The organism is Mesorhizobium sp. GW821-FHT07A06, from assembly GCF_059419085.1.
Genome location: NZ_JBWKRC010000012.1, coordinates 1 through 57,184 on the forward strand (window position 1 = coordinate 1; position 57,184 = coordinate 57,184).

Here is a 57,184-nt window from a genome sequence, read left to right on the forward strand (position 1 = left end):
GCCGAGCGCAACCTCTTTGCCATAGATCTTCCATGGCTTGGCAGCCTCGTTCTCACCCATGAGCTTGACGGCGAGGTTAAGGGCCTCAAGGACTTTCCGGCCGATCAGCGTCCCCCCGTCGCGATCCCCTTCTTCGCCTTCCGGGTCATGGTCGGCTGCGGCATCGTTATGCTTGGCCTCGTCCTTGTCGGCGGATGGCTTCGCTGGCGCGGCCGGCTGGACGCCTCGCCGGCCTTTCTCGCGATCACCCAGATCGCGGCGCCCATCGGCTTCGTGGCGGTCATCGCAGGTTGGATCACCACCGAGGTCGGACGTCAGCCCTGGACAGTATACGGCCTTCTGCGCACGGCGGACTCAGTGACACCTTCATTGACGGGCTTTGATGTGATGCTCTCGCTGATCGGCTACGCAGCGGTCTATCTCATCATCTATCCTGCAGGCCTCTTTCTCATGCTGCGTATTGTGCGCAAAGGCCCGGCAATTGCTGCCGAGATAGATGTGGAGATCGAGGGAGGACGGCCCGGGGCGCCGGTCCGCGCCGGAGCCGTCGAACTTCGAGAGGGAGAAGTGCGATGAGCCAAGTCCTCGATTTCGTGCCAATCTGGACGCTGATCCTCGGCATGGCGGTGTTCTTCTACGTGCTGCTGGATGGCTTCGATCTTGGCGTCGGCATGCTTTACGGCTTCGCGCCCGACACTGCATCCCGCAACACGATCATGAACTCGATCGCACCGATCTGGGACGGCAACGAGACCTGGCTGGTGCTGGGCGGCCTCGGGCTTCTGGCGGCGTTTCCGCTTGCCTTCGCCATCATCATCCCGGCGGTGTATTTTCCGGTCCTGGTCATGCTGCTGGCGCTGGTGTTCCGCGGGGTGGCGTTCGAATTTCGGTTCCGCGACGCTGAACACAAGACATTCTGGGATCATGGTTTCTGCTATGGCTCGGCTGTCGCCACCTTTGCTCAAGGGGTCGTGCTAGGCGCCTTCATCCAAGGTTTTGAGGTCACCGGCAGGCAGTTTTCCGGCGGTTCCTTCGATTTTCTGACACCATTCTCGCTATTGACAGGTTTCGCCCTGTTGTTCGGCTACGGCCTTCTGGGCGCCGGCTGGCTGATCCTCAAGACCGAGGGGGAGGTGCAGGCGGCGGCGCGCCGCCACGGCCGCATTTGCCTTGTTGGCGTCCTCGTCGGTATTGGCGTGGTCAGCATCTGGACCCCGTTCATGAGCCCGGCCATCGCCGCGCGCTGGTTCGCTTGGCCCAACATTCTGTATTTGGCACCGGTACCCGTTGCGACTGCGGCCGTCGCCTTCCTCACCTGGCGGGTACTGGGCAGTGCAAGTGAGACGAAGCCTTTCGTCGGCGCCATCGGCCTCTTTGTGCTTTCCTATGTTGGGATCGCCATCAGCCTCTTCCCGATGATCGTTCCCTACCATTTCACGCTTTGGGAATCGGCCTCTTCAGAACGCACCCAGGCTTTCCTGCTCGTCGGCACTCTTGTGTTGTTGCCAGTGATCCTGATGTACACCGGCTGGTCGTATTGGGTGTTCCGCGGCAAGGTCCGAGCAGATATCGGATACCATTGAATAGGACCTCGTTCCTGCCCAGATCCACTCAGTCGCTCGCATATTTGCATGCTATCTGACGGGCTCGTGCAGGAGGCTGCGTGTTGCGGCGAGCCAATGTCGGTGAAATAGACCTAGACTATCCGCATTATCCGTCGCCACGATGCAGCAAGCGCCGCAGCATCGGTTCGATGCGTGAAAGCTCGTCGAGATGCGCGGCCGACAGCTCGGCCAGACAATCGTCGGCGCGCTCGGTCAATTGCAGCAGCACACGACGGTGGTCGTCCTTGTCCTGATCCCTTGCGACCAGCCCTGCCTCGCTAAGGCGATTGACCAGCTCGACGGCGCTGTGGTGGCGGATGCGCAGGCGCTCCGCCAGATCGCCAACCGTCACCGGCCCGCCGCCCGGGAAACCCCTAATCGCAAGCAGCGCCTGGTGCTGGCGCGGCGTCAGCCCGGCGTCGTCCGCCTGTAGTTGGCTGAATTCGAGGAAGCGACGGATCAGGTAGCGAAATTCGGACAGCCGCTGGTAGTCGGCTCGGCTGATGGCGGGGCGTGGTTTCTGCGGCTGCGTCATAACAGACATTTGTTCGTTTTCAGGGAAAGCTCAAACGGATTTCGAGCAAAACCAGCTTGAATATTTATATCGTGTTACGATACATATCCAGCCAACAAGCCGGCTGGCCACTTCGACCGCGCCGCCTATCCGAGATACGGCCCGTCGCCAGGAAGCAAAGCCACCATGAAGATCAATCACTCGAATCCCGAGCATCTCCGAGATTTTACGACCGATGCAAGAGTGCTCACTATAGCCACCATTGCTGTAGTGGTTGGGACGGCAGCCGTGGTTGCCGGCATCGGGCTTTTGAATCTGATCCGGCTCGCCACCAACATTGCCTATTTTGGCCAGTTCACGCTTGCTGATCTGAAACTCAAGGACACGCCGCTTGGGCTTGCCTCTGTCGTCGTCCCGGTGATCGGCGCGCTGATCATCGGCCTGATGGCGCGCTTCGGCAGCGAGAAGATTCGCGGTCACGGCATTCCCGAGGCCATCGAGGCGATCCTGCTCGGGCGCTCCAAACTCGACGCCAAGGTTGCGATCCTGAAGCCGCTGTCCTCGGCGATCTCGATCGGCTCCGGCGGACCATTCGGCGCCGAGGGCCCGATCATCATGACGGGCGGTGCGATCGGCTCGCTGATCGCGCAAATGCTGCCGGTCAGCGATAATGAACGCAAGACGCTGCTGGTGGCGGGCGCGGCGGCCGGCATGACCACCGTGTTTGGAACACCGATCGCCGCCATCATGCTGGCGGTGGAACTGCTGCTCTTCGAATGGACCCCGCGCAGCTTCATCCCCGTGGCGGTCGCTGCGATCATTGCCGAGGTGGAACGCACCATGCTGCATCTGCCCGGGCCGCTCTTTCCATTTCAGGGCGGTATGGAAGTGTCCTTTGTCGGCCTTGCCGGGTGGGTCGCGATCGGTGTTTGTGCAGGGCTGTTGTCAGGGCTGCTGACGCAGATGGTCTATGCCTGCGAGGACGCGTTCCAGAAGCTGCCCATTCACTGGATGTGGTGGCCGATGCTCGGTGGTCTGGTGGTCGGCATAGGTGGGCTGATAGAGCCACAGGCGCTCGGCGTAGGCTATGACAACATCGCCGACATGCTGGATGGCCGCACGCTTGCCACCGCCGCACTTCTCCTGCTCGTGGTCAAGGCCATCATCTGGTCGGTTGCGCTCGGATCGGGAACGTCCGGAGGCGTGCTGGCGCCGCTGCTGATCATGGGCGGGGCGATGGGCGCGGTGCTTGCTGGCGTTCTGCCCGCGGCAGACCCTGGCTTTTGGGCGCTGCTGGCAATGGCCGCCACCATGGGTGGCACGATGCGCGCGCCGCTAACGGCAACCTTCTTCGCTGTCGAACTGACCGGCAACACCCATGTGCTGGTGCCGCTGATCGCGGCCTGTGCTGCAGCGCACGCCGTCACCGTGCTCTTGATGAAGCGTTCGATCCTGACCGAGAAGATCGCCAGGAGGGGACACCATCTGGTTCGCGAATATCGCGTCGATCCCTTTGCCTTGACCAGGGTGCGCGAGGTCATGACCTCAGAGGTCGAGAGTGTGCCGGCGACGATGACGCTGCATGGCGCCGCGGCATTCCTGACCGCCCCCGAGACACAGCATCCGAGCTTCCCAGTGGTGAACGAAGACGGGCATGTACTTGGCCTCATCGACCCCCCGGCAATCCTGCGTTGGAGACGTGCCGGCACGCACCGCACGACGACACTTGGCGAACTGCTGGCCGGCAGCAAGGTCACGCTTGCCTATCCGGACGAGTATCTGGAAGGCCTCTCCGACAAATTGCTGATCGCCAACGTTTCCCATCTGCCTGTCGTCACTCGTGAAGGATTGCTGCTGGTCGGTTATGTCGGCTGGAAGGATCTGATGCGCGTGCGGTCGAGGAAACAGGCCGAGGAACGCGATCGTTCGGCATTGCTGGGCTTCAGCACCCGCCGTAGAAAACAGGATGGCGCTGAACAAGACCGCGTTGGTTGAACACGCACCAGATGCAAGCCTTCTCGAAACGCGATCGATCTACCTCGCCAGCAATTACGCGGCTCTCAATCGCGATACGGTATTGTGTATCCTTTTGAGGGACTTTCAAACGGCCGACTGACCGGAAACCTTCCGATCGACGAATGGAGGACCTTGGAGGCCGAACGAGGAGCCCGCCGCACAATCTGTGATCTCATTCAACCAAAATATGCGCCTCACGGGCGGCTTCGACAAAAACTTCTCTTGCAACATCGGCGGAAACGCCACCGTTTATGGCCTGTCGGCAAGCTCTCAACGCGGACCGATGTTTTTGACTTCCTGCATCGCGCCAATTGCCTCCAAGCAAATCTATCGCTTGTTGAGCGTTCAAGAGATTGCGAATGTCTCCGCCTATGCCGGTGGTGACTGACACCGGCTTGGAAAACCATGCTTCGTACATGATGGAACCTCAGATAAATCGTACTGAACAAAACGCACGCGTCGACGAACGGTTTCGTTGAACAGCTATCACCGTTGCGTGAGTAGGTGCGAACGGGATCGCCCGCGACAAATTGCATTGTCCACCGAACGTCTCATGCCGATCATGTCGGAACCATACTCAAACGGCGATCTCGGCCGCTCTTCCTAAATGGCGCCAACGACGTTCTCGATGCGCCACGCGGGACGTGACACCGATCACGCCCGCGCCCATAGCAATACGTCGTTAGCCTGCTTAAGCAGCCGACGGTCCGGGGTCGTCGAATCCGCTTGAATCGGTCATGAACATCGTCTTGGCTGCCCGTATGAGAATGTTTCCGGAACCATGCACGGCTCCGAGAGCGGGTTGGGCTGTCGCTTGCCCGCCTGCCGCCACTTGAGCGAGCTTGGCCTTTTCTCGAAGGGAGGCCTCGGGCTGATAAGCCACATTTTCTACCGATACCGTTTCTTCGCGTCCGTCCGCCCTCGCGAACGTCATCTGCTCGCCTTCGGCCAATCCCAGAAGAGCGAGCCCGCGCGGATTGGTGATCGACAGAACCGACCCGACTAGGCCGCGCATCTCGTCATGGGCAACGATGCGCGTTTCAGCCGGGGCATCGTTCACCCTGTAAGTGACCCGGCTGCTAAGTGTCACAATGTTTGCCGGGATATCCTCTCGGAACGTCACGATGGCGGTCGACAGCTTGCGCTGGAGGATCGGGACCAAAGGATCGTCACGCCCAAGGACGGTGGAGTCTTTTGTCGTGAGGCGAAAGATCTGATCGTTGGACATGCATATCTCCAGGTCGGCCGCTGGGACCGACAAAAAAGGCGTTCTCCGTTCTAAGATTTGTTTACGAGTTGCCCCTGACACGTGCACCGCGAGCGGCCACGGGAGGGGCTACTCTCCCGCGATCGAGCTGCCTGCCTGGTTCAGCCGATAGAAGAGATACGGAAGGGTTACGCCAACGTTTACGACTAAGCTTCGTCGGCCATCGCCGCTTTGCGTTGGCCGCTGGCTTCGCCGACGCCGTTCTATATGGCTTTCATCACCACCAACGGTTGGCTGCGTCCATCGACGTGTTGCTTGAGCTGCAGGAAACCTGGAATGGCACGCAGCGCTAATGACGAGCCTTGACTTGCTCTTGGATTCAATTTTTTTGGCCATCTCAAACTCGCAAAGCCGGGCCGTGCGTCCCTCTGGAAGCAGGCACTCAGGTCGATGCCGGGTCTCACGGCATTAATCTCGGCAGGCTAAGCCGACCGGATTTGTTTGGAGAAGAACGCTCGCCCCTCGACTCAAAGAAAAGCCGAGCCGAGGGTTAGGATCCCGCAATGGGGCAATCCCGGAAGTAAAAGAGCAATTTCACAGCGCCATTCAGGGTTGCATCCTTCCCGAGATACTTACGGAAGTCAAGAGGTCTCCAGAAAACAAAAATGACGCCGTCTTGTTTGAGATCGTGATTCGCCAGTTTCCATATAGGGCGATCTTTGAAGAACGCCCTATATGGATGCTAGGAATCGAGGTTATTTCTTGCCTGCGCGTTGCCCGACTTTGAGAGAGTGTTGAGAGATCGCGGATATCTCCGCTGGCTGTTCCCTTATCTTCTTTGGTTTGCGTATTTCTCGATTGCCATTTTTCTTTGACATTGGATTCCTGTCTTGAAGCTAAGGTCACACATCAACCTCCTCCTGCGCGGTCTCGCGCGGGCACAAGCCGTGTGACATTCGCAATCAGATTCCGTCTGAACGTGTGTTGCAGTCAGCGAAACCAGTTGGGTTGTTGATACCAAAGGAAGGACTCCCTGGCCCAGTTGTCGCTTCGGCGACAATCTGGACCAGGGCTAATGGCCTACGAGAAGGCCCAGCCGAAAAGTCGGCAAATAGGGGATCGAACTTTGCATGCCTCCATCTTGGTCATGGAATGTTCAAAGTCAAATGCGGTTTTGCAAAGAACACTTTTTGTCGCAGGGTAGTTTCTACCCTTGCTTTGGTCGCCCTAACGTCTAGATTCGTTGGCATGTGCATGAAAACATTCATCATGATTTCGAGGCTCGCCGGGGATGCATATGCTTATCCCCGGGGCAGCTTGATGATTAACTGACAGCCGCACAGTACTCCGCTCCGGGAACACTCACCAAAATCATCGCGGTGCAGTTCTATTTGCGTATCGCTTGGCGAGCGCCCCTCGGAGCCCATCATGTTCACCCCGTTTTTGGCCGTCATGTGCCAGACCTGTCAACGCAATTTGCCGAAGGCCGCACGCCGCTGTCCATGGTGTGCCAGCCGGGGCCTTCTTCAATATAGCTGCCACACGCGCCCTCAGAAGGGTTTTCGACGGCGTCGATGCGTCGCTCTCGAAAAGACCGGGGTGTAGACCATGTCAGCGATTGAAAAAGCTGCCAGCCGTGGAGAGCTGGAGTCGTTCCAGGGTTCAGGCATTCGCCGTCAGTACGGTGCCATCGCATGGCGCCGGTCCAGGAGTGGTGAGCTCAAGATTCTCCTGATCACATCGCGAGAGAGGGGGCGGTGGATCGTACCCAAAGGCTGGCCCATCAAAGGCGAGACCCCGGCAAAGGTCGCCGCACTGGAGGCATTCGAAGAAGGAGGAGTATTCGGAGATGTTCGCTCGGAGCCGATGGCGACCTACGACTACCTGAAAATCCTTCGCGACGGTTCGACAGCCTTATGCCGTGTTGTTCTGTTCGGCATCGAAGTCCGGGGCACGCTCGTCAACTGGCCCGAGCGGTCTCAACGCAAGCGGAGTTGGTTCACGGTCTCCGAGGCGGGATGGACTGTTTCGGACTCCCAACTCGCGCGAGTTCTAAGGTCTTTGGAGGCGAACTGCACTGTTTGCGTCGACGATTGCAAATGCGGACGTCTCCCTTGGCCGACGCGACTCGCGAAAAAGAAGACGGTCCCCGCAGATCCAAGCCTTGAATCCTTTCCAGTCACGTTTCCCACGTGACGCCAACCATCATGGACAAGCATATGAAAATCGAATCCTGGCCTGTGCACGCACGAATTTCCGGTCCTATCGTAATGATTGGCTTCGGCTCCATCGGCAAAGGAATGCTGCCGTTGATCGAGCGCCATTTTGAGTTTGATCGGGCCCGCCTTGTGGTTGTCGATCCCGACGACACTGACCGCCGCCTCCTCGATGAGCGGGGGATTAAATTTGTTCATGCGGCCGTCACACCAGGTGGCTACCGCGAGCTTCTCACACCTCTTCTAACAGCCGGCGGTGGCCAAGGATTCTGCGTCAACGTCTCGGTCGATATATCGTCGCGCGACATCATGGAGCTCTGCAGGGAGATCGGTGCGCTCTATATCGACACCGTTGCTGACCCTTGGGCAGGCTTCTACCTCGACAACAGTGTGGGGCCTGAGGCTCGCACCAACTACGCCCTACGCGAAGTCATCCTCGAAGCACAACGTCGGAACCCGGGTGGCACGACTGCCGTGTCGTGCTGCGGGGCCAATCCCGGAATGGTCTCGTGGCTTGTGAAGCAAGCATTGCTCACCCTCGGCAGCGACATCGGAATAGGACATGAAGAGCCGAAATCCCGAGAGGAATGGGCGATCTTGATGCGGCGCGTCGGCGTCACGGGCATGCATATTGCCGAGCGGGATACGCAGCGCGCTCTGTCGCCAAAGCCTGTCGGGGTGTTCGTCAACACCTGGTCTGTAGAAGGCTTCGTGTCCGAGGGCCTGCAACCCGCGGAACTTGGTTGGGGTACCCATGAAAGATGGATGCCAGCCAACGGCCGGACACATGACAAAGGCTCTCAGGCTGCGATCTATTTGCTTCAGCCGGGCGCCAACACGCGCGTCCGCTCGTGGACGCCTACAGCACAGGCACAGCACGCCTTCCTGGTCACCCACAACGAGTCCATCACGATTGCCGACTACTTTACCGTTCACGGCGATGACGGAAAGGTCGCCTATCGGCCGACCTGCCACTACGCCTATCATCCTTGCGACGATGCGGTGCTTTCGTTGCACGAAATGTTCGGCAAAGCTGGCAAGGCTCAGGACAAGTTCCACATCCTTGGCGAGAACGACATCGTCGACGGCATAGATGAACTTGGCGTGCTTCTTTACGGGCATTCAAGAAACGCGTTTTGGTACGGTTCGCAGCTCTCGATTGAAGAGACGCGCCAGCTTGTGCCCCATCACAATGCCACTGGGCTTCAGGTCACGTCGGCAGTGCTCGCAGGCATGGTCTGGGCGCTTGAAAACCCCGAGGCTGGCATCGTGGAGGTTGAAGACCTGGACTTCCGGCGCTGCCTGGAGATCCAGAAGCCCTATCTTGGCTCACTCGTGGGTGTCTATACGGACTGGACGCCTCTGGATGGCCGGCCTGGGCTCTTCCCGGAAGAGATCGACACATCCGATCCATGGCAGTTCCGGAATGTGCTGGTTTCATAACTGAATGGCGGCGGGCAGGGCGACGCACGGCGTTTCTGCTCCCGGGTTCTCTCCCGGCGTGGAAGCAATTCGACGATTCCGTGCGGACGGTCTCTTCCAACTCGAAACGCCAGACATGGCAATAAGGAAATTGACCCGATGGATCTCACCACACGGCTCATAATCGCGATCGGGCTCGGCGCGCGTCTCATCGGCGCGTTCATCCTCATTTAGCCGATTGTCGGCGCTTCAGATCACAGCCACTTCGGTTCGTCCACCTGGTTCCACTACCGGCCGCCAGCACTTCAAACGCGCGACCGATGCCGAGAGAGAAACGATAAGGCAAGCACCGAAGTCGGCTGCTGGAAACACTTGAATGCCCGGCAAAGAATTTGTGCCGGACCTCCCGACTATGCAATCATTCAGGGGGACATCCAAAGCAAGCCGGGGGCGACAATGGTGTGGGTGCTTGCGGGCGCGGCATTGGCCGCCTGGTTCATTTATCGCGCCATTAAGAATAAGAAACGCAACGTTCAGCCACCCCCGCTGCGCGACGTCGCTCAAACGCGTAGCAACGTCATAGAAACTCTGTCCGAGGTCTCAGCTCGGAAAGCATGGGTTGATCCTCGAAACAACCCGGATCCAAGATTCACTGAAGGCCCAGACCAACGGGACCGGGGGTTGCTAACGCCATCGCCGCCAAATCGCGACAGGCTCTCTACGACAAAGCGTAGCAGCGTCGTCGAAGATTTATCTGAGGTTCCATCTCGGAAAGCGTGGATCGATCCTCGAAACAATCCCGACCCAAGATTTACTGAAGGCTCGGATCAATGGGACCGGCAGCGGGCAGCGCCGTCGCCGCCAATTAGCGGCAGGTTCTCTCCGGTCGAAAGTCTTGCCCGATGGATTCCGCGCGGAGAGAGCGTGCGGGTGAGTGGGATCTCCATCGACGCGGGCATGTTCTACCTCGGCGGAGCCTTTGCCGGATCGAGTTCGGGCCGCGGCGACAATTGCCTGGTGGATCCGTCGTGCACGGTTGCGCCATCTGGCAGCGATTTGTCGGGCGGCCTTCTGCCATATTGGCCTTCCTATTCGAACATTCCTCCCATCGCCCGGCGGACGTATCTCGACTGGCTTGCGGGCGGAAGGAACGATCCGAGGATCGGCATTGGGTATGTCTTCCTGTTTTTCTACGGCCTTGAACGTCGCCTGTTCGTAGATGCCGCCAAAGAGGAGGCGCCTGCCTTGATCGCGGAGGTCAGGCGCCTTCTTACGCTCCATGGCGACAGTCACTCTTTCAAGAATTACGCATTGAAACTTCTCGACGTCGCGGAGCTGGTCAAAGGTCCGGAAATCTCTCGCCCGGCACTCTCGCCCGATCTCAGGAACGGATACGAAATGCCGTTGTCCGTCAGGCTCCATCTAGGACGCAAACTCAGCTCCGCAGCTTCTTTCGACGGCACTGACGCACTCCTCTGGGTGTTGTCGCTTCCGGATAATTATCTCCGAACGCCTGCGACGAGATGTTTCGAGGAACTTGTCGAGCTCTGGCAAATGCGGTTCGCATCCCGCTACCCACAAGGACTCAAGGTCAATCCGCCGAAAACCAAGCTCAAGATCGAATATCATGGGGCGAGCGGCGGCTTCGACTGCAGGCTCGACTTGTCCGACAGCGAGACCGGGCCACTCCCCGACATTGCCGCGATTTCCGCACCCCTCGAAGGCCTGCGGGATCTCCTTAACGCGTGCACTGATGAACTCGCCTCGTACAGCCGCCTGCTGGGGAAAAGTCCAGAAGCGAAGGGCACGATCGAGGCCGCCTTCCTGTTGCCGAAGGAGATGTTGACGTCGCCTTCGGTAATGGGAAGTGCCGTGCTCGAGCGCGTCGAACACCTTTTCGGAGGCCGTAACATTGCGGGGGTCAGAGTAGGTCAACTGGCCAAGGCATTGGGAGTGGAGACCCCACCGAAAGGCAAACTTCCCTCCGGGTTCTGCAATCAAGTCGGAGCCTTTATGGATAAGCTTGACGTAGGGCTGGAGCCGGATCGGAGATATGGCGCCCGGAATCTCGATGCCGACGGTTACGTTCTACTGTTCAAGGCGAAAGACGGGGCGCCGGTAGATAGCGAGGCTCCAAGCTATGCTTCTGCCAGAGCGATGGTCGAAGTCGCTGCGCTTGCAGCCGCCTCAGACGGGAAAATCGAGACCAGTGAATTCGAATCCATCAAGAGTGACATCCGGGCTGTTCCCGGCCTCGGCGGAATTGAGCGCGCCCGGCTGATGGCTTATGCGAGTACGCTGCTGAAGGATGCTCCCGCCCGGCAATCCGCTATGCAGAGGCTGCGCAGTGTCAGGGCCGAGGCGCGCGACAGCGCGATCCGATCGGCCACGTCGGCGGTGCTCGCGGACGGACATGCCGCTCCGGACGAAGTGAAGTTTCTTGAGCGCTTGTACAAAACGCTTGGGTATCCAGTGGAGGACCTGTACTCCGCACTTCATCGCGGTTCGGTAGTCCTGGACGAGCCCATAGTCGTTACACCGGAAATACGGACGGGCAGTGTTCCCATTCCTGCCGAAGCCTCGGAACCCAAGGCATCCGGCATACGGATCGACCGTGCTCGGCTCGAACGGATAAAGTCGGAGACGTCAGCGGTTTCCCAACTTCTGGCAGGCATCTTTGTCGAAGACGAGCTGCTTTCTTCGCCACCGGCCCCGATGGAGGCGACCCTGCGAAGAGACTCCAGGTTTGAAGGACTTGATGCGGCTCATGCCGAACTGCTTTCCTGCCTTCTTGGAGCCGGAGAGCTTGACCGTGACGCATTCGAAGATATGGCGCGGAAACTTCGGCTGTTGCCGGACGGCGCGATCGAAACGATAAATGAATGGGGCTTCGACAAGTTCGACGAACCGATCCTCGACGGAGAGGAGCACATTGTGGTCGTTGAGCATGTTCGGATGGAGCTGCAGAGGGCGGGAGCGGAAAGATGACGACAGGAACAACCATCAAGTCGCGCGACCGCGACGTCATCCTCCAGGCGTTGGCCGCCGGCGTCGTCCCAAAGACGGGACTTCGCCACGTGCAGGTCGGAAGGGCCGCGGAAGTGGGAGCCCTGGTCCGCGATATTGACCGCCTGTCAGATGGCGGTGCGACGATCCGCTTCGTCATCGGCGAGTACGGGGCGGGGAAGACATTCTTCCTGAACCTCGTCCGCTTGATAGCGCTCGAACGGAAATGCGTGACCATCCATGCCGACCTTGGTCCCGACCGCAGGATTCATGCGTCCGCCGGCCAAGCGAGGGGACTCTATGCCGAGGCTGTCCGGAACATGGCCACCAGGACGAAGCCCGAGGGAGGCGCGCTTCCGAGTGTTGTCGAGCGTTTCGTGACCGACTGCATGAACGAGGCGGGAAGGAAAGGGGTGCCTGTCGAGCGCGTCATAGACGAACGCCTGGCCCATCTTCAGGAGGAGGTCGGCGGCTATGACTATGCGACCGTGTTGAAAGCCTACTGGCGCGGCAGCGAGGAGGGCGACGAGGTCCTCAAGACATCAGCGCTACGGTGGCTGCGCGGGGAATATTCGACGAAGACAGAAGCAAGGCAGGCGCTGGGCGTCAGGAGCATCATCGATGACAATGACATCTATGACGCGCTGAAATTGCTCGCAGCATTCGTCAAACTCGCCGGCTACGCCGGCCTACTCGTTGTCTTCGATGAAATGGTGAACCTGTACAAGCTCCAGAGCGCGCAGGCACGCAACCAGAACTTTGAGCAAATTCTGCGCATGCTTAACGACGTTCTTCAGGGGAATTTCGGTGGCTTCGGCTTCGTGTTCGGTGGCACCCCCGAATTCCTTATGGACACTCGCCGCGGCCTTTACAGTTACGCCGCGCTGCAGTCGCGTCTCGCCGAGAACGCCTTCGCGACGAACGGCCTCGTCGACCTGTCCGGCCCCGTGCTTCGCCTGCAGAGCCTTACGCCCGAAGACCTCCTTATTCTCTTGTCCAACATCCGGTCTGTGTTCGCACATGGCGATCCGGCGAAGCATCTGGTTCCGGATGAGGCGCTTCCCGCGTTCATGGAACATTGCAGCAAGCACGTGGGAGAGGCTTATTTCAGGACGCCTCGCAACACCATCAAGGCGTTCGTCCAGTTCTTGGCGATTCTTGATCAGAACCCTGGAACGGGATGGGAAAGCCTTCTCGGGCGAGTTGACGTCGCGCCCGACGTAGAGAACCCGTCAGTCAACGAAAGCGAAGGCGACGCAGAGGGCGGGGACGAGAATCTTGCCAGCATCAGTATCTGAGGAATGTTCCGGCTTCGACAAGCTCCACGAGACGATCCGGCGCTGGATTTGGGAACAGAAGTGGGAGGAACTGCGTGACGTTCAGGACAAGGCGATCGCCGCTATCCTGAACGGTGAGAACGACATCCTGGTCGCTGCCGCTACCGCAGCCGGAAAAACAGAAGCGGCTTTCCTGCCGATCCTCACGAAAGTTGCCGAGCGGAAAGAACGTGGCTTTTCAGTCCTGTATGTCAGCCCGCTGAAGGCCCTCATCAACGATCAGTTTCGCCGTCTCGATGACTTATGCGAGCGGATGGAGATCGACGTAGTCCGCTGGCATGGAGACGCTCCGCAGTCTGCGAAGCAGAGAGCGAGGCGCGATCCGCGCGGACTCGTCCTGATCACACCGGAATCCATTGAGGCAATGCTGCTCCGTCGCCCGGGCGACGCGAAGGCGATGCTGGCTTCGCTGGACTTCATTGTCATCGATGAATTGCATGCTTTCCTCAACGGACCTCGGGGGCTGCACCTCGCGAGCCTTCTACGTCGGCTGGATGATTTGGCCGCGAAGCCGGCGAGGCGTGTCGGCCTGTCGGCAACGATCGGCGACCTTTCCGTCGCCGCGCGCTGGCTCCGGCCTGAGCACCCGTCTTCGGTAGCGATCGTCGAATCCGCAGCCGATTCACCGGAGCTCCGTCTTCAGGTTAGGGCATACACCGATTCCGAGGAGGTCGAAGACGCCGACGGCCTGGAGAGCGACGAAGGTCCGCCAACTGCACTGGATCTGATTGCCGACCATGTCTTCGCGAACTTGCGGGGGTCCAACAACCTTGCTTTCGCCGGATCGAGAAAGCGAGTCGAGGCATTGGCGGACCGACTCCGCACGCGGTCCGACAGAGCGGCAGTGCCGAACGAATTCTTCCCGCATCACGGGAGCTTGTCGAAAGAACTTCGAGAGGAGCTTGAGGATCGGCTGAAGAAAGGTGATGTTCCCACCACAGGCGTGGCGACGACGACGCTCGAACTCGGTATCGACATCGGTTCGGTCAAATCGGTGGCACAAATCGGCGCGCCGCGGTCGTTGGCGTCATTGCGCCAGAGGCTTGGACGCAGCGGACGCCGGCGTGGCATCCCGGCCGTTCTCCGGATCTATGTGCGCGAGCGAAGCCTCGCCGCGGATTCCGATCCTCTAGATCGGCTGAGGTTGGAGACGGCGCGGGCAACTGCCTCGGTCCATTTGCTGATTGAAAGGTTCGTCGAGCCTCCATCCATGAACAGCGCCGTCGCGACGGTAGCGCTTCACCAGACGCTTTCGGTGATTGTTCAGGAAGGCGGCGCGCGTGCGGACCGGTTGTACCGATTGCTATGCGGTGCCGGACCGTTGTCCGCACTCGACAAGTCGGACTACGTGGAGCTTCTCCGATCGATGGCATCGCCGGAACAAAGGCTGATCGAGCAGGCGCCAGACGGGACGATCATGCTTGGCGAGATCGGCGAACGGCTCACGAGCGCGCGTGATTTCTACGCCATTTTCTCCACGGACGAGGAATGGCGGTTGGTCTCCGGAGGGCGCACGTTAGGGACGATCCCTGTCTCCAATCCAGTTGGAGTCGGCGCAGTAATCTCGTTCGCGGGCCAGCGGTGGCGCATCGTGGGGGTGGACGATCGGGGAAAAGTGATTGAAGTCGAAAGGCACCGATCCGGAAAGATCCCGAAATTCGACGCCGTAATGAACGAACCGATTCACGATCGGCTTGCGACCGAGATGCAGACGGTTCTGGCGTCGACGGAAATCCCTGCCTATCTTGATGGAGCCGCAACCGGTTTCCTTGAGCAGGGAAGGGCGGCTTACAAACTGTTGAGGTTGAATGAATCTCGGTTTCTGCGAGCAGGCAAGGACACCCATATCCTCACCTGGAGAGGTACGGACGCTAATTCGGTCTTGGCATTCGCTCTGGTTTCTGCTGGCCTGGAATGTGTGGTTCTCGACGTCGGGGTCACGGTCCTCGAGACGACGCCAGATGAAGCTGCCGCAATACTTCGGCAGGTTGCCGAGCGGCCGCCGGACATTCAATCGATCGCGGGCTTCGTAGAGAACCTTCGGACAGCCAAATTCGACGAGATGGTGCCGGAAACCTTGCTGCGGCGGCTGTGGGCGAGGGCGCATTCAAGAATCGGAGAAGACCTAGGGATGATGGCTTGGGAAGTTCTCGCGTCCAAGATTTGAAGCTCACAACCTATTGCAGGCATGCAAAGAAAACGTGCCCACGCACCCGTGCTCAACTACCAATCACGTATCTGCTTGCTGAGGCTGCGTGCATGCTCGCGGGCCGCTGTATCGTTGATCGCGAAGCCAGGCATTGTCCTAAGCCCGTCGGGCGAATGGACGTACCGAGAGCCCTGCGATTCTGTTGGCGTTGAGCAACACCTCAGCCTCTCCCCGATGCGACGAAACTGCAAGAATATCGCCTTTGTAAATGAGCGCCTTCGCCAGCACGGGCTGGGGCACTTGTATCCCACGATGACCCCGCGCAAAATCTTCCGCCACAGCCATGTCTGTTGTCCAAGAGATTCCCTTGACGCGGGGCCGCGAACAGCCTCGGTAGACCCTTACCTGCTCCGGTAGGGCGGAATAGAATTGCTTATCCTCGCATCCTAGGAACTCTCCACAATGGCCAGCCCTCTCCAATAGCTGGATGGCCCTTTTCCCGTGTTCCCACGTGACATCGCAGCTTGACCATACTTGATGAAAAACCGACCAGAAAACCGCCGGCTCTTCAAGATAGCCCAGCAGATCGAGCAGGCCAGTTAGACGGGTAGTCGATGAGTACCGCCGGAAGAGGTGCCGTACTTGGCAGTCTACCGCCTGCGAACACGTCGCGTCCATGTCGTCATGCTGTTGCACCACTTCCCCTCGTCCCAAGCAAGCACCCTCTCAAAGCAAATCTGATACAATGATGCGGGAGGATTCATTCGACGCAAAGGGGTAAGGTGCAATTCGGAGGGATAAGCTGCAATTCGGATCGCTGATGCCCAAGTTTCGACGCCTGGCCCGCAGAGATCACTGATAGCATGCCGCTGCGTTACGCAGGTAAAGCCGGCCTGTAGTCTGTGGTCCGACGCACGAGTCGCCGGATAGCGACGGGTTTCGCCGAGTCTAGGATCGGCCCGGCGGTCCGAATTCCGCGGCAGTCGCCGTCAAAGTTGGCGTTAGGTCCGGCTTTCCGCCGCAGCGAAGCGCGGGAAAAGAATGTTGTTCTCCAAGTGGATGTGCTTGATCAGATCTTCAGCGAACTGGGCCGTGCCCACATAGAGCGCTTGCCATGAGCGGCAAGCCCCTTCGGGCGTGGTGAAGTTGTCGGTGAGGCTTTCAAGCCGCCCAAGCGAAATGCCCTGGTCGTCGTGCTCGTGCCGCAGTTCCGAAATGGGGATATCAAACTTGCCTTCAGTCCACTGCAGCATCGCCGGAAACAAGATGGCCTCTTCCTTGGCCATATGCGGTTCCAGGTCTCTTTGCAGTTGCCGCAACGCTTCGGAAAGCCCGGCCGGCACCTTCGGATGTTCGTGATGCACCGCCTCCACCTTTCGCGACAGCGCTATAAGCTCCTGCAACGCACGCCGGTGCGCCTCGTGGTAGCAGGCCTGAATATGGTCGATCAGAACGTCGTTGCTCATTGCGGTAGGCACCGCGCTAGCGCCATCGGGGGTGCCGAGCGCTGCCAGCGCCCGCTCAAGCTCGCCTCTATCGACCCCTCGTCGGTGAGCGGCACTATCGAGAGTGAGATCGCCGTTGCAGCAGAAATCGATCTTGTAGTTCCGGAGAACCGCAGTGGCGCCGGGTAGCGTGGCGACTATGTCGCCGACAGTGCGCTGCCAGAGTTCTGGACCAGGGAATTGGGTGTTCATCACGAAGATCCTTGCAGTCGAGTAGGGGCCCTGAAGTTCAGAGCGATTCATCCGACATAACGCACCGTCGCGCAGCGGCGGTGTGGCGTAGGCGGGGCTGTTTCACCGATCGACGATATTCAAGTGGGCGTCTTTGCGCTGGAACAACAAAAACCCAAACCGCTGGCAGACACGCCTCGGTGCGGGCGAACCCGGGTCCGCTATAAAACCGGAAGACGGACAGATCGCTTGCGTTGGGCTGGAGCAGGATCTTTCCATTGTTGTCGCGGACCACGTGGGTGAAGAGCTCATCGTGGCTGCGGATCGCGCCAAGCCGCTGGCTGAAGCGTGAATGTGCATTTTTCTGAAGCATGTTTGTCCTAGCGCAAAGTACGGGTCGCATGCAGCCGATAGACAGGCGGCCACACGCAAAATCCGTGATTTACACCAAGAAGGAAATTGGAAGAAATGCGCTCGATCAGACTTGTGCCTCTCCTTACCGCCGCCGTTCTAACCTGGGCCGGCGCCGCCAGCGCCGCCGAATTCGAGGTATCCATGTTGAACATGGGCAAGCACGGCATGTTTCAGCTCGAACCATCGTTTCTCAAGGTAGCGCCCGGCGACACGGTTCATTTTGTTGCCAAGGACAAGGGCCACGATGTCGAGTCGATCCCCGGCATGCTGCCGGACGGTGCGGAGCCGTTCAAAGGTCAGATGAACAAGGACGTGACCGTCACGTTTACCAAGCCCGGTGTGTACGGTATCAAGTGCAATCCCCATTACGGCATGGGCATGGTCGCCCTTGTCGTGGTGGGCGATCCGAGCAGTAACCTCAAGGCAGCGGAATCGGCCAATCAGCCCGGTAAGGCCAAGAAGGCTTTCGAGGAACTGTTCAAACAGATTGGCCAATAGTACGCCCGTAAAACAAATAGTTAAGCCGCCAGCGATGCTACCAAATCGCTGGCTGCTTTAAGACTGGCGCTGGCTGCTGTGACCGTGCACGTGCAACCGCGCTGCGATAGCAGCGCTCCCCATCGCTCGATCCACTTCCTGTTGGCCGAGCCGGTACAACCTCGCGGCTGTTTTCGACAGCGCCTCATCGCCCAAGACGGCAAGCCGTGAACCAATCCGTCGGTGGAAGCGGCACGCAACTCCAGCCGTCGGCTTTGTCGCACGAAGGCCGGCATTGATGAGGCATCCAGCATGAAGCTCTCGTCCGCACCTGCCTTCGCACCAACAGAGGCTACGCCGCTCTTCGCATGGCGCTGCAGCGTGGTCGCGGCCACTGCCCCTTCGCCCGGACTGTCGCATCGTTGCCATGTGCTCCGACGTACGAATGGAAGGCGAAAGCCAGCGTTTATTTGTTCATCGCAACGCTAAGGGCTCGGCGAGGTGAACAGCGCACTGGCCTCTGCCTCGTCCCACGATCGAGCGCTTTTGGAAGGCAGCCCACGCGGATCGGCAAGTGCCGGCGACGCGCCCGTCGGCTGATCAGCTAATTGGAACGGCAGACGATCTCTTCGACAAGGTCGCGCTGCTCTTCGACAGGCCCGTCAAATGTTCTGGCAACCTCATACTCGTTCAGCCTCTCCATATGTGACGCGGGCCTTTAGCAGCGCTGTGCAGCGGTCTCTTCCATAGCCGTCGCCAAGCCAATTAGCTGCGGAACATCGCGCAACTGTGCCTCGGGTTCTTTACTCAACCGCTTCATGCGAACGCGCGTCGTGGAGGAGTGATCGTCAATCTGACATCCGCTGACGTCATTTGAGTTTGTGCTAGATCAAAGAGCCGCCAGCGCGATCGTCTAACGGTAGCGCGCCTTCGATCAAGCAAGCGATCGGGCTTTGGTGCAGAAAGCAAGCGGCAGAAATGAAATCAGATTTCGAATTCGGATGGAGATCGGCGGGCCTGGGTTTCCTGGCTTCTTTCGTCCTCCTGCTTGTCCTCCTGCTGCCGCAGGCCGAGGCCAACGCGTCTGGGCGGCTAGGCGAGTTTCTCGGCCGGATCAAAGCATCTGACGTCGATCCGGCAGCCGACAGCTTCGGTGAGATCGACGGCAACCCGCCTGCGGCGAAGCTCCTCAAGGGCGGTCAACTCGTTGGCTACGCCTTCCTCACGGGCGACGTCGTAGACTCGACCGGCTACTCAGGCAAACCGATCAACATCGTTGTCGGCATCGACCTGGACGGCAAGATCACTGGAGCAAAGCTCGTCGAGCATCACGAGCCGATCGTTCTGGTCGGCATCCCTCAAGCCAAGATCGATCATTATATCAACGGTTTCGCAGGTCGGCGTGTACTCGATCCGAGCGAGGCGAGCCGCATGCCCGTCGACATCGTCAGCGGCGCGACGGTCACAATGATGGTGATCGCCGACAGCATGACACAGTCGGCTGTCAAGATCGCGCGGTCGCGCAGCCTGGGCGCGGGCGCTGTGAATGTCGCTTCTCAGCCGGTCCACCGCACGATCGATCAGACTGGCAGCGCCGTTGAAACCTGGCAAGCCTTGCTGGGCGAGGGATCGGTCCGCAGGCTTGCGATCACCAACAAGGAACTCGATGACCTATTTCAGCGGACGGGCAATGCTGCGGCCATCGCCCGCCCGCAGGCAGGGGACCCGAATGCCCCCTTCGTCGACGTCTACATTGCGCTGGCAAGCGTGCCGTCAGTCGGGCGATCTTTGCTCGGCGACGCCGAATATGATCGCCTTCGCCAGGATCTGAAACCCGGCCAGCAGGCGATCCTCGTGGCCGGCGACGGGACGTATTCCTTTCGTGGCTCCGGTTATGTGCGCGGCGGCATTTTCGATCGCATCGAGCTGATCCAGAGCGAGAGCACCATACGGTTCCGCGATCGCAACTATCGGCGGGTGGGGGCGGTCGTTGCCGAAGGCGCGCCGGACTTTCCCGAAATTGGCGTCTTCGTCACGCCAGACGGTTCGAATCTCGATCCCGGCACGCCATGGCGATTCCAGCTCCTCGTGCAGCGGGCTACCGGTGCGCTCGACAAGGCATTCGTCACAACGGGGCTCGACTACTTGACCCCCGACAAGTTCCTGACCGCGCCTATTGCACCGCCAGTGGCGGTCACCCCGGCGCAGGTAGCCACGCAACTGGCAGCAGCAGCGGACGACGAGCCGCCGCTCTGGCAGCGGATGTGGCGGGCGCGCATGTTCGACATTGCCATCATGCTCGTCGCGATCGGCGTGCTCACCATCCTCTTCTTCTTCCAGGATTTCCTCGTGAAATGGCCGCGTGCCTACGAACGCATCCGGCTGGGTTACCTTGCCTTCACGCTTCTCTGGCTCGGCTGGTACGAGCACGCGCAACTGTCGGTCGTGAATATCCTCACATTCTTCAACTCGCTGCGCGGCGACTTCCGGTGGGACTATTTCCTGCGCGATCCGCTGATCTTCATATTGTGGTCCGCGATCGCCGCTGCGCTGCTGTTCTGGGGCCGCGGCGCCTATTGCGGCTGGCTTTGCCCGTTCGGCGCGCTTCAGGAGTGGACGAACCGGCTGGCACGCTGGGCTCACATTCCGCAAGTCCGCGTGCCGTTCTGGCTCAATCAGCGCCTGTGGGCGTTCAAATACATTATCTTCCTTGCCTTGTTCGGCCTTTCCTTCGGTTCGCTCGGCCTCGCCGAGGAAGCGGCCGAGGTGGAGCCCTTCAAGACCGCGATCGTCCTGCATTTCGCGCGCGAGTGGTGGTTCGTCCTATTCGCCGTCGGCTGCCTTGCGCCTGGCCTATTCATCGAGCGCTTCTACTGCCGCTATCTTTGCCCACTCGGCGGCGCGTTGGCTATTCCCGCCCGTGTGCGCATGTTCGATTGGTTGAAGCGTTACAAGGAATGCGGGTCGCCTTGCCAGCGCTGCGCCAATGACTGTCCCGTCCAGGCGATCCATCCGGAAGGGACAATCAATCCCAACGAATGCATCCAGTGCCTCAACTGCCAGGTGCTCTATCACGACGACCAGCGCTGCCCTGTGGTGATCCAAAAGCGCATCAAGCGCGAAAAGTGGCTGGCCCTCCAGTCCCCGTCGATGCAGCCGGAGCCTAAGCGCAAGCCGAGGGTTCTGGTGACCGTCAACGGTCGCGAACCATCCGTGGAACGGAAACCTGCGGCCAGCCTGGCCGCGTCAATAGAAGGAGACGACCAATGAAAGACGATGACAGGCCGACGGAAGCCGGAGTAAGCCGTCGCAGGCTTCTGACTGGAAGCGGCAAAGCCGCCATATTGGCAGGCCTGGCCAGCGCAGCTGCCGGCGGCGCCGTTGGCGTCGTCGGACTCCCCAAGCCCGCTCAGGCAAAGGAGGCGACCAGCGAAATCCGGCCGGGCGATCTGGATGAATACTATGGCTTCAGCTCAAGCGGCCAGTCCGGCGAGGTGCGTATCATCGGGCTGCCCTCAATGCGCGAACTCACGCGCATTCCTGTTTTCAACCGCTGCAGCGCCACTGGCTGGGGGATCACGAACGAGAGCCGGAAGATCATGACGGAGGGCCTGATGCCGACCACGCAGGCGTTCCTCGCCAAGCGCGGCGGCGTTTACCCCAATGGCGACCTGCATCACCCGCACATGTCGTTCACCGACGGCACCTATGACGGACGCTATCTGTTCGTCAACGACAAAGCCAATTGCCGCGTCGGGCGCATCCGTTGCGACGTGATGAAGTGCGACAAGATCGTCGAGGTTCCGAACGCATCCGACATTCACGGACTGCGTGTTCAGAAGTTTCCACGGACCGGTTACGTGTTCGCCAACAGCGAGCACATCATCCCGATCCCGAACGATGGCAAGATTCTTGATGATCCCAAGCAGTACTGGTCGGTCTTCACGGCGATCGACGGCGACACAATGAAGGTCGCTTGGCAGGTGCTGGTCGACGGCAATCTGGACAATACTGACGCCGACTACCAGGGCAAGTACGCATTCTCGACCTGCTACAACTCGGAACGGGGCGTGACGCTCGCCGACATGACCTCCGCGGACCGCGACTGGGTGGTGCTCTTCAACCTCAGCCGCATCGAGGATGCGGTCAAGAAAGGCGACTACAAGGAGATCAATGGCGTCCCAGTTGTCGACGGGCGGCACGGCTCACGCTACACGCGCTATGTCCCGGCCGGCAACAATCCCCACGGCTGCAACACGGCGCCTGACGGCATCCATGTCGCTATCGCCGGCAAGCTTTCGCCGACCGTGACGCTTCTCGACGTGCGCCGCTTCGACGACCTGTTCGACGACAAGATCAAGCCTCGCGACGTCGTCGTTGCCGAGCCGGAGCTGGGTCTCGGGCCGCTCCACACAGCATTCGACGGAAAGGGCAACGCTTACACCACGCTGTTCCTCGACAGTCAGGTCGTCAAGTGGAACCTCGACAAGGCGATTCAGGCTTACGGCGGCGCTAAGGTCGACCCGATCGTCCAGAAGCTCGACGTGCACTATCAGCCGGGCCACAATCATACCTCGATGGGCGAAACCAAGGAGGCTGACGGCAAGTGGCTGGTGTCGCTCAACAAATTCTCAAAGGATCGCTTCCTGCCGGTCGGGCCGCTGCATCCGGAGAATGATCAGTTGATCGACATCTCTGGCGACGAGATGCGCCTTGTCCATGACGGGCCGAGCTTCGCGGAGCCGCACGACATCTGCCTGGTCCACCGCTCGAAGGTAAGGCCGGAGACGGTGTGGAAGCGCGACGACCCGATGTGGGAGGAGGCTCGGCAGCAGGCGGCGAAGGACGGCGTCAAGCTCGAGGAAGCCGCCGATGTCATTCGCGATGGCAACAAGGTGCGCGTCTACATGCACTCCGTCGCGCCGGCCTATAGCCTCGACAAGTTCACGGTCAAGCAGGGTGACGAGGTCACCATCACCGTAACGAATATGGATGACGTCGAGGACTTGACCCACGGCTTCACCTTGGTGCGGCACGGGATCGCGATGGAAATCGGGCCGCAGGCGACCGCGTCCGTGACGTTCATCGCCGACCGGCCCGGTGTCCACTGGTACTATTGTCAGTGGTTCTGCCACGCGCTGCACATGGAAATGGCGGGGCGCATGATAGTGGAGCCGCAACCGGCATGAGTCGGCACCGGCACATCAGGAGCGCAGTTGCGGCGGCCTTCGTCGTCGCCTGCGCCTTCCTCCTCCCAGGGGCGGGGCGGGCAGAAACCGTCGCCGTTCCTTCGGGGGGCGACGGCCTTCGACAGGCGATTGCCGGCTCACACTCCGGCGATACGCTCAGACTCGCCGTCGGCGTGCATCAGGGCCCCATCCGGATCGATCGGGCCCTCACCATTGAGGCCGAGCCCGGTGCTGTACTCGATGGGCACGGTCAGGGCCGCACCATCGAGGTGGCTGCTCCTAACGTGGTCGTGCATGGCCTCACGATACGCAATTCGGGGATCGACGATCCAGCGGACGCGGCGGTCTTCCTCGAGGACAGCGCCGTGGGCGCAATTGTTGAGGACAACCGGATCGAGAGCAGCCTGGTCGGTGTCTATGTTCATGGCGCCGCCAACGCAGTTGTGCGGAACAATCGCATCGTCGGGCGGACTGACCTCAGGATAAACGAGCGCGGCAACGGCGTCTACGTCTGGAACGCGCCGGGTGCGCAGGTGATCGGCAACTACATCACGGGCGGACGCGACGGCATCTTCACCAATGCAAGCCGTAACAACGTTTTCCGCGGCAACCGCATCGAAGACGTCCGCTTCGCCGTCCACTACATGTACACGAATGACAGCGAGGTCAGTGACAACGTCTCGCGCAATAACCACGACGGCTACGTTATCATGTATTCGAGCCGCCTGGTGATCCGCCGCAACCTGTCGGAAGACGATCGCGATCACGGCCTTCTGCTCAACTACGCCAATGATGCAGACATCGAAGACAATATGGTGCGGCGGAGCGATCAGTGCGTCTTCATCTACAACGCCAACAAGAACCTGTTTGCCGACAACTGGTTTGAGGATTGCGCGGTCGGCATCCATTTCACTGCGGGTTCGGAGCGCAACCGGATGACGGGCAATGCCTTCGTCCGTAACCGCTCGCAGGTCGTGTACGTAGGGACACGGTCTCTCGACTGGTCCGCGGACGGGCACGGCAACTACTGGAGCGACAATCCGGCGTTCGACCTGAATGGCGACGGCATCGCCGACACCGCCTACCGGCCGAACGACATCTTCGACAAGGTCGTATGGACTTATCCGACGGCCAAACTTCTCATCAACAGCCCGGCCGTGCAGGTCATCCGCTGGGCTCAAGCGGAATTCCCCGCGCTCCATCCTGGCGGCGTCATCGATAGCGCGCCACTGATGGCGCCCATCCCGCCTGCGCTGGAGGTAAAGCCATGACCACGTCGCCGACGATACTCATGGAAGGCGTATCGAAGCGATACGGGGAAACCTACGTCGTGCGCGACGTGGACCTCTCTGTCGCGCCCGGCGAGTGCGTTGCCATAGTTGGGCACAACGGAGCCGGCAAGAGCACGTTGGTGAAAATGGCCCTCGGCCTGCTCACCCCGACCACGGGACGCGTCACGCTGTTTGGCGAGAACCCAGCTGGGCGCCAGGTCATGGCATTCCGGCGCAGGATCGGCTTCCTGCCCGAGAACGTTGCCTTCTCTCCGGCCATGACCGGCCGCGAGGTGCTGCGTTTCTACGCCCGTCTCAAGCAAGTACCGTTTGCGGTCGCCGACCAGCTCCTGGAGCGCGTGGGGCTCGCTGCCGCTGCGCTGCGCCGCGTCGGCACCTATTCTAAAGGCATGCGCCAGCGTCTTGGATTGGCGCAGATGCTCCTCGGCGCGCCGCGCGTCCTCTTTCTCGACGAGCCGACGACCGGTCTCGACATCGAGTCGCGGCAGATGTTCTACGATGTCATGGCGGAGTTGCGCGACGCCGGTGCCACACTGCTGCTTTCCTCGCACGCACTCAGCGACATCGAACAGGCCGACCGGATCGCGGTCATGAAGTCCGGCCGCATGGTCGCAGCGGGAGCGCTTCCGGAGCTCCGTCGCCTGGCGGATCTGCCGCTTCGGATACGGGTGCACGTCGCCGACGGGAATGTGGCGCGGGAATTCGCCGCGCGGCGCACTGTGCAGTGGCTCGATGATGTTCGCTTCGAATTCACGTGCGCCGACGATGGCAAGATCGAGGCAATCCGCAGCGTGTCGCTGCTCGAGGGCGTCTGCGACATCGAAGTGATGCCACCCACATTGGTCGATCTTTGCGACGAGCTTACACGGGAGGCTGCGGAATGAATGCCATAGCGACAATTGCCGCCCGCGAGATACGCGACGGCCTCCGCAACCGCTGGGCCCTTGGCGCCGTTCTGCTGATGGCCGGTCTGGCGCTGACCCTCGCGTTTCTCGGCAGCGCTCCCACGGGTGTGGTCGGCGCAAGCCCGCTCGAAGTCACGGTCGTCAGCCTGTCAAGCCTGACGATTTTCCTGGTCCCGCTGATCGCGCTTCTCCTTTCCCATGACGCAATCGTGGGCGAACGAGATCGCGGCACGCTGCTTCTCCTCCTTTCCTATCCGCTTTCGCGCTGGCAGATCCTTTTCGGCAAGTTCCTCGGGCACCTTTCGATCCTGACGGTGGCAACCGTGCTCGGCTACGGTGCCGCCGGAGCTGCTCTGGCCCTCGCGGCCGGCGAGTTCGATGCCGAAAGCCTGGGCAGCTTCGCGCGGATGGTCGGTTCATCTGTTCTGCTCGGCGCGGTCTTCATCGCGCTCGGATACCTCATCAGTGCGACCGTGCGCGAGCGTGCGACCGCGGCGGGCCTCGCCATCGGCATCTGGCTAGTTCTGGTCCTGCTCTACGATATGGCGCTCCTTGGCTTGCTTGTCGCGGATCAGGGGAGGACGATCAGCAGCGTCGCATTTAACTGGCTGCTCCTTCTCGACCCTGCAGACATCTTCCGACTCCTCAATCTTGCCGGGCTATCGAAAACCAGCTTGTTCGCCGGGATGGCCGGCGTTGCCGAGCAGATGCAGTTCGGTCGCACCGTGCTGCTAACGGCGCTGGCTGCATGGGTGGCGGCTCCGCTCGCCCTCGCTGTCTTTGTCTTTTCGAGGAAAGAACTATGATGCGTGCGACGGTTCTCGGCGTGCTTGTCGCCACCGCCTTGGCCATCCTGCTGGCCGGCTGCAGCCAGGATGTCGCTAGCCTTCCCAAGCCGCCACCGCAGGAGCCGACGGTCGCGTCGGTTGCTTACTTCTGTTCGATGGGGCTGCTTGAGCATGGCGGCCCGAAGGGGCAGGCGTTCTTTGCAGGCAAATCCGAGCCGGTTTGGTTCGCGTCCGTGCGCGACGCCATTGCCTTTTCGATGCTCCCCGGGAAGCCGCAGGATGTCGTCGCCATCTATGTCAATGATATGGCGAAGGCCAGAAACTGGGATCGCCCCGAGGCGGGAGCTTGGGTCGAGGCGCACGACGCCTGGTATGCGATCGGCAGTGACTACAACGCCGGCATGGGTGGCAAAGAAGCCGTGCCCTTCTCCGATGAGAAGGCCGCCCGGTCGTTCACGGCGTCGCGCGGCGGAACGGTCGTCCGCTTCGATGAGATCCCGGAGAAATACATCCTTGAAAGTGACGATGACGTCGCCGAAGTTTCGGCCGGCCAAGCCCTGACGTCCAAGACCGCGGTGAAGCAATGACAGAGCCTTCGACAATCCTGCGCAACGGAATCAAACCGGACGGCGAACTGGCTGGCCCGATAACCCGACGTCGCTTCATCCGTATCGGCGGGGCGGTTGCAGGCTTGAGCCTTGCTGCGCTTGGGGCGGGCTTTGTCCCATCTGGCCGGGCCTCACCATTGTTCCACGAATGGCGCGGTGTCGCGCTCGGCGCCGATGCCTCACTGCGGATATACCATCCCGATGCCGCCGAAGCCGAGCGCCTGATCGCAGATTCACTTGCCGAGGTGCATAGATTGGAGCGTGTGTTCAGCCTCTACGACGGGACCTCCGCGCTTTCCCGGTTGAACCGCGAGGGCGAGCTGGCCGATCCGCCCCAGGAACTCATCGAGCTTCTGGCGACAAGCGAGCACTATGCTCGCGCAACCGGCGGCGCCTTCGATCCGACCGTGCAGCCGCTCTGGGCCCTCTATGCGAAGCACTTCAGCGCAATCGGCGCCGACCCGAATGGTCCGGCACCATCCGACATCAGAAGTGCGTTGGCCAAGTGCGGCTACCCGCGGGTGACCGTCGACTCGGGAAAAGTGGCGTTCGAGCAATCCGACATGGCGATGACCCTGAACGGCATCGCGCAAGGCTACATTACCGATCGCGTCGCCGAGCTTCTGCGCGCTCGTGGGGTCACGCACACTTTAGTCGATATGGGGGAGACCCGTGCGCTCGATGCTCATCCAGCGGGGCGGCCCTGGTTGATCGGGATAAAGGACCCCCGAGCCGAGGAGCGCCTCTTTGCGACGCTTGCCGTCGACAACCAGGCCATCTCCACGTCAGGCGGCTACGGCACAGAATTCGACCCAGCAGGGAGATTCAATCACATCTTCGATCCCGCGACGGGTCTGTGCGCGAACCGCTATCTCAGCGTCTCGGTTATTGCACCGACCGCTACCTGCGCGGACGCGCTTTCGACCGCCTTTTCCGTTATGCCCGTAGACCGCGCAGTTTCCGCTCTCAAGGCTCTCGGAGCAACGAGGGCCTGTTTTGTTTTGGCGGACGGGTCGATGGTAGACCACAGCGCCTGACATTTGCCACGTAGGGCTGGGCTATGCGCATGCGCGTTCCCGCCTTTGCTGGTTGCGGTGCACGGAAGTTTTGAGGGAATTGCTATGAACTCGACGCCAGACAAGCCACAACCGGATTGGGATCCCCGATCCGATCAGGTCCTTTCCAACCAGATCAAAGCCTATGACGCCATGCGTCGCCGCTGCCCGGTGGCGTATAGCGACTATCTCGGCTGGTCGCTGTTCCGACACGAGGACGTGGTGCAGGCACTGGATGACTACCGTACGTTCAGCAGCGTCGTTTCCAGTCATCTATCGGTGCCAAGCGGCATGGACCCGCCCCAGCACGCGGCATACCGCCCGCTAATCGAGCGCCATTTCGAGTCCGAGCGCGTGGCAGGTTTCGAACCGCTTTGCCGGACGATCTCAGCCAATCTCGTCTCCGGCCTGCAAAGGGGCATGGAAATCGATCTGGTGACGCAGCTTGCCCAGCTATTCGCAGTGCATATCCAGTGCGCCTTTCTCGGCTGGCCTGCGAGTCTGCATGAGCCGTTGCTTCTGTGGGTCCGCAAGAACCATGAGGCCACCTTGGCCAGAGACTCGAATGCAATGTCCGACATCGCGCTCGAGTTCGACGGCTATATCAGCGAATTATTGGAAGCGCGGCGTGAGGCCGGTGCGGACGCGCCAGATGACATCACGACGAGTCTGCTCCGGCAAAAAATCGGGAACAGGCCGCTGAACCACGAGGAGATCGTAAGCATCCTGCGTAATTGGACGGTCGGCGAACTGGGCACAATAACCGCCTGCGTGGGGATTCTGGGCCACTATGTTGCGGAAAACCTGCAGGTTCAGCAACAGCTTCGAGAGAATTTGCACGTGCTGCCCGCCGCCATCGACGAGATATTGCGGATACACGCACCGCTCATTTCCAACCGGCGGGTGACGACCAGGCCGGTGGAAATCGGAGGACGCTGGATTGCAGCCGGTGAGCGGGTCACTCTCATGTGGGCGTCTGCCGATCGCGACGAAGCGGTCTTTGGCAACTCCGACGAATTCCGCCTCGATCGTGATGCTACGCAAAACCTCCTCTACGGCGGCGGCATCCATGTCTGTCCGGGCGCGCTTCTGGCCCGACTGGAACTACGCGTCGTCATGGAGGAACTGCTGAGACCGACCCAGCAAATCGCGCTGGTGCCCGGTCGGCAGCCCGCAATCGCGACCTATCCGGCCAGCGGGTATTCCATGCTGCCCGTGCAAATATCGTAGTTCCAATTCGCCGAGCTTTGCAAACAGGCCCACCGCGAAACCCGAGGCCGAAAGCCCTTTGATGGCGCATCGGCGTATCTGGTGTGATTCGCGTCCGCCGCTGACATCCCTCCGCTTCTGGCCATTCGCTCTCCTCTCAAGCCATTTGATTATAAGTTGGTCTGAAACGACCAGATCCCAACAGCGCGGCTCGCCTCGCGACGGACGACCGCTCGTCCAGCCTCACTCCAAAGGCGAAGGATAGATCCGTCGGATTGTCCGGGCAGCTTGCGGTCCTCGCTCGGCCACTTGGAGCAGGCCCGTCCGCCTAGCCAGCGATTGCAGCGGCAATGTCAGTAGCCGAGTTGAGGGGACAAAAAATGGCGGCACAAGGCGCCGTGCAAACGCCAGCAAACTATCTCGTTTTCTACCGCCATCCGAGAGGTGCGAAACGCGTTGGGCGTCGGCTACAGCTGACGCGGCGACGCGACACATCGAGCCGCAGGATCTTCATGGATAGAGTACTACGGGATGCCGAGGAATGGCGATGGCGAATGCGCGAAGCGCCTGCCTTGGATGCGCTTTCCAGCGCGAATGCGGCGATTGGCTGGAGCGCGACAGCGATCTTGCCCGGCTCTCCGAATTCTGCTCGAACGCCGGGTTCTTCAGGGAAAGCATACTAGGCGGGCAGTCGGCCTGACCGCGGTCTTTGCGGCATTCCGCAGCAAAAGCGCTATTTCGCCGGCAATTGGATCACCGAGCATATCTCGAGATATCGGCAGAACGCGTTGGCAAGCTGGATCTGCCGCGGTGTTTTGCACTCGGCCTCGAAAACCTCCGGTGACGCAACGAGGATCGACAGGCATTTGGCCCGTGACGTCGCTACGTTGAAGCGATTCAGGCTGTAGAGGAACTCCATGCCTCGTGGAGCGTCTGCGTGCGATGACGAAGCCATCGAATAAATCGCGATTGGCGCCTCCTGACCCTGAAACTTGTCCACCGTACCGACCCTTGCTCCGGGTAGGCGTTGCTGGATTTCGAAGACCTGCGCGTTGTACGGCGCGATGATCAGGATGTCGTTGAGGGTGATAGCTGCCTCTTTGCCATCCCGGTCGATCCAACGTGTATCCGACTGCAGCACGTGATCGAGGAGGCGATGAATGGCGTCTGCCTCTTCAGGTGAGGAATTCTGATTTCCACTGTGCGTGATAGGTATGTACCTCAGGCCGGAACCGTTTATCGGACCGCTTGAGATAATCTGGCCCTCAAGGCCGGGCCGTGACCTCAGCTTGCCCTCATAGAACAGTTCCGAAGTGAATGCGCAGAGGTCCGGATGGAGTCGCCACGTTTCTTCGAGGAAGAGGCCCTGGTCAGAGGCGATCGTTTTCCCCCCATCAAGGATATGGTTCAGGGCAGACACATCGGTTCCGTCGGGGTGACTTCCCTGCATCGGTTGATCCAGCTGCTGAGGATCGCCAAGCAGCACAATCGTGTGCGCTGCCTGCGAAACCGCCAGGACGTTTGCGAGGGACATCTGTGCCGCTTCGTCTACGACGAGAATGTCGACGGATGCAAACGCATCGGCCCGTGACCAGAGAAAACTCGTCCCTCCGGCGACTTTGCATATGCCGTTCAACGCTCCATACACGTCACCATTGCTCTTCGCGAAAACCAAGCGGTGCTGATTGGATTCCAGCTCTTTCGGCTTCACGATGCAAGTCAGGGCGACGTCTAGTTCGTCGGCCGCCTCAATGACCTTGTCGATCAGGTTCCTGATGACCTTGTGGCTGTTTGCGGTGATTCCGACGGTCTTACCTTCGCGAACAAGCGTGCACACCATCCGCGCGCCAGTGTACGATTTTCCGGTGCCAGGGGGGCCTTGTATCGGGAAGATGCCGCCGTCGAACAGCGTGGCCACCCGCATCGCCGCAGCCAAGGTAGTCTCCCCATCGGTCTTAATCGGCTCACCTCCCAGACGCGGCGCCAGACGCAGCAGCAGATCGCGCGCCGCGCAATATGGACCTTTGCCAGCCAGCCCATGGTCCGCCACGTATTCGCCGATACGCACGAGGGAATTGGCCTGTTCATCAGAACCGAAATTCTTGGAGCCGTAGATCGCCTGGGGATGAACAGCGACGGACTTGCCTGCCTTCTTGATGTCGACCGTACGGTTCTGCTGCGATACCGCAACAGCGGTTCCAATCTTGTCGCCGCCGACGTTGTGCAGGTCGTCCTCGACACGAATGTCTGTTTCCTGCGGGATAAATGAATAGCGGTGCGTCGGCAGCTTTCCGGCCCCAGGGACTTCGCCGAGGAAGGTTAGGCCCGACAGGCCGCTGCGTTCATCCATCAGCTCTTCAGCGGACAGATCGCGAAGACGAAAGAATTCCCACCACGTCGCCTTTGCCTCGCGCCGATGCCAATCGAGAATGTTGGCGAGTATCCAGCGCGCGTGCTGCTCGGCGTCGCGCTCTTCCGGATCGGCTGGAACGTCCGCGGTCAGCCTTTCAATCAGCGGGCCGATCTTTGCGAGCCATGCCGTTACGTTTTCGCTCGCCACTTCGTCGCCGGGCTGGGGCCGGGCAATGATTTCACCATCAGAGATCGCCTGTGAGCGGAGTATTTCCAGCCAGTCGCGAAGAAACTGCGTCGATACGCAGTCGTCGCGATTGTAGCTCTCGACCACCGATCGGTCTTGGTCGCGAATTTTGTCGGGGTGTCCGAGTTCCAGGCTTGACTGGAGACTCAGCAATGCAACGTTTGCCTCCTGAAGCGCTGTTTCCCGCGTGAACCCATAAAACGGTTCCAGTCTTTTGATCGAATAGCTCTCAACGCTGGCGCGAAGGCCGTTGCGGACAACGCTGTAAAGATCGACGAACAGCTTCGACCGCAGCATTTTGTCGAATTCTTCTTCGCGTGTCGCGTAGCGACCCATTAGGCGTTTCAGAGCCCCAGGCTCGTAGGGTGCGTAGTGGTAGACGTGCAGTTCCGGATACGTCTCCCGACGGTTGGTTGTGAAGTCGATGAACGCTTCGAATGCGAGCTTTTCGTCAGCGCGGGAGAAAGCCCAGTGACCTACGTAACTCCATTCGCCTGCTTCATTTCTGAATCGATACCCAAAGAGGTATTCGAGCCCATGCTCGCCCACGAACGGATCGCCTTCCAGGTCAAGGAAGACATCTCCGTCCGAAGGTTCCGGAAGGCAAGACAGTCCGAAGCCTGGTTCGACAGGAAGGAGCTCGAAACCGAGGTTTCCGCTGGCTCTCGCCTCCACCTGCAACCGCGCTTGCTCGCGGACGCGCTCATAGGAATGGGCCGAGCCGCGCTCGGGCTTCCATTGTAGGGGCAGGGGCATATGAGCCAGCGTTTCCATCGCGCCGACGCCGCGGGTTTTCAACTCGTTGATCTGTACCTTGGATATCCCGGCAACGAGACACAGGTGATCGTCAACTCGGCGTTGCTTGTCGCATTGCGTACTCCAGCGACAAACATCGCAGTGACTGTTGGGGTCCGGATAGGTATCGGAGCCGACCGCTGAATCGACGGTCAGCTCAAGCCCGGATTTAGCCCTGCGATAGAATGCGCCGTAATCGGTGAAGCGATACTGCTGTGGCCTAAAATCCGCCCATGGCGGAACCACGTGCATGAGCTCGGGTACCAGACCCTGAGCGCTGGCGAGCAGATCGGAATAGAGGCAAAGCTGGAGGACGGTACCCCCCTTTGTCTCGCGCGCCAACTTGGTGTCGACTGCCTCGTAGGACCAGGGTCCAAGCGCTGACGGTGTCTCAACGCGGAGAAGCACGTCCGTTCGACCGCTCCACCGTCCGCTCAATAGAGCTCCTTGGACGATGGCAGGCGTTCCGGCGCGCATTGCATCCAGTGTCTGTCCGGCGGTCGCCACCGTGATGTCGACGCCTTCAATGCGCACCGCGTCGAGGCCTGAATTCTTCAGATGGTCGATATACGCTTGCTCGTGAAGCGCACCTCGTTCCCGAAGGATTTCAAGAAACGGATCGTAAGAAGCTGGCTTGGCCAGCGTGCCTTGAGCGACTGCCAAGTCTAGGCCAGTGAGATGGCGGCAATTCAGATGGCCGACCAAGTCGGTCGCACTCAATTGGATTCCATGCCCCGACTGTCTCATGAAACGAGCTCAGAGAAATCGGCGCTTCGACGAAATGAAGAGAGCGGCTCGCCGATGATCTTTGTCGCTGTCATGACAAGAACGCCGAGTTCTCGACTGTTGTGCGTAACACTTGGGAAAATAGAAACCGAGAGCACTTCACTGGAAAGTACCTGCGCTGCCGAGGAAGAGGGCGATGGTGCCACCGATGCTGCTCCTTGTCATGTGTCTGGGCCGCCGATGACCTCCGGGCGCTTGCAAGGGGAATATCCCATCTGCCACAGTCGGGGTTAAACAAGCCACGAAGACGAAAATAGCGGTCGATACGGACAAAGTCTTTTGTATTCATGGAGGCGACAACGGCGCGGTGGGCGATCGCTGTCGCTGCGATCGCGAGGTCTTGCCCCGGCTTCTTAGCGTTCCTGCAAGGCACCCAAAGGTCCTGCAAAGCAGGAATCAACGTCATGTCTGCATAGACTTGGGCAACGGCGGCATCCATCGCAAGAAACATCACATCGGACTCCAGCAGTGATTTCAACCATTTCGCAAGGCTGGCAGCCCGTGATTCATCCTTAGACTTGAGCATGGAAATTCCCCTCTGTATTTCAAATACCGCGCTGAAAGGAATGGCGATAGGGGCGCGAAGACTGCCGACCCAGTCAACGACCTTCGGATTGGGCCGCTTGTGGGCCAATGCGCTCAGCACGTTCGTATCGAGCACGTACATTGTCGATCGTGGGCTCACAGGAACTGTCCGTGGTGTTAAAATGACTGGACTCATATTTAAGAGTCACCGGCAATCCGTTAATGGGCCGGACGGCAGGAGGTTTTGCATGGGGCGTGCTCCCCGCGATCAGGCAGTATCGAGCAAGAGAACCAGAGTCTGGAACGTGCGCGAAGCCCGCGAACGGTTCGATGACCTTCTCGCGGCGGCGGCGCAGAACGGACCCCAGACCGTCCGCGACAACCGGCTTGTGTTCAAGGTCACCCTTGAACGTGCTGGATCGTCGCCTGTTGCGAAAGGCCTTCTCACGAAAGGGGGGCCTCTGGAAACTACGGACGTTCTGGAAGAGTGAGTTGCGGGTCAGGTCGTGTCATTGCAGCCGCGTTTTGGAAGCCTTTGCCGAGCTACGGACCCGATTGATTGAGAGAGCGTTTGGTTCCATTTCAATATGAGTCGGGGGCAGTAGTTCGCTTGTCCTGGCAAGACAACATGCATGAGTCCAACTGTAGCCAGTGAGAAACCGGGCCAAGAACGATCTCGGATTACTTGACTGCCCTGACAAAAATCGATCGGTCCTTCAAATTTTATCGACGTTTTTGATGCCGCCGAAGGGGATTGGCATCCACAAGTCCGTTCGCAACCGGAGAGGGGCAACGTGGACTTTAACGAAACTCAGTCATACGAAACCGCGGTCGACCGGCCGGAAGGCACCAGGGCGGCACTAGTTGATACCCAGAGCGAGCGACTACACGCGATCAAGGAGCGTGTACGCGCGCGCCAAAAGGCAATGACTAAAGCGTTTCTCGATATCACGGTGGAGTTCGACGCCGCTCGCAACGAACTGCCGAAATCGAGGCTGAAGGCATTCCTCGTATCCGAGTGCGGCCTGAACAAAAGTGATTTCAGGACCTATCTGAAATTCTCCGAAACCCTGGGCGCTCATCGCGAGACGATCATGAAAGGAGCAGTTTCCTTCGCCGCCGTCAAAGCTCTGGTCGCGGCCCCGACAGCCGTCAGGGAAGAAGTCGTCGAGAGGATCGCGCTGGGAAGTTTCATGCATTCAAGCGACATCGCGGCAATCAAGCGACGCCATGCCGACGATGCAAAGGATCCTCATGTCGAGCAGGAACGCCGACGCCGGAAGGCATTGCGTTCGGCGGCGGAGTTGAAAGCGCAGTCGGAAGTCGAATCCTTCGGGAAGCAGTTTCTGCCGTTCGCGCAATCACTCGTCGATTTCTACAACGACGGTTGTGACGATGCCTGCACACGCGAATCTTTGATCACCAAGCGCTCTTCCTTAATGCAGGGAGCTGGCGATTGCCTTGCGCGCTTCGAGGAGCTTTTCGATGCCGCAGCGCTGCCGGCCCCGTGGGAATACAATTACCAGGGCAATTCCGACGAAGCCGTTTGGCTTGCTCGGGCGCATGACAGCCTGAAGAGCTTGGCCCTGGGAGAATTCCAGTCGGTCGATCCGGACAGCGGCAACCCATACGATACCAGCCACGATTTCCTCGACCGCGCAGTGGCGGAAAGCGTGATTTGGATTTTCAACGACAACGGTATTTCGAAAGAGCAGTTGAAGCATAGGAAATTGCCTGCCGTAGCCGCAAAAACGGTGATCGACCCTCCCTATCGACTCAGCTCGATTGAGATTTGCGCTGGTGCGGGAGGCCAAGCGCTCGGGCTCCACGCCGCGGGTTTCGATGCCGTCTGCATCTACGAGCAAAACAAGAATGCAGTTGCAACGCTGAAAGCCAACCGGGCGCTCGGTCCAGTCCGTCAAGCCGACATTGCGAATGTGGAATTCACGCGCTATCGCGGAAAGGTCGATTTGGTCGCTGGCGGCGTCCCTTGCCAGCCTCACTCGAGCATGGGCTTGCAGAAGGGTCATGCGGATGACCGCGATCTCTTTATGGAAGCGGTGCGAATTGTCGGCGAGGTCGAGCCAAGAGCCTTTTTCTACGAAAATGTCGAAGGGTTCGGCTTCAGGGCGAACTCGAACTACCGTGCGGAACTTCATAGGAAATTCAAGGAGCTTGGTTACGACACGCAGGTATTCAGCTTCGCTGGTAGCGACTACGGATTGGCTCAAAATCGGCCCAGGGTAGCATTTGTCGGATTTCGGGATATCCCGATCGGCCGATTCCGTATGCCGCCCAAAGTTCCGGAATGGAGAACCACAGTCGGCGAAGCTCTGATCGATCTCGTGGCCGCAAACGGATGGGAGGGCGCGGAAGAGTGGGCCAAGAACAAGGCAAACAAGATTGGGCCGACCATTGTCGGAGGGTCCGAACAATCCGGAAGGCTGGCGTTCAGCGCCAATTTACGGAAGCAGGCTTGGCTGGACCTCGGAATCGACCCCTTGGGCCTCGCAAAAAGCGCCCCGTCGGCGGACCATCCGAAAGATTCGCCGTTTCGTTTCACGATGAAAATGGGCGCTCGGCTTCAGGGTTTTCCGGACGACTGGGTGTTTTGCGGCTCGCAACACGCGCAAAAACGTCAGATTGGCAACGCTTTGCCGCCAATCATGGCGCGGGCGGTTGGCCTGGCGATCTACAGTGCGCTTACCGGAGCGACCTTTGACTATGCACAGGCCCTGCAGTCGCCGCTACCTGCCCAGCATCACGGTAGGCTGAAGCTCAACATGCTTGCACGGGTAAGCGACCTACTAGATACCGTTCCAGATCATTGCTGAGAACGTCCTCGCATTAGGGGCATGATGCTGAAGCATTTGGATGGCAGCCTCCATAGCCATCCCAATGTCAACATTGGCCGTCGAGTTGATTGTTGCAGGCTTCCTGGTTCGCTGCTGAGCGGCGAACCATCAGCAAAAAGATTCGCAGGGTATGCCGTCGCTGTCGCGATCGAGCTTGCCACCCCAGGAACAATTTTCCAGATACCACCGGGCCTCATCACAAGAGCTGATTTGCGAACAAGTCAGCCGCGGTTGGCAAGACCAGCTTTGCGCAATTCGTGAGAACGAACTTCCTTTTATTAAAGTCGATCTCAGCAATTGCTTATTTTGCCAGAGTGGCGGAGAGCTACTGCCGGACAAAAGGCACATAGCCACGATGAACCAAATTGCTAATTCCTTCACTGTTCCCCCAAGTAGCTAATAAATCGACGCGCCCATCTGAGCACTCAGTTCCGGCTAACCTCGTCCCAAGTTTGGGTAGAAATCCGATCGCCGCCAACCGGCAGACCAGTTTATGCATTCGTCGTCGATTGCCCCAAATCGCGCCGCGCAGAGTTCAGGTCCGCTTCCACCGAAACTTCGGCGCCGCCATGATCAATTCTTGGCTGATGATTTCGCCTTCGTGACCGACAATCATGGTCAACTCTCGATCATGACAACGGAAGGATAGGCGGTATCTGCCCTCGTCTTCGCCAATGCCACGCTCAACCCGCCCCTTGATGCCACCGCACTGCATCTGCCTCATGAAATACTCGACAGCGAACTTCATCGCTTGAGCAGCCACCGCGGCATCGATCTCAGGCGTGCCATCTGCCCATCTGACCGAAATCATCCAAACCTCCAGAAGGCATCCCGTCAGACCTTGGTCCGGTATGTTGTCGCGAGCCGTCCGATTCGCGCAACTGGTCACCATCAATGGATTTCTGAACCACGCGTTTCACGATTAGCTCAACTTTACTGCTGCAATCGGATGGTTCTTTGCTCTGTCGCAAGCAAAATCCATTTCCAGGCATCGGAACCGCTAGAGCGGGTCCACGGATAGACAATCCAGCAAAGAGGGATACCCCTCCCGCGTGACGCTCACATCCCCATGGTTCTGGGCTCCGCCCTGAGCCCTGACCCCATCGCGGTTCAATTTGCGCGAGCGCAAAGAACAAACATCCCATGTCCCATATCTTCTCTCTCAATCGACGACCACCGAGATTGGAGACTGACATGTCCACGCGACGCGAGGCGCCCTTCGGAGCAGCGATTGGCGCGCCGTTACGATGCCAGCAAGAGAAATGAGGCGAAAATGAAAATAGATTCCGAGAGTAAAGAATTGATCGAAGAATGGCCAACCCTTGTATTCAGCATCGAAGCAGCAAGCGGCGCAAAGGCGGACAATACGTTGCTCCCCATGCTTATCGCCGGGCTCGCCCTAATTGTCCTGGGCGGCGTGGTCGTCATGGCCTTCGTATAGAAAACGACGTCTGATGCTGTCTCTTGGCGATATGCCCGTCGCAGCGATTGCGATAAGTGCTGGTATGTCCGAAATTTGCGGACATCATCATATCGATGACTGGCGATGAACGGCTCAGCCCTGTCTCGCTGGACCATGGCATACTTTGCTGCCGCGCTAGCTTTCCTGATCGCGGCACAAGCGCTAATGATCGCCGGCTTCGGTTTTCCGACCGTTGCCGTGGAGGCTCCAGAAACGCTTGTGATCGTCCACATGATTACAATCGGTTGGCTCAGTCTGTTGATGTGCGGGGCGTTGCTCCAGTTCGTACCGGTGCTCGTTGCGCAGCCCCTTCACGACGATTCACTGGCTTTGCCCGCGTTGACCTGTTTGCTTATTGGACTGTTCTGCTTGCTCACCGGTTTCCTACAGCTTTCAGGCGCGATCGACGTCAATGTCCCCGTTCTCGCATTGGCGGGTCTCTTCCTTCCGGCTGGCTTTTCGTTGATCGTATGGGTGCTCGGGCGGACGTTGTGGAGCGTCCGGCCATCTAGCCTGCAACTGCCCGCACGTTTCGTGGCCGGAGGACTAGCCAGCATAGCAGTCACCGCCACGTTGGGTGCTTCGTTTGCATTTGTGCTTTCAGGCCAGGCGCCTGGATGGGCGGCTTTCGATCTGCGAACACTGGCTCTTCCCATCCATGTGACGGTCGGGCTGGGTGGCTGGCTCGGCCTCACGTCAATCGGCGTCAGCTACCGCTTGCTGCCGATGTTCATGCTTTCCCCGGACAGCGAACGGACCAGCGGGCATTTGGTCTTATGGACTGGTGGGGCGGCCTTGGGTTTGATTGTTCTGGAAGGACCTTTCGAAGCTGTTTCTGGAATAACCGCGTTGCCCACCGTTCTCGCGGGCTTCCTGGGCATCATAGCGACAATCTTGTATGGCGTTGATCTCGTGTTCTTTTATCGCAACCGCAAGCGACGCAAGATCGAGCTGAATAGCAGTTCGGCGATCGGCGCATTCTCTGCCCTCTATCTGTCGATTCTGCTTTTTGCCGCGCTGATGGCAACAGGAACGTTCGCCGAACATCTGAGCGGGATTGTCTATCTCGTAGCTTTCGGTTGGCTGACGGGGCTGGGACTTTCGCAGCTCTACAAGATCGTGCCGTTCCTGACTTGGCTCGAATGCTACGGACCGGTGATGGGCAGGAAGCCGACGCCGCGCGTTCAGGATCTCGTCGTCGAAACCCGCGCCAAGTACTGGTTCTCACTCTATTATGTCGGAGTACTGGCCGGAACTGGCGCGCTTCTGGCCGACGCGCCTGTCCTGTTCCGCATCGCCACAACCGTGACGTTGAGCGCCACCGCAGCAATCGTCGTGGAGCTTGTTCTGGCGCGCTGCCTTGTCAACGTTCCGGCTGCCTTACGCATGCCCGACGGGACGTCGCGCCCACGTCTTTTCCTGCCATCCTGACGCCAAAGAGGAGATTCAAATGAGTCACCCGCATTACGACCTCGATGTCCGGCCGATCCTTCGCGAAGGTGGCGAGCCCTTCACCGCCATCATGGAAGCAGTCGCCGCGCTGGCTCCCGGTCAAAGCCTGCGCTTGCTCGCTTCCTTCAAACCTATTCCTCTGTTCCAGGTGCTTGGTGCAAGAGGGTTCGAGGTTTCGTCCCGCGAGATCGGCAATGGCGATTGGGAAGTGATCTTCGCGCCCGCCAATACATTGTCGCCAGAGCCCGAACAAATCCAACGAACGTCACGCCCCGCCAGCGAAGACGACTGGCCCGAGCCAGTCATGGAACTTGACAACTGCGATCTCGAGCCACCGGAACCCATGGTCAAGGCGTTGGAAGGAGTCGAATCCTTGACGGTCGGCCAAACCATAGCCGTGCTGCTACCACGTGAACCGGTGTTCCTGATCGATGAACTCGAGGCGCGGGGTCATCGCTGGCGAGGTGCTTTTGAACCCGAAGGGCAGTATCGCATCGTCATCCGATCATGTGGACCAGGACTGCGGAAGTCATGACCGACAGGCAAGACGAGACACGGGCGACTGGGGTGCGGGAAGCGCTTCGCATGGTCATCGATCCCGAGCTTGGTGAAAATGTCGTCGATCTCGGACTGATCTACCAGGTTTCGGTGGGACATGACGGGACGGCGCACATCGAAATGACGACCACGACGCGTGCATGTCCGGCCACGGGTTATCTCAAGGACGCCGTACAGTCGGCGGCTTGGAACGTGACCGGAATCCACACCGTCGAGATCCTGCTCACCTACGAACCGCCGTGGACGCCCGAGATGATGAATGGTGGCGCCAGGCGCCGTCTTGGCTTGGTCGAAACAGGAAGCCATGCATGAACGGGAAGCAACGAAACAAGCCAACGATCGTCGTCGACGGCATGCCGCTGTCGAGGGTGCTTGATGAGAAGATGATCCGCTGGGTCGTGCACGGCTTTTACGAGGAAATCCGTCGCGATCACCTCCTCGGTCCGATCTTCAACGCCGCGATCCCACCTGAGGCATGGCCGGGTCATTTGGCGAAGATGTGCGACTTCTGGTCCGCAACGCTGCTGCGAACCTCCCGCTATGAGGGCCGGCCGCTGCCGCCGCACCTGACGATATCGGGCCTTGGCGAGGCGCATTTCCGGCGCTGGCTGGCGCTGTTTCGAGCCACTGTGAAGCGCGTTTGCCCGCCTGAAACCGCAGCGCTGTTCATGGCCCGGGCGCTGCGCATTGCCCACAGCTTCCGCCTTGCAGTCGCTTTCAACCGCGGGGAGGATACCATTCACGTAAAACCAATCCTCGAGGAAAGCCTTTACTCAGACAGAGCTTCAGAGTGATCGCAAAGCCCATTTGACCATCTGGGAGATCGTCCTTCCGGCCACTGACGAGGCTCTCTGCCCGTCATTCGTGCACCAGGCTGCGGGAACTGGTCATCTCCCTCTTTGTTCCAGCGCAACGATCATCTTGCAACGCGGCTGCATGTTGTTCGCATTGCAACGCGGACAAAAGGTATGAAACCTCGATTCAGCGACGATGTCACGATGGACGCAATCATGCGCGAGTGGCCGGCAACCATCCGCGTTGTTCTTCAGCATGGCATGCTTTGCGTCGGTTGTCCGATAGCTGCGTTCCACACCGTTTCCGAAGCGGCGCGGGAGCACGGGCTGAACGAGGAATCACTTCGTTTCGATCTGCATGCCGCTATCAAGCGAACCGAAGCTGATTAGTTTTTCCCAGTCCGCCCTTCAACGAGTACGAGCAGGCGGTGAGGTTCAACAACGGTCACCTTCTCGCGCCCGCTTTTGACGAGCCCTTTTTCCTCCCAAGATGAGAGCAGCCGGCTCACCGTATGCAGCGTCGTTCCTGTCATCTCGGCAATATCCTGCCGTGAGATCGGGAAGTCGATCATGATTCCTTCATCGGTCTTCCGGCCTGTCTGCTTGACCAGCTTAAGCAGCGCGTGGGCGACGCGCTGATCCACCTGCTCGGTGGACATTTCGATGACGCGCGTGTGGGCGTCCTGCAGCCGCGTGCCCACGGTCTTATAGGTGTTAGCACCAAAATTGGGGAAAGCTTCCGCAAATCTTGGCCAAAGGTGGCCTGGCCATGCAAGCACAACGCAGTCGGCGGCGGCGATTGCGCTGGCTGGATACGTGGTGCGGCCTATCGCGTGGGCGATGCCCAGTAGTTCGCCAGGGCTGATATATCGTACCGTCACCTCCTGGCCATCGGGTGTTGTTTTGATGACGCGGACATGTCCGTCGAGCAGCAGGAAAAAAGACTGCGCTTCCTGCTCCTGCTCGAACACGGGTTGGTCCTTGGGTATCCGTAACGACCGGGCTTGGCCGATCATAGAATCGAGCTCGGTGGGGGCGATACCTTCAAAGGCGGATAGCCCGGCAATCAACGAGCGATCGAGGCGGCTCAACTGCAGTGCCTTTTCCAAAGCTTTACTGAGATCATGAAAGGCATTCCGTATCTGTCGAACCGCACAATGTCACAGCCAGCCGACTGGCGGCAAGTGGCGCACACCGCGGCCTTTTTGTTTCTCATTTGTTTGCGCTGCAGCAAACTTCTCAGGTCAAGGTAGCCTACAAGAACGAGAGTGGTGAGTTCCGCCGAGAACTTTAGCAGGGAAGTTAAGATCATGGGACACGCAATCGTAGTGGCCGCCGCGCTCATGGCATCGATGTTGGCCAGAGGTGCACAGGCTGCCGATCACCAAGTCCAGATGCTTAACAGAGGCGCGAAAGGCGTGATGGTCTTTCAGCCTGACTTTGTCCAGGCTGCGCCCGGCGACACCGTCACTTTCGTGCCGACGGACGAGGGTCATAATGCAGAAAGCATCTGGGGCATGATCCCGGACGGTGCAAAGACCTTCAAGGGCAAGGCGAGCGACCAAATCACCGTTACGCTCGACAAGGAAGGTGTCTACGGCGTGAAGTGCGCACCCAACTATGGAATGGGCATGGTAGCGCTGATCGTGGTCGGCAAGCCGGTCAATCTGGCGCGGGCAGCGGGTGTCAAACAGTCGGGCAAGGCGAAGAAAGTGTTCAAGACCCTGTTGGCTCAAGTTCAGGTCGCCAATTAGGTTGTGTAAATCTCATTCTGAAAATCAACAGAGCTCTGCAAGCGGACATTAGACCGCCAGACTTCCTCCTTTTTGAAATGCATTTGATGGCAATTCCTCGCACCCGACCAAGCGCTTATCCGGCGGTTCTGTCTTACGGTTTCCGGCCGTTCTTCCTGCTCGGCTCTCTGTATGCCGGAGCAGCCATCCTTTTCTGGCTGCCGTTGTTTTACGGCCAGATCACAACCTCCAGCGTCTTTCTGCCCGTTGATTGGCATGTCCATGAGATGCTCTTTGGCTATTTCGCGGCAATCATGACGGGATTCCTGCTGACGGCCATCCCGAACTGGACCGGACGTCTGCCTGTGCAAGGCCTGCCCCTGCTAGCGCTCGTCTTGCTGTGGCTTGCAGGTCGGCTTGCGGTGTTCTTTTCAGCTGACACCGGCTGGGTCGTCGGAGCCGTGGTCGACTGCGCATTTCTCCTGGCGGTAGCAGCCGCCGCCTCGACCGAAATCATCGCGGGCCGAAACTGGCGAAATCTGAAGGTGCTGCTGCCGGTTGCCGTGCTTTTGGCGGCCAACGTGATGTTTCATGCCGAAGCGCACTACCACGGCATCTCGGACGTCAGCCGGCGGCTCGGCCTCGGGGCTGCTGTCGTCCTCATAATGATCATAGGGGGACGCGTTGTTCCCAGTTTCACCCGGAATTGGTTGGCGCGCGAAAATCAGGGACGTCTGCCGTCCCCGTTCAGCCATTTCGACGCAGCAACGATCGCATTGTCCGCGACCGCATTGGGGGCCTGGGCCTTCTTTCCTGAAAGCAACGTAACTGGCGCAATGCTGATCTCCGGAGCGGTCCTAAACGTCATGCGGCTTGCGCGCTGGGCTGGTGATCGCACGCTCCGCGATCCGCTGGTGCTGATCCTGCACGTAGCGTTCGTCTTTGTGCCGATCGGTTTTCTGCTGGCCGGACTTGCCGTCGTCCTACCGGAGACCGTTCCTTCCGCGGCGGGCATTCACGCGTTCAGCGTAGGTGCGGTGGCATGCATGACGCTCGCCGTCATGACCCGAGCCACCCTTGGGCATACAGGCCGTGAATTGCGGGCGGGCATTGGCACATGCGCGGTCTTTGTCGCGATCGTGCTCGCGGCCATCCTTCGCATCGGTGCCGCGTTCGTGCCTGCGGAAGAAGTGCTTCTCCATATGTCGGCGACGTTGTGGGTGGTGGCCTTCCTCGGATACGCGGCTCTGTTTGGCGGTATGCTCGTTCAACCCAAATTACGTGCGCGGCAGCCGAACAAAGCGGCTTCATGACGGACGGACCGCATCGTATCCAAAGGAAACGGAATACGGCTGGCATGTTGGGATTGCGAATCCGAAAATCCTGTGATCTTCGAGCAGCGCGATGACGAAGGTCGGAATCGGATACTAATCGTGCGGCGATTCTAGCGGCCGTTCCTCAAGATATCTCAAAGTGGCCAAGCGTTTGATGGCCGTCGCTGCAAGGATTTGAGCTCGGTCGCGGTCGGCCTGAAATGGAAGGCTTTCCCCCGCATTGAGGTAAGATTCAGCCAGGAGTTCGCAGAGCGCATCCAAGGATTCCGGCGATTGGTTGCTAATTGAATTGCTCGATCCAAGCGGACTGCCAGTGAGTTGTTTTGCAAGGTCTTCTGCCTCTGTCGCCAAACAGCTAAGCACGGCCTTGTCATGTTTCCCTCTAAAAGCCGCAAACGCGTTCAGCCGGATCGCGATCTGTTCTTCCATGTTTGCTAGGTCGCCAGAGGTGACAAATGTCGCTTCGGCGTCACGACGGGAAGAGAATGCGCGCCGGCGTTCAATTCGCAGAACGCGAGCATGTTCCAGTTCCTCGCTAGCCATCTCCTCGGAAGCGGACCGGACCTCCATTGAAGTCGCATTCGCAGCGACGTAGGACCAAAAGGCAAAAGCGCGCTCTTCATTTCTCACTGCCATCGCGAACAAATGGTAAGCATCCACAAGTTCCGGCGAGACCACGGCCGCATCCTCGTCGTCGAAAACATCTTTTGGCGCCCATCGGAGCTGCCTCAGATCCGGATCGTTGCCGTCGGATTTTCGGGACCAGCGAACGACGTTTTCGATATGCCCTGTTTCCTCCCTGACTAAGCGCTCGAAAACCTCCGCCACTCTCGCCTGACCGTTATCGCGCATTCGTTTCGCCAGTTCTGCGTACTTCTCCGCAGATTCTGTCTCCATAGCGAATGCGATTGCCATAAGTTCGGCCATCGACCTGACAGCCGCCGCCGGCTCTGCCTTCAAACGGGACATGACTCTTCTCCGATGCCAATTTTTTGACAGTAGGCCAACTGCCTCAAAGTTGTTTGCGCTGCGTCAAAGAACTCTCGTCCAGCAACACCCGACATGTGCGCCAAAGGTCGCTGGCGGACTCGGGAGGACATCTCCCTTCGATCCTGACATCCCTCGCTGTCTAGTCCGCGCCTACCTATGCCGCAGGAAGCCTGTACTGATCGATACGGGGAATTCGAAGGCGTCCGCCGCTAGCACCATCTCCGCGGCACCCCGAACGCTTGGATATGCCTACCTCGGCTCCGATTCTCGATCGCTGTTGGCTATTCGAGAAAACCGATCGGAATTCCTGTGAGCATTGATCCTGTAGGCATTGTCCACGGGATCAAGTTGGTCGAGCACAAGAAACCCGATTGTCTTTGTACGCAAGCCGCAGACGAAGGTCCTCGCGGCACTCAATTCGCTGATCGGCAAAGGACCTCAGTCCTGGTCGGCTGTGCGAGTCTGAGCGTCGTCGCGCGGGAGGCCGCGACGATTGATGCGCCGAAGACCGCGTTCGATTTGATGGGTTTGGACAACATTGTTGGTGCGATTGAATGATTAGATGACGTCGAAGCCATCAGACGCCAGCATGTGGCACATTAACCCTAGCGGGGACTACGGAAACGGACAGCGATGGCGCTTCAGGCGGCCCTGCCATGGGCCCGCGGCGATTGTTCCAGATAGGTGTCGAAAGCGGAAGCGGCGGCACGGACAAAAAACGGGTACTCCCTGCGCACCCGAATGAGGCCTTCCGTCACCTCCAGCACTCCGTCATTTGCCATTGCCTGGAGGCGCCCTCCAGTGTCGAGTATCGGAGTGGGATCGAAGTCGAATTGAGAGCAGATTGCCGGAACGTCGACTTCGAAATCGCACATCAGCCGCTCAATGATCGCGCCACGGATTCGATCTTCAGCGGTGAGCCGATAACCCTTCGAGGTCGCCAGCCGACCGGAAGTTGTGTGCCGCGCGTAAAGACCGAGCGCAACCTCGTTCTGAACGTAGCCATTGTCGGTTCTGCCGATGGCCGAGGCGCCGAGACCGATCAACGTTTGGCAAGTATCAGTCGTATAACCCTGAAAATTCCGGCGGAGTGTTCCGGCTTCCTGCGCTCGCATGAGATCGTCGGTCGGCAAAGCGAAGTGATCAAGGCCGATTTGCCTATAGCCGGCGGCCGTAAGCACATCGGCGATCGCACGTGCCTGATCATTGCGGTCCATGCTGTCCGGCAGAGCCGTCTCATCGATCATGCGCTGGTGCTTTTTGAATGTGGGAACGTGAGCGTAGCCGAATACAGCGAACCGGTCCGGTCGCATGGCGATGGCGGCGATCGCTGTGTCGACGCATGAACGCACCGTCTGGTGCGGGAGACCGTAGATGAGGTCAAAATTAATTTTCTCTACGAGATTTCTGCGGAGATGGTGCACCGCTTCAGCTGTGATCTCTTCACTTTGGATACGATTGACCGCTTTCTGCACCAAAGGATCGAAGCTCTGGACGCCGAGGCTGGCTCGCCCGACGCCTGCATGCCCCAATGTCTGAGCCATGTCAGACGTCAGCGTGCGCGGATCGATCTCGATTGCGATCGCAGAAGTTTCGTTGAATTCAAACCGGTGGCGCAGGAGATCCATTATCGCCACAAACTCTGCCGGCTCCAGGATCGTAGGCGTGCCACCGCCAAAATGCACCTCGTCGATGCAAAGACGTCCGGGCACGTGATCGGCTACCAAGCGAATCTCCTCCCGTAAGACGGCGAGATAGTCGAGAATCGGCTCGTCCTTTTTCGTAATCGTAGTGTGGCAACCGCAGTACCAGCACATCGATCGGCAGAAGGGGATGTGAAGATAAAGCGATACTGGCTCACCTTTAGGAAGGTTCGCCAGCCAGTCGGCATAAGTGCCTGGACCCACGGCGGGCGAGAAACGCGGAGCCGTTGGGTAGCTGGTATAGCGGGGGAGGCGGGCATCGCCATATTTTCTCAGGATGGATGATTGCAACGGAACTTTCCTGCTCAGTGTATGGAAGGCCAGTCATGCTAACCGTTCGCCCGCACGGCTCTTTGCGAAATGGCAACAAGCGGCAATTTCCCGATGTGATCAGGATTCGCGGAGTTGTTTGCGTTTCGACAAATAGGCTGCCTGATCACGGGGGTAAGTTTTCGCGCCGGGATCGATCATCGCCGCCGTCTCTTGGCTCCATCCTTTCAGGCGGCCGGGAATCAATCGACATGGCAGACCCAGAACTCGCATCGACGCCTTTGATCGACGTGCGGACCATCCCTCCGATAGATCGCCACGCGAGAGTTTTCGGGGTCGCGACTGCACTGACAGAGGGGGCTTCTTTCATCATAGTCAACGACCACGACCCGCGGCCTCTGCACTATCAGATCGAGGCCAGATATCCTGGCGTATTTTCCTGGGAGTACCTTGAACGGGGGCCTGACGTCTGGCGCGTCGAAGTCGGCAGACGGCAATCGTCTGGCTGCGATTGTTGCTGCGGCAGCTGATGACCAGCCCAACGTCCGGCAGCACTTTGCAGGCATTCTTGTGCATCGCCGATTGGTCCGGTCGCCGCCGTCCAGTTCAAACCTTCGAAACATCAAAGGCGAGGGGGCCTCGCCGTGAGAATGTCGCTGAAGGTTAACGATCAGCCGATCGAGACGGAAATTTCGCCAATCTCGCGATTGAGCGGGTTTCTTCGCAACATCCTTGGTCTGACAGGTGTCAAGGAAGGCTGTTGCGAAGGCGAGTGTGGCGCCTGCACGGTGCTGCTGGATGGCCAGCCGGTCGATTCCTGCCTGATGCTGGCATTTCAAGCCGCAGGGCGCGAAATCACCACCATCGAGGGACTCTGTCGGAGCGGCATCACCGATCTGCAACAGGCATTCTTGGAGATGGGTGCCGTGCAGTGCGGTTATTGCACGCCGGGGATGGTGCTGGCAGCTGAGGCACTCTTGCGCGCCAATCCCACCCCAGGCGAAGCCGAAATCCGACATGCGTTGGCAGGAAACATCTGCCGATGCACAGGGTTCGAGACGATCGTGCAAGCAGTCGCTACCGCAGCTGCCTCGCGCCAGGGGGCAGGACGATGAACGCGCTCGCGGTCGCCACGCCTGTCGATTTGACCGAGTTGCGGGCGACGCTCGCCGCGGACGCTGGGCCGGTGCGTTTCGTTGCCGGAGGGACCGACATGCTGATCTCGGGTCGGCCGTTGCCGGAAACCGGACTGCTGGTTGATCTGGCGCGCGTAGCGGGCATGGCCTTCATTGACAGCTGCGTTGGGGACGTTCGCATTGGAGCTGCCACCACTGTGGCAGCCCTCGCCGCAGACCAGGGACTGAGAACACGACTCGCCGCGCTGTGCGAGGCTGCCGCTCAATGCGGCTCCGTGCAGATACGCAACCGCGCCACTATCGGCGGCAACATCGCCAATGCCGCTCCTGCCGCCGATTTAATACCCGTGCTGGTCGCCGCAGGGGCGCGGCTGGCGTTGCTCCGGCGCGACGGGACACAGTGCGAGATCGCGCTAGGTGAATATACGCAGATCTCCGGTCAGTTAATCATGGAAGTGATCCTGCCGGAGAGCTGCCTTCTACCGCGAAGTGCCTTCGTAAAGCTCGGATCCCGGCAGGACATGACTATCTCACGCCTCAATCTCGCGTTGCTGGCTGAGTTTCGGAATGATCATTTCGGCCTCGTACGGATGGCAGCTGGCGCGGTCGGTCCCGCCCCTGGCCGACTGCACCTGGCCGAGGCGGCGCTTGCGGGCCGCAAGCTGGAGGCCGCCACGTTGCACAATTTCATTTCGGCATTGGTCGCCGAGGTCGACACGGCCATTCCCGGACGGACCTCGCGGCTCTACAAGCGCCGCGCGATCGCAGGATTGGGGCTTGACCTGATCGCACAGGCCGTGGGGCTGAGCCCGCGTGACCGGCTCTTCGAGGATGCAGCGCAATGAACCAGATATCCCGCCGTGTGCCACTCGTTGACGGCGTGGCCAAGGTCACGGGCGCACTGCAGTTCACGGCGGATTTGAATGTTGAAGAATTGCTGTACAGCGCGCTCGTTTTGAGCCCGCGTCCTCACGCCCGCGTCGCCCATGTCGATGTCACGTCCGCGTTGGCGGTCGAGGGCGTACATGCTGTCTTCTGGCATGAGAATACGCCGCAGCACCACTACAACAGCTCGATCTGGTTCGCCGGGCAGGAGGCGCTGGCGGACGAGCGAATGTTCCCTCCGGTTGTGCGCCACGTAGGCGACCGGGTGGCGGCTGTGGTTGCGGACACGGAGGAGATCGCGCGCCACGCTGGGCGGCTGATCTCAGTCGAATATGTGGATCTCCCTGCAATATTTGATGCTGAAGCCGCGCTCGCTCATGCCGGACCGGTGATGCATGACGACGGCATTCCCACTTTCATGAACCCCGTGGCCGAGGAGAGCTTCACCCACGGCGATCTTGATGCCGGATTTGCCGCCGCCGACCTGATGGTGGAAACACGCGTCACAACTCCGCGCAGCCATCATTGTGCGATCGAACCCCACGCCTGCATCGCCAAGCCCGAACCCGATGGCCGCATCCTGATTCTTTCACCTTGTCAGAGTGTCTTTGCCGTGCAGGCAGTCGTCGTCCAGGCACTGGGAGTGCGGCAAGATAAGATACGCGTGGTGAAGACGCCTATCGGCGGCTCCTTCGGCGGTAAGGCCGAGCCGATTCTCGATCCGTTGTGCGCATTCTTTGCGCAGATGCTGGCGCGGCCGGTGATGATCCGCTACGACCGGCATGAAACCTTCATCGCGACCCGTACGCGGTCAAGCGTCACGGGTTGGATGCGGATCGGGCTCAGCTCCGATGGCCGTATTCTGGCGCGCGAGACCGAGACGCTGGTGGACATAGGCTCCTATTGCACGGGGGGCAACTACCTGCCCAGCTCGATGCTTCAACGGCTGGTCCGGCTCTATGACGTTCCTGCCGAGCGCTTCAGGGGCCGCGCAGTCTACACCAACACTGTCCCCGCGGGCGCTTTTCGCGGCTACGGCTCGCCGCAGATACACACGGTGGCCGAGATCACGTTGGATATAGCAGCGCGGCGGCTTGGCATGGATCCAGTGGCGATCCGCCTGAGGAATCTCATCAACCCCGGCGCGATTGAACCCTGGCAGGGGCTCGACGTCGGTAACGCCCGTGGGAGAGAATGCCTGATGCGTGGAGCCGATGCCTTTGGATGGAAGGCACGCAGACAGCCGGGCGCCGGGCGAGGGCGGTGGCGGAGAGGAGTGGGGGTGGCTTCAGCCACTCATATCAACGGCTGCTATCCAGGTTTTCACGAGGAGACTACGGCGACGCTACGGCTCCTGCCCGACGGCCGAGCGGAACTGGTTTGCGCTCTCCATGATCTCGGCTGCGGGGCGGATACCACTCTCGCGCAGATTGCGGGCGATACGTTGGGTTTGAGGGCATCAGACATCGTCATTGTTCCTGCAGACACCGACAGCTGTCCCTACGATCTCGGCACACGCGCCAGTCGCATGACCTATATTTGCGGGGAAGCGATTCGGCGTGCAGGGATAGCGCTAGCGGAGGCGATCCGGACCGCAGCAGTGCTTGAGTTGAATACAGAAGTCAGAGGTTTGCGGCTGGAGGGGGGCGCAGTACGCCGCCCGGACGGCTCGGGACTGGCGCTCTCCGACCTCGCTGCTCGTCTGGGCGCACGGGGGGAAGAGTTACCCGCGGCGACCGAAATCTATCGCGCCCAGGCCAACCCAGGGTCATACGCCGCGCATTTTGCGGAAGTGGAAGTGGACAGGCTCACAGGCCGCGTGCGAGTCACGGACTATCTTGCCGCCCACGATGTCGGTCGAGCGATCAACCCGATGCTGGTGGAAGGCCAGATCCACGGGGGAATCCAAATTGGTATCGGATATGCCCTTTACGAAGATGTTGCGATTGACCCGGTCACTGGTCGGATGCGTGGCGACAGCTTCAGCCGCTATACCTTGGCCAATGCCTCTGAGATGCCGCCGATGCGTGTGCTGCTGATCGAAGAGGGTGAGCCGACCGGTCCGTTCGGAGCTAAAGCCGTCGGCGAGATCGCGACCATTCCGGTTGCGGCGGCGGTGGTCAACGCCGTCAACGATGCCCTGGGCACCGAACTGACAGATCTGCCGCTTTCGCCAGAACGCGTCCTTGCCTCGGTGGGTTGAGAGGGCGGCAAATGGGAAACACTGCGCAGCGCTGTCGGGTGCAACTCTCGGAAGGTTATCCGTTTCGAGTTGGCCAGACGCAGCCCACTTCCCGTGGCCAACATAGAACATTCGTTGCCAGCATAGCAATTTGAATTGCGTTAAAGTAGCTAGATGAGGATACCGACATGCCCATCAATCAGGCTGTTGTATTGCTAGGATTTCGAGAGGCGAAGGTTTTTTTACTTAAAGGATTTATGAAAAATGACGTCGAGATCAGGTTTATTCACGATCGTAGCCTGATAAGAAGCTGCGATGGTCAGAAAGGGAAGGGCACTGAGAGGCACGATTTCTTTCGCGACGTCGTTCGCTCTCTGGACCGCAGCTTGGAATGGTTAATCTTAGGAAATAGGTCGAGCTGTTTTGGGCTGCTCATGTACATTTGTCATCAGAATTTGGAAAGTCGCGTCGTAGGAGTGGAGCCGATAGATATGCCCACTGACGCGGATGTGCTTTCGCGCGCACGTGACTATTTTGCGAAACACGACGAGGTTGTTGCTTGGCAGCAATTGGCCGAACATGGTTCGGACTGCTGAGAGAAGGTATCGATCGCGAAAATCGCCACTCACCGAAACTGTGCTCCAATTTTCGCCCCCCGCCAATCGCTTCGCCACCTAGCTACGTGCCTCTGAAGGCCCTGTCGCGCGAGATCATCCGAACAACGCTGGATTCGGTATGATTGGCGCTGCTCCAATCAGTTCGAGGCAGTACGGCACTGCAGGAAAGACGGCGTCTAGGCACACATCGATCGAGGCTGGCTTACCTGGCAGATTTATAATCAGCGAACGGCCGCGCACTCCTGCGGTCTGTCGCGAAAGGATTGCGGTGCGCACATGCCGCAAGCTGGCCTGCCTCATGATCTCCCCAAAACCAAGAAGCTCCTTGGTGATGACCTGCTGCATGGCTTCGGGAGTCAGATCCCGAGGAGAAGGACCGGTTCCTCCAGTTGTGAGGACAAGATCGACCCCGTGCTGGTCGCAAAGCTCGATAAGCACATCCCGGACGCTCTCCAGTCCGTCTGGGACAATGCGGCGGACGAAATCACAGGGTGTTGCCAAGACATCGCGAAGCCAGTGCTCGATGGCGGGGCCGCCAAGATCTTCGTAGTCGCCGCGGCTTGCACGGTCCGACACCGTGACGATTGCAATCTGAGGCATTTTTCCGTTCGATCGTCTTCTTCAGATTGAAGCGGTCGCTTGCCATCCCGGCTTGCCATGGGCGTATCCATCGACCAGCGTTCCGGGCAGATCGAGGCACGAAAGGACAAAGCGAGCACCCTCGGGATCGTCTCTGCCGTCGACAAGCGCTCTGTACGTCTTTGCCACCTCGACCATATCGCACTTGTGCGGAGACAGACGGATACGCCGGACGCCTCTGGAGGTGAGATCCGCGGGTGCGGGGCAGAAGGCCTGCACCTGGTTGGAGAGCGTCTGCAAGCCATTGATCGCGAGGAACTGCTGGTCGTCGAGCGTGTCTACGGCAAGACCATCCGGGTCCCGTTCGCAGGTAAACTGACAGGAATCCTTGTGAAGGCCGTGGATGCGTGCGTGATAGCATCGGCCGGAAAGCGCGAGCGGCAGCCGACCGAAGACGAAAATCTCGAATTCCGCCTCCGGACATGCGCCGGCCATGGCGCCGACGGCGGCGAGCGACAATTCCACGGGCGGGCATATCGTTGTGGCACCGCGCTGGATCAGGAACCGCGCGGAAGCCTCATTGTAGACGTTCAGGAACGGACCGGTCACGAAGGGCTTGCCGGCGCGTGATGGCAGGGCGGTGACATCGTTGATCTCCACCAGCCGCTCGTCGGTGCAGAGGTCCGCGATGCTCCTGCGTTCTCGAACGGTTGCCGGTGCCGCAAGCGTGGACAGCACCACTTCCTTTCCCGCGCGCTCGAGACGTTCGATGATCTCGGGCCATGCCGGGTCCGAAAACGACATCCGCTTGCCGCATACGACTTCGCCGACATGGACGCGGTCGATAGGAGCCTCGTCTGCTATCCTGCGGTAGAAGTCCGTGAGGCGGTCGGGCGACCAGTGGAAGAACACCGGCCCAAGCGTCAACGCAATTGCGGACAAGGTTCTATCTCCACTTCTTGCTGTACGCTCCTGCCGTCTGCCGGGAACCCTCCGACTGGCCAGCAAGAATCCGATCGATCTCGATCGCGTCGCCACCTTGCTCGACGGCGTCGACGGCCTTCCGGAAGGCACGGACCACTTCCGTGACGTAACCTTTGCCACGCTGGCGTCCTTCGATCTTCAATGCGGTTACGCCGGCGGCTTTGAGCCCGGCAATCATCCCGCCGGCGTTCAGGCTGACGGGATCCTCGAACAAATAGGAGGTCTTGCCGCCGGCCTTGAATTTGCCCTTGCACAAAGTGGGGTAGCCCACTGGCTCTCCGGGCTCGTAGCGGTCGATCGTGAACCCTGAAAGCCGCGCGGCCGTGCTGTTCGGCTCGTCGTCGTAGCTCACCATTTCGGGTGGCGAACAGACGCCGTTCAGATTCGGCGATTTTCCTGTCGCGTATGAAGAGAGATAGCAGCGACCTTCGATCATCACGCAAAGGCCACCGAACACGAATGCTTCCGTTTCCACTTCGATCGCACGGTTGAGCGCCGCGATCTCCTGAACCGAAAGCACCCGCGGCAGGACGACGCGACGGATGCCGAAACTGGTCGCGTAGAATCCGATTGCTTCTGGCGTCGCGGCCGCTGCCTGTACGGAGAGATGAAGACGAACTTGCTTATGGTTTTTCGCGACGTGATCGAGGACGGCGATGTCCGCCGCGATGATCGCGTTTGCGCCGCATTCGGCCGCCGTGTCCGCTGCCTTCTTCCACAGGTCGACATCATTGACCCGCGCGAACGTGTTGATAGCGACCAGAACCTTGCTCCCGTGGTCATTCGCGAAGCGGACGCCCTCGACCAGTTCTTCCCCAGAGAAGTTGAGTCCCGGGAAATTCCGGGCATTTGTTTCGTCGCGAAATCCGCAATAGACTGCGTCCGCGCCTGCCTGGACGGCTGCCCTCAACGTAGCGGGGGTTCCGGCCGGGCAGACAAGTTCCATGCGTCCGCTTGTCATACTTCTGGTGCCTTGCGTCTCGAGTTGCGATCGGCCATTTGGCGCGCGACACCCAGCGCACCGAGAATTCCCGTATCGGCAAGACGAGCCAGTGCGCCGCGCAAGCCGAGCAGATCCGCCGGGCGAAGCTCGGCGTCCTCGATCGCGTTCCTCAGCGCGAGCACCGCCTCCGTGCGGCCGCTGATCGAGATGATCCGGCTGAAGAAAAGCGCGTCGCCATCAAGCGTTCCGTCGAGTAGGCTCAACAGTGTCAGAATAGGTCCCCTGATCTGGACGCTTGATGTCGCGGCCTCACTTTTCCTGACGACACGAACGATCGAGCGCTCCGCGTCCGGTACGACGGTAAATGCGAAGGCGAGGTCGATCGGGTCGATGAAATAGCAGGCTGAACGGTGTTCGCCTAACCGCTCGAAAAGTCGAGGCTCTCGCCGGGCCAGGGATCGCAAGGACAGCGCCAGCAGCGGCCCAAGCGGCAGAGCGGCAATGGTGGGGAAAAGATGGCGAACCACCGTTGGCAATCTTCCTTCGGTATTTCTCGGCAGCATTTGTACGGCCTGTCTCCTCGGGCCGATCAAGAGAATTTTACGAGAGAGAGGATGGGGCGCCTTTTGCCGAGCAGCTCCGCAAAATTATCCATGTTCGGACAAAAATCCTGGTAATGGCTTTCGAAATCGAAGGCGGCCTTGTGACTATGACACTGGCGGCGATGCGGGCATGTAATGCAAGTCCGTGACATCAAGCGGTCCCGCGCGATTTTCCGCGAGTCAAAGCTGTCCGGATCGATGCCAATTGAGAGCATCGCTGATGTCAGCATGTCTTCCGAGGCATACGGCAGCTGCATGGCTTTGTCGAATTCGCCCTGCGTCAGACCGATGTCATTCAAGATGCCTATGCACTCATCCAAACCCATTGCCCAAAATTCTCTTGTCGCTGCCCTGCTCCGCCGACGGTCCGCAAGAAAGGAAATTGCGGACCGCCAAGCTCCGACAGTTTCGCTGATGAGATTGCCTGCCATGAGAAATCCCCTTTGCCTCGATCGCCTGCCTCCGGAATGAGAGGGGAAAATAGCGGGGGCGGATCGTTCGCTCTTTGCGCTAGCGCAAAGTTCTTCGTCAGCCCCGATGGCAAAATTAATCGCCGACGAACCGGTCGGGCCGGATTCCGCCATGCATCACCGCAGCCTTCCCTTGTTTTCAGATCTCGGCTCATTCCTTTCGTACCTCGATCTGAACGGGCAACTACAGGAGATTGAGGCTCCTGTTTCGACACTGCTCGAACTGACCGAGATCCACAGGCGGGTGATCGCCGCGAAAGGCCCGGCGCTGCGCCTGACCGCGCCCGTCGACGATCGTGGCGTCGGGTCTGCCTTTCCGGTCGTCACAAATCTCTTCGGCACCCGGGAGCGCGTCGCCTGGGGTCTAGGTACCGACCTTCACGGGCTAGAAACCCTCGGCGCGCTCCTTGCATGGATGAGGTCGCCTCAGGCCCCGCAGAACCTTCGGCAAGCCCGACAGATGCTGCCTGCGGCGCGGGGCGCACTCGTGGCGCGGCCGAAGATCGTCTCCCCGCCCAGCGAGTGGCGGGACGCCGATCCCGATTTTTCGCTTCTTCCTGTCCAGACATGTTGGCCGGGAGACGCCGGCCCCCTAATAACATGGCCAGTGGTCATTACTCGCCCGCCTGGCGAGGACGACCCGAGCACATACAATCTGGGCATATACCGGATGCAGGTGCTAGCCCGTGATCGTGCGATCATCAGATGGCTTCCCATGCGAGGCGGAGCAGCCCACCATCGTATATGGCAGGCGAGGGGTCTTGAGATGCCGGTGGCGGTCGTCATCGGGGCAGATCCCGCCACGTTGATTGCCTCGGTGATGCCGGCGCCTGAAGGCGTGTCGGAACTGGCACTGTCCGGGATGATCAACAATCGCCGAGTCGGATTGGCGCCATGCAAAAGCATTATGCTTCACGTGCCTGCCAGTGCGGAAATCGTGCTTGAAGGTGTCGTCTCTCCAACAGAGACAGCGCTGGAGGGACCCTTCGGCGACCACACCGGATATTATAACGCGCCAGAACGATACCCCGTATTCAACCTCAAGCGCGTTCGCGTCCGTGACGGGGCAAATTACCTGACCACGTTCACCGGTCGCGCGCCCGACGAGCCCTCGGTCCTCGGCGACGCCCTGCTCGATGTCTACAAGCCGCTCCTGCGCCAACAAATACCTGAAATCGTGGACGTGTGGCTTCCGCCGGAAGCCTGCTCCTACAGGATTGCCGTTATCTCGATCGCCAAGAAATATGCCGGGCAGGCCAGGCGCGTGATGATGGGGTTCTGGTCCCTGCTGCCGCAGTTCTCGATGACCAAGATGATTGTCGTGGTGGATGACGACATCGACATTCGATCATGGCCAGACGTGATGTGGGCGGTCGCCACCCGCATGGATCCCTCGCGCGATCTGATGCAGGTGGACCGGACCCCTATCGACCAGCTCGATTTCGCGTCACCGCTCGAGGGGCTTGGAGGAAAGATCGGACTCGATGCGACTCGCAAGATTGGATCGGAGACCTCCCGGGAATGGGGAAAGGAGCTGACCATGTCAGCCGAGATCGAGGAGCAGGTATCCCATCGATGGAACGAGCTTTTTTTGCAAACGATCGCTCAGAGGCAACAATGACCAAACGGTTGATAGTCGGCGTCACAGGTGCATCCGGCGCAGTGCTTGCGCTGGAGACCATACGTCAGTTGGTCAGGGCCGGGGTGGAGACGCATCTCGTCGTCTCCAAGGGCGCGCGATTGGCCATCCCCCATGAACTCGGCTCCGACGGTCTTGCCCAACTGATGTCTGTCGCCAACCACGCATATTCCTATCAGGACCTAGCCGCTCCCATTGCCAGCGGCT

General features: G+C 59.6%; 53 protein-coding genes (1 of these 53 cut by a window edge). 37 read left to right on the forward strand and 16 right to left on the reverse strand.

The annotated features are described in order from the left end of the window. Positions 1-576: cytochrome ubiquinol oxidase subunit I (locus AC07SZ_RS28285; protein WP_494916846.1), on the forward strand; the 576-nt coding region annotated here is incomplete at its 5' end. Beyond that, positions 573-1,583 (forward strand): cytochrome d ubiquinol oxidase subunit II, encoded by a 1,011-nt coding sequence (gene cydB / locus AC07SZ_RS28290; protein WP_494916848.1) that lies wholly within the window; start codon positions 573-575, stop codon positions 1,581-1,583. The genes AC07SZ_RS28285 and cydB, both read left to right, overlap by 4 nt. A gap of 127 nt (positions 1,584-1,710) precedes the next feature. On the opposite strand, the gene AC07SZ_RS28295 is transcribed toward cydB, so the two are convergent. After that, complete coding sequence (locus AC07SZ_RS28295; RefSeq protein ID WP_494916850.1) at positions 1,711-2,148, reverse strand: MarR family winged helix-turn-helix transcriptional regulator; 438 nt, start codon at positions 2,146-2,148, stop codon at positions 1,711-1,713. Positions 2,149-2,304: 156 nt separating this feature from the next. Between AC07SZ_RS28295 and AC07SZ_RS28300 the strand changes: the two genes are divergently transcribed. Continuing rightward, positions 2,305-4,113, forward strand: a complete 1,809-nt coding sequence (locus tag AC07SZ_RS28300; protein WP_494916852.1) for a chloride channel protein — start codon at positions 2,305-2,307, stop codon at positions 4,111-4,113. Positions 4,114-4,306: 193 nt separating this feature from the next. On the opposite strand, the gene AC07SZ_RS28305 is transcribed toward AC07SZ_RS28300, so the two are convergent. Further along, on the reverse strand, positions 4,307-4,552 hold the full coding sequence (locus tag AC07SZ_RS28305; RefSeq protein ID WP_082582554.1) for a DUF982 domain-containing protein: 246 nt from the start codon (positions 4,550-4,552) through the stop codon (positions 4,307-4,309). A gap of 273 nt (positions 4,553-4,825) precedes the next feature. Next, positions 4,826-5,362: a GreA/GreB family elongation factor gene (locus AC07SZ_RS28310; protein ID WP_494916853.1), complete on the reverse strand. Its 537-nt coding sequence runs from the start codon at positions 5,360-5,362 to the stop codon at positions 4,826-4,828. Between the two features lie 1,587 nt (positions 5,363-6,949). On the opposite strand from AC07SZ_RS28310, the gene AC07SZ_RS28315 reads away from it, so the two are divergent. From AC07SZ_RS28315 to AC07SZ_RS28335, 5 genes are all read left to right on the forward strand, one after another. Beyond that, on the forward strand, positions 6,950-7,537 hold the full coding sequence (locus tag AC07SZ_RS28315; RefSeq protein WP_494916855.1) for an NUDIX hydrolase: 588 nt from the start codon (positions 6,950-6,952) through the stop codon (positions 7,535-7,537). A 23-nt stretch (positions 7,538-7,560) separates the two neighbouring features. Further along, positions 7,561-9,000, forward strand: a complete 1,440-nt coding sequence (locus AC07SZ_RS28320; RefSeq protein WP_494916857.1) for a homospermidine synthase — start codon at positions 7,561-7,563, stop codon at positions 8,998-9,000. 435 nt (positions 9,001-9,435) lie between these two features. Further along, positions 9,436-11,967 (forward strand): tellurite resistance TerB family protein, encoded by a 2,532-nt coding sequence (locus AC07SZ_RS28325; protein WP_494916858.1) that lies wholly within the window; start codon positions 9,436-9,438, stop codon positions 11,965-11,967. Then, positions 11,964-13,283: an ATP-binding protein gene (locus AC07SZ_RS28330; RefSeq protein ID WP_056566934.1), complete on the forward strand. Its 1,320-nt coding sequence runs from the start codon at positions 11,964-11,966 to the stop codon at positions 13,281-13,283. Before AC07SZ_RS28325 ends, AC07SZ_RS28330 begins: the two co-directional genes overlap by 4 nt. Continuing rightward, complete coding sequence (locus AC07SZ_RS28335) at positions 13,264-15,489, forward strand: DEAD/DEAH box helicase (RefSeq protein WP_494916860.1); 2,226 nt, start codon at positions 13,264-13,266, stop codon at positions 15,487-15,489. Before AC07SZ_RS28330 ends, AC07SZ_RS28335 begins: the two co-directional genes overlap by 20 nt. Positions 15,490-16,472: 983 nt before the next feature. On the opposite strand, the gene ric is transcribed toward AC07SZ_RS28335, so the two are convergent. Further along, positions 16,473-17,168, reverse strand: coding sequence for an iron-sulfur cluster repair di-iron protein (ric, locus tag AC07SZ_RS28340; protein WP_494916861.1), 696 nt, complete (start codon positions 17,166-17,168; stop codon positions 16,473-16,475). Positions 17,169-17,301: 133 nt separating this feature from the next. On the opposite strand from ric, the gene AC07SZ_RS28345 reads away from it, so the two are divergent. From AC07SZ_RS28345 to AC07SZ_RS28395, 11 genes are all read left to right on the forward strand, one after another. Next, a complete protein-coding gene (locus AC07SZ_RS28345; protein WP_494916862.1) occupies positions 17,302-17,499 on the forward strand; it encodes a hypothetical protein in 198 nt (65 codons plus the stop codon). A 116-nt stretch (positions 17,500-17,615) separates the two neighbouring features. Beyond that, complete coding sequence (locus AC07SZ_RS28350) at positions 17,616-18,059, forward strand: pseudoazurin (RefSeq protein WP_494916863.1); 444 nt, start codon at positions 17,616-17,618, stop codon at positions 18,057-18,059. A gap of 957 nt (positions 18,060-19,016) precedes the next feature. Beyond that, positions 19,017-21,308 carry a 4Fe-4S binding protein gene (locus AC07SZ_RS28355; RefSeq protein ID WP_494916864.1) on the forward strand — a complete coding sequence of 764 codons (2,292 nt, stop codon included), beginning with the start codon at positions 19,017-19,019 and terminating at the stop codon, positions 21,306-21,308. Continuing rightward, positions 21,305-23,227: a TAT-dependent nitrous-oxide reductase gene (gene nosZ / locus AC07SZ_RS28360; RefSeq protein WP_056566909.1), complete on the forward strand. Its 1,923-nt coding sequence runs from the start codon at positions 21,305-21,307 to the stop codon at positions 23,225-23,227. Before AC07SZ_RS28355 ends, nosZ begins: the two co-directional genes overlap by 4 nt. Beyond that, on the forward strand, positions 23,224-24,498 hold the full coding sequence (locus AC07SZ_RS28365; protein ID WP_056566906.1) for a nitrous oxide reductase family maturation protein NosD: 1,275 nt from the start codon (positions 23,224-23,226) through the stop codon (positions 24,496-24,498). The genes nosZ and AC07SZ_RS28365 overlap by 4 nt, the downstream gene beginning before the upstream one ends. After that, positions 24,495-25,403 carry an ABC transporter ATP-binding protein gene (locus AC07SZ_RS28370; RefSeq protein ID WP_494916865.1) on the forward strand — a complete coding sequence of 303 codons (909 nt, stop codon included), beginning with the start codon at positions 24,495-24,497 and terminating at the stop codon, positions 25,401-25,403. The genes AC07SZ_RS28365 and AC07SZ_RS28370 overlap by 4 nt, the downstream gene beginning before the upstream one ends. Further along, positions 25,400-26,230, forward strand: coding sequence for an ABC transporter permease (locus AC07SZ_RS28375; protein ID WP_494916867.1), 831 nt, complete (start codon positions 25,400-25,402; stop codon positions 26,228-26,230). The genes AC07SZ_RS28370 and AC07SZ_RS28375 overlap by 4 nt, the downstream gene beginning before the upstream one ends. 20 nt (positions 26,231-26,250) lie before the next feature. Next, on the forward strand, positions 26,251-26,799 hold the full coding sequence (locus AC07SZ_RS28380) for a nitrous oxide reductase accessory protein NosL (RefSeq protein ID WP_244493955.1): 549 nt from the start codon (positions 26,251-26,253) through the stop codon (positions 26,797-26,799). Beyond that, positions 26,796-27,857 (forward strand): FAD:protein FMN transferase, encoded by a 1,062-nt coding sequence (locus AC07SZ_RS28385; RefSeq protein WP_494916869.1) that lies wholly within the window; start codon positions 26,796-26,798, stop codon positions 27,855-27,857. The genes AC07SZ_RS28380 and AC07SZ_RS28385 overlap by 4 nt, the downstream gene beginning before the upstream one ends. 84 nt (positions 27,858-27,941) lie before the next feature. After that, positions 27,942-29,105: a cytochrome P450 gene (locus AC07SZ_RS28390; protein WP_494916871.1), complete on the forward strand. Its 1,164-nt coding sequence runs from the start codon at positions 27,942-27,944 to the stop codon at positions 29,103-29,105. Between the two features lie 526 nt (positions 29,106-29,631). Continuing rightward, positions 29,632-29,784 (forward strand): DUF6455 family protein, encoded by a 153-nt coding sequence (locus AC07SZ_RS28395; RefSeq protein ID WP_494916873.1) that lies wholly within the window; start codon positions 29,632-29,634, stop codon positions 29,782-29,784. A 33-nt stretch (positions 29,785-29,817) separates the two neighbouring features. On the opposite strand, the gene AC07SZ_RS28400 is transcribed toward AC07SZ_RS28395, so the two are convergent. Together AC07SZ_RS28400 and AC07SZ_RS28405 are read right to left on the reverse strand one after the other, a co-directional pair. Continuing rightward, positions 29,818-33,183: a TM0106 family RecB-like putative nuclease gene (locus AC07SZ_RS28400; protein ID WP_494916875.1), complete on the reverse strand. Its 3,366-nt coding sequence runs from the start codon at positions 33,181-33,183 to the stop codon at positions 29,818-29,820. 112 nt (positions 33,184-33,295) lie between these two features. Then, entirely contained in the window at positions 33,296-33,931 is a 636-nt protein-coding gene (locus AC07SZ_RS28405; protein ID WP_056566828.1) for a PIN domain-containing protein, read from the reverse strand. Between the two features lie 106 nt (positions 33,932-34,037). Here AC07SZ_RS28405 and AC07SZ_RS28410 point away from each other — a divergent pair, with 106 nt between their 5' ends. Together AC07SZ_RS28410 and AC07SZ_RS28415 are read left to right on the forward strand one after the other, a co-directional pair. After that, a complete protein-coding gene (locus AC07SZ_RS28410; RefSeq protein ID WP_056566825.1) occupies positions 34,038-34,280 on the forward strand; it encodes a hypothetical protein in 243 nt (80 codons plus the stop codon). Between the two features lie 303 nt (positions 34,281-34,583). Next, entirely contained in the window at positions 34,584-36,623 is a 2,040-nt protein-coding gene (locus AC07SZ_RS28415) for a DNA cytosine methyltransferase (RefSeq protein ID WP_056566823.1), read from the forward strand. A gap of 129 nt (positions 36,624-36,752) precedes the next feature. Here AC07SZ_RS28415 and AC07SZ_RS28420 read toward each other — a convergent pair whose 3' ends face one another. Both AC07SZ_RS28420 and AC07SZ_RS28425 read right to left on the reverse strand, forming a co-directional pair. Further along, positions 36,753-36,992, reverse strand: a complete 240-nt coding sequence (locus AC07SZ_RS28420; RefSeq protein ID WP_082582547.1) for an excalibur calcium-binding domain-containing protein — start codon at positions 36,990-36,992, stop codon at positions 36,753-36,755. Positions 36,993-37,179: 187 nt separating this feature from the next. Continuing rightward, entirely contained in the window at positions 37,180-37,455 is a 276-nt protein-coding gene (locus AC07SZ_RS28425) for a DUF6522 family protein (RefSeq protein WP_156394355.1), read from the reverse strand. Between the two features lie 420 nt (positions 37,456-37,875). Between AC07SZ_RS28425 and AC07SZ_RS28430 the strand changes: the two genes are divergently transcribed. The 6 genes from AC07SZ_RS28430 (at position 37,876) to AC07SZ_RS28455 (ending at position 41,300) form a co-directional block, all read left to right on the forward strand. Beyond that, positions 37,876-38,085 carry a hypothetical protein gene (locus AC07SZ_RS28430; protein WP_156394354.1) on the forward strand — a complete coding sequence of 70 codons (210 nt, stop codon included), beginning with the start codon at positions 37,876-37,878 and terminating at the stop codon, positions 38,083-38,085. 105 nt (positions 38,086-38,190) lie between these two features. Then, on the forward strand, positions 38,191-39,537 hold the full coding sequence (locus tag AC07SZ_RS28435; RefSeq protein WP_494916876.1) for a hypothetical protein: 1,347 nt from the start codon (positions 38,191-38,193) through the stop codon (positions 39,535-39,537). Between the two features lie 19 nt (positions 39,538-39,556). After that, positions 39,557-40,093, forward strand: coding sequence for a DUF2249 domain-containing protein (locus AC07SZ_RS28440; RefSeq protein WP_494916877.1), 537 nt, complete (start codon positions 39,557-39,559; stop codon positions 40,091-40,093). Beyond that, positions 40,090-40,428, forward strand: coding sequence for a metal-sulfur cluster assembly factor (locus tag AC07SZ_RS28445; RefSeq protein ID WP_056566810.1), 339 nt, complete (start codon positions 40,090-40,092; stop codon positions 40,426-40,428). The genes AC07SZ_RS28440 and AC07SZ_RS28445 overlap by 4 nt, the downstream gene beginning before the upstream one ends. Before the next feature lie 41 nt (positions 40,429-40,469). After that, positions 40,470-40,910: a group III truncated hemoglobin gene (locus AC07SZ_RS28450; protein ID WP_244493949.1), complete on the forward strand. Its 441-nt coding sequence runs from the start codon at positions 40,470-40,472 to the stop codon at positions 40,908-40,910. Positions 40,911-41,084: 174 nt separating this feature from the next. Then, positions 41,085-41,300, forward strand: coding sequence for a DUF1858 domain-containing protein (locus AC07SZ_RS28455; protein WP_056566804.1), 216 nt, complete (start codon positions 41,085-41,087; stop codon positions 41,298-41,300). On the opposite strand, the gene AC07SZ_RS28460 is transcribed toward AC07SZ_RS28455, so the two are convergent. After that, complete coding sequence (locus AC07SZ_RS28460; RefSeq protein ID WP_056566895.1) at positions 41,297-42,001, reverse strand: Crp/Fnr family transcriptional regulator; 705 nt, start codon at positions 41,999-42,001, stop codon at positions 41,297-41,299. The two genes, AC07SZ_RS28455 and AC07SZ_RS28460, sit on opposite strands and share 4 nt — an antisense overlap. 219 nt (positions 42,002-42,220) lie before the next feature. Here AC07SZ_RS28460 and AC07SZ_RS28465 point away from each other — a divergent pair, with 219 nt between their 5' ends. Both AC07SZ_RS28465 and AC07SZ_RS28470 read left to right on the forward strand, forming a co-directional pair. Continuing rightward, on the forward strand, positions 42,221-42,664 hold the full coding sequence (locus AC07SZ_RS28465) for a pseudoazurin (protein WP_494916879.1): 444 nt from the start codon (positions 42,221-42,223) through the stop codon (positions 42,662-42,664). Positions 42,665-42,750: 86 nt separating this feature from the next. After that, positions 42,751-43,956 carry an NnrS family protein gene (locus AC07SZ_RS28470; RefSeq protein ID WP_494916880.1) on the forward strand — a complete coding sequence of 402 codons (1,206 nt, stop codon included), beginning with the start codon at positions 42,751-42,753 and terminating at the stop codon, positions 43,954-43,956. 114 nt (positions 43,957-44,070) lie between these two features. On the opposite strand, the gene AC07SZ_RS28475 is transcribed toward AC07SZ_RS28470, so the two are convergent. Then, positions 44,071-44,946, reverse strand: a complete 876-nt coding sequence (locus tag AC07SZ_RS28475; RefSeq protein ID WP_494916882.1) for a ferritin-like domain-containing protein — start codon at positions 44,944-44,946, stop codon at positions 44,071-44,073. Between the two features lie 330 nt (positions 44,947-45,276). On the opposite strand from AC07SZ_RS28475, the gene AC07SZ_RS28480 reads away from it, so the two are divergent. Next, a complete protein-coding gene (locus AC07SZ_RS28480; RefSeq protein WP_056566794.1) occupies positions 45,277-45,525 on the forward strand; it encodes a hypothetical protein in 249 nt (82 codons plus the stop codon). Between the two features lie 83 nt (positions 45,526-45,608). Here the strand turns inward: AC07SZ_RS28480 and hemN are convergent, their stop codons facing one another. Beyond that, a complete protein-coding gene (hemN, locus tag AC07SZ_RS28485) occupies positions 45,609-46,961 on the reverse strand; it encodes an oxygen-independent coproporphyrinogen III oxidase (RefSeq protein ID WP_494916884.1) in 1,353 nt (450 codons plus the stop codon). Between the two features lie 230 nt (positions 46,962-47,191). Between hemN and AC07SZ_RS28490 the strand changes: the two genes are divergently transcribed. The 5 genes from AC07SZ_RS28490 to AC07SZ_RS28510 all read left to right on the forward strand — a co-directional run bounded on the left by AC07SZ_RS28490 (position 47,192) and on the right by AC07SZ_RS28510 (position 51,739). Further along, on the forward strand, positions 47,192-47,470 hold the full coding sequence (locus AC07SZ_RS28490; protein WP_082582546.1) for a DUF2249 domain-containing protein: 279 nt from the start codon (positions 47,192-47,194) through the stop codon (positions 47,468-47,470). 120 nt (positions 47,471-47,590) lie between these two features. Beyond that, positions 47,591-48,055 (forward strand): (2Fe-2S)-binding protein, encoded by a 465-nt coding sequence (locus tag AC07SZ_RS28495; RefSeq protein ID WP_056566788.1) that lies wholly within the window; start codon positions 47,591-47,593, stop codon positions 48,053-48,055. After that, positions 48,052-48,921, forward strand: coding sequence for an FAD binding domain-containing protein (locus AC07SZ_RS28500; protein WP_056566785.1), 870 nt, complete (start codon positions 48,052-48,054; stop codon positions 48,919-48,921). The genes AC07SZ_RS28495 and AC07SZ_RS28500 overlap by 4 nt, the downstream gene beginning before the upstream one ends. After that, positions 48,918-51,164 carry a xanthine dehydrogenase family protein molybdopterin-binding subunit gene (locus AC07SZ_RS28505; RefSeq protein WP_056566781.1) on the forward strand — a complete coding sequence of 749 codons (2,247 nt, stop codon included), beginning with the start codon at positions 48,918-48,920 and terminating at the stop codon, positions 51,162-51,164. Before AC07SZ_RS28500 ends, AC07SZ_RS28505 begins: the two co-directional genes overlap by 4 nt. A gap of 167 nt (positions 51,165-51,331) precedes the next feature. After that, complete coding sequence (locus AC07SZ_RS28510; protein WP_056566778.1) at positions 51,332-51,739, forward strand: hypothetical protein; 408 nt, start codon at positions 51,332-51,334, stop codon at positions 51,737-51,739. A gap of 114 nt (positions 51,740-51,853) precedes the next feature. Here the strand turns inward: AC07SZ_RS28510 and mog are convergent, their stop codons facing one another. From mog to AC07SZ_RS28535, 5 genes are all read right to left on the reverse strand, one after another. After that, the gene (gene mog, locus AC07SZ_RS28515) at positions 51,854-52,360 is read right to left on the reverse strand and encodes a molybdopterin adenylyltransferase (protein WP_494916887.1); all 507 of its coding nucleotides are present in this window, start codon (positions 52,358-52,360) and stop codon (positions 51,854-51,856) included. Between the two features lie 21 nt (positions 52,361-52,381). Further along, a complete protein-coding gene (gene ubiV / locus AC07SZ_RS28520) occupies positions 52,382-53,281 on the reverse strand; it encodes a ubiquinone anaerobic biosynthesis protein UbiV (protein ID WP_056566772.1) in 900 nt (299 codons plus the stop codon). A 4-nt stretch (positions 53,282-53,285) separates the two neighbouring features. Next, entirely contained in the window at positions 53,286-54,269 is a 984-nt protein-coding gene (ubiU, locus tag AC07SZ_RS28525; protein ID WP_056566888.1) for a ubiquinone anaerobic biosynthesis protein UbiU, read from the reverse strand. Positions 54,270-54,280: 11 nt separating this feature from the next. Beyond that, positions 54,281-54,793: a ubiquinone anaerobic biosynthesis accessory factor UbiT gene (gene ubiT, locus AC07SZ_RS28530; RefSeq protein WP_494916890.1), complete on the reverse strand. Its 513-nt coding sequence runs from the start codon at positions 54,791-54,793 to the stop codon at positions 54,281-54,283. Positions 54,794-54,855: 62 nt separating this feature from the next. Beyond that, the gene (locus AC07SZ_RS28535; protein WP_082582544.1) at positions 54,856-55,299 is read right to left on the reverse strand and encodes a hypothetical protein; all 444 of its coding nucleotides are present in this window, start codon (positions 55,297-55,299) and stop codon (positions 54,856-54,858) included. 151 nt (positions 55,300-55,450) lie between these two features. Here AC07SZ_RS28535 and AC07SZ_RS28540 point away from each other — a divergent pair, with 151 nt between their 5' ends. Then, entirely contained in the window at positions 55,451-56,959 is a 1,509-nt protein-coding gene (locus AC07SZ_RS28540) for a UbiD family decarboxylase (protein ID WP_056566885.1), read from the forward strand. Next, positions 56,956-57,184 carry the 5' portion of a UbiX family flavin prenyltransferase gene (locus AC07SZ_RS28545; protein WP_056566763.1) on the forward strand. 356 nt of this gene lie beyond the right edge of the window, so only the first 229 of its 585 coding nucleotides appear in the window; the start codon lies at positions 56,956-56,958; its stop codon lies beyond the right edge, outside the window. The genes AC07SZ_RS28540 and AC07SZ_RS28545 overlap by 4 nt, the downstream gene beginning before the upstream one ends.

Bases quoted from the DNA above. Each gene is read 5' to 3' on its own strand.
- AC07SZ_RS28350 (WP_494916863.1), top strand. From the start codon at position 17,616: ATGCGCTCGATCAGACTTGTGCCTCTCCTTACCGCCGCCGTTCTAACC.
- AC07SZ_RS28365 (WP_056566906.1), top strand. From the start codon at position 23,224: ATGAGTCGGCACCGGCACATCAGGAGCGCAGTTGCGGCGGCCTTCGTC.
- AC07SZ_RS28470 (WP_494916880.1), top strand. From the start codon at position 42,751: ATGGCAATTCCTCGCACCCGACCAAGCGCTTATCCGGCGGTTCTGTCT.
- AC07SZ_RS28390 (WP_494916871.1), top strand. From the start codon at position 27,942: ATGAACTCGACGCCAGACAAGCCACAACCGGATTGGGATCCCCGATCC.
- AC07SZ_RS28435 (WP_494916876.1), top strand. From the start codon at position 38,191: ATGAACGGCTCAGCCCTGTCTCGCTGGACCATGGCATACTTTGCTGCC.
- AC07SZ_RS28465 (WP_494916879.1), top strand. From the start codon at position 42,221: ATGGGACACGCAATCGTAGTGGCCGCCGCGCTCATGGCATCGATGTTG.
- AC07SZ_RS28440 (WP_494916877.1), top strand. From the start codon at position 39,557: ATGAGTCACCCGCATTACGACCTCGATGTCCGGCCGATCCTTCGCGAA.
- AC07SZ_RS28370 (WP_494916865.1), top strand. From the start codon at position 24,495: ATGACCACGTCGCCGACGATACTCATGGAAGGCGTATCGAAGCGATAC.
- ric (WP_494916861.1), bottom strand. From the start codon at position 17,168: ATGAACACCCAATTCCCTGGTCCAGAACTCTGGCAGCGCACTGTCGGC.
- AC07SZ_RS28300 (WP_494916852.1), top strand. From the start codon at position 2,305: ATGAAGATCAATCACTCGAATCCCGAGCATCTCCGAGATTTTACGACC.
- AC07SZ_RS28420 (WP_082582547.1), bottom strand. From the start codon at position 36,992: ATGTGCCTTTTGTCCGGCAGTAGCTCTCCGCCACTCTGGCAAAATAAG.
- AC07SZ_RS28475 (WP_494916882.1), bottom strand. From the start codon at position 44,946: ATGTCCCGTTTGAAGGCAGAGCCGGCGGCGGCTGTCAGGTCGATGGCC.
- AC07SZ_RS28450 (WP_244493949.1), top strand. From the start codon at position 40,470: ATGCCGCTGTCGAGGGTGCTTGATGAGAAGATGATCCGCTGGGTCGTG.
- AC07SZ_RS28385 (WP_494916869.1), top strand. From the start codon at position 26,796: ATGACAGAGCCTTCGACAATCCTGCGCAACGGAATCAAACCGGACGGC.
- AC07SZ_RS28490 (WP_082582546.1), top strand. From the start codon at position 47,192: ATGGCAGACCCAGAACTCGCATCGACGCCTTTGATCGACGTGCGGACC.
- AC07SZ_RS28425 (WP_156394355.1), bottom strand. From the start codon at position 37,455: ATGATTTCGGTCAGATGGGCAGATGGCACGCCTGAGATCGATGCCGCG.
- AC07SZ_RS28495 (WP_056566788.1), top strand. From the start codon at position 47,591: ATGTCGCTGAAGGTTAACGATCAGCCGATCGAGACGGAAATTTCGCCA.
- AC07SZ_RS28540 (WP_056566885.1), top strand. From the start codon at position 55,451: ATGCATCACCGCAGCCTTCCCTTGTTTTCAGATCTCGGCTCATTCCTT.
- AC07SZ_RS28330 (WP_056566934.1), top strand. From the start codon at position 11,964: ATGACGACAGGAACAACCATCAAGTCGCGCGACCGCGACGTCATCCTC.
- ubiU (WP_056566888.1), bottom strand. From the start codon at position 54,269: ATGGAACTTGTCTGCCCGGCCGGAACCCCCGCTACGTTGAGGGCAGCC.
- nosZ (WP_056566909.1), top strand. From the start codon at position 21,305: ATGAAAGACGATGACAGGCCGACGGAAGCCGGAGTAAGCCGTCGCAGG.
- AC07SZ_RS28535 (WP_082582544.1), bottom strand. From the start codon at position 55,299: ATGGCAGGCAATCTCATCAGCGAAACTGTCGGAGCTTGGCGGTCCGCA.
- AC07SZ_RS28510 (WP_056566778.1), top strand. From the start codon at position 51,332: ATGCCCATCAATCAGGCTGTTGTATTGCTAGGATTTCGAGAGGCGAAG.
- cydB (WP_494916848.1), top strand. From the start codon at position 573: ATGAGCCAAGTCCTCGATTTCGTGCCAATCTGGACGCTGATCCTCGGC.
- AC07SZ_RS28405 (WP_056566828.1), bottom strand. From the start codon at position 33,931: ATGTACGTGCTCGATACGAACGTGCTGAGCGCATTGGCCCACAAGCGG.
- AC07SZ_RS28325 (WP_494916858.1), top strand. From the start codon at position 9,436: ATGGTGTGGGTGCTTGCGGGCGCGGCATTGGCCGCCTGGTTCATTTAT.
- AC07SZ_RS28305 (WP_082582554.1), bottom strand. From the start codon at position 4,552: ATGTACGAAGCATGGTTTTCCAAGCCGGTGTCAGTCACCACCGGCATA.
- AC07SZ_RS28505 (WP_056566781.1), top strand. From the start codon at position 48,918: ATGAACCAGATATCCCGCCGTGTGCCACTCGTTGACGGCGTGGCCAAG.
- mog (WP_494916887.1), bottom strand. From the start codon at position 52,360: ATGCCTCAGATTGCAATCGTCACGGTGTCGGACCGTGCAAGCCGCGGC.
- AC07SZ_RS28395 (WP_494916873.1), top strand. From the start codon at position 29,632: ATGGCGAATGCGCGAAGCGCCTGCCTTGGATGCGCTTTCCAGCGCGAA.
- AC07SZ_RS28320 (WP_494916857.1), top strand. From the start codon at position 7,561: ATGAAAATCGAATCCTGGCCTGTGCACGCACGAATTTCCGGTCCTATC.
- AC07SZ_RS28355 (WP_494916864.1), top strand. From the start codon at position 19,017: ATGAAATCAGATTTCGAATTCGGATGGAGATCGGCGGGCCTGGGTTTC.
- AC07SZ_RS28410 (WP_056566825.1), top strand. From the start codon at position 34,038: ATGGGGCGTGCTCCCCGCGATCAGGCAGTATCGAGCAAGAGAACCAGA.
- AC07SZ_RS28500 (WP_056566785.1), top strand. From the start codon at position 48,052: ATGAACGCGCTCGCGGTCGCCACGCCTGTCGATTTGACCGAGTTGCGG.
- AC07SZ_RS28375 (WP_494916867.1), top strand. From the start codon at position 25,400: ATGAATGCCATAGCGACAATTGCCGCCCGCGAGATACGCGACGGCCTC.
- AC07SZ_RS28295 (WP_494916850.1), bottom strand. From the start codon at position 2,148: ATGTCTGTTATGACGCAGCCGCAGAAACCACGCCCCGCCATCAGCCGA.
- AC07SZ_RS28455 (WP_056566804.1), top strand. From the start codon at position 41,085: ATGAAACCTCGATTCAGCGACGATGTCACGATGGACGCAATCATGCGC.
- AC07SZ_RS28445 (WP_056566810.1), top strand. From the start codon at position 40,090: ATGACCGACAGGCAAGACGAGACACGGGCGACTGGGGTGCGGGAAGCG.
- AC07SZ_RS28315 (WP_494916855.1), top strand. From the start codon at position 6,950: ATGTCAGCGATTGAAAAAGCTGCCAGCCGTGGAGAGCTGGAGTCGTTC.
- AC07SZ_RS28310 (WP_494916853.1), bottom strand. From the start codon at position 5,362: ATGTCCAACGATCAGATCTTTCGCCTCACGACAAAAGACTCCACCGTC.